General features: G+C 60.0%; 45 protein-coding genes, 1 pseudogene and 1 riboswitch (1 of these 47 only partly in view). Of the genes and pseudogenes, 11 read left to right on the top strand and 35 right to left on the bottom strand.

Annotated features, from left to right (window positions below):
• Window positions 1-1,119, top strand: partial view of a molecular chaperone gene (locus AACY02_RS13170; protein WP_339432307.1) — the 3' portion only. The gene continues 636 nt to the left of window position 1, outside the view; the window shows 1,119 of its 1,755 coding nt (coding positions 637-1,755); its start codon lies off the left edge, out of view; the stop codon is at window positions 1,117-1,119.
• A gap of 103 nt (window positions 1,120-1,222) precedes the next feature.
• On the opposite strand, the gene serB is transcribed toward AACY02_RS13170, so the two are convergent.
• Window positions 1,223-2,437, bottom strand: a complete 1,215-nt coding sequence (gene serB, locus AACY02_RS13165) for a phosphoserine phosphatase SerB (RefSeq protein ID WP_339432306.1) — start codon at window positions 2,435-2,437, stop codon at window positions 1,223-1,225.
• Between the two features lie 134 nt (window positions 2,438-2,571).
• Here serB and AACY02_RS13160 point away from each other — a divergent pair, with 134 nt between their 5' ends.
• Window positions 2,572-4,080, top strand: a complete 1,509-nt coding sequence (locus tag AACY02_RS13160) for an AhpA/YtjB family protein (protein ID WP_339432305.1) — start codon at window positions 2,572-2,574, stop codon at window positions 4,078-4,080.
• A gap of 233 nt (window positions 4,081-4,313) precedes the next feature.
• On the opposite strand, the gene AACY02_RS13155 is transcribed toward AACY02_RS13160, so the two are convergent.
• From AACY02_RS13155 to AACY02_RS13115, 9 genes are all read right to left on the bottom strand, one after another.
• Window positions 4,314-5,021 (bottom strand): PqiC family protein, encoded by a 708-nt coding sequence (locus AACY02_RS13155; RefSeq protein ID WP_339432304.1) that lies wholly within the window; start codon window positions 5,019-5,021, stop codon window positions 4,314-4,316.
• Between the two features lie 176 nt (window positions 5,022-5,197).
• Window positions 5,198-7,462 (bottom strand): DNA topoisomerase IV subunit A, encoded by a 2,265-nt coding sequence (gene parC, locus AACY02_RS13150; RefSeq protein ID WP_339432303.1) that lies wholly within the window; start codon window positions 7,460-7,462, stop codon window positions 5,198-5,200.
• A 7-nt stretch (window positions 7,463-7,469) separates the two neighbouring features.
• Window positions 7,470-7,994 carry a retropepsin-like aspartic protease family protein gene (locus AACY02_RS13145; RefSeq protein WP_339432302.1) on the bottom strand — a complete coding sequence of 175 codons (525 nt, stop codon included), beginning with the start codon at window positions 7,992-7,994 and terminating at the stop codon, window positions 7,470-7,472.
• Entirely contained in the window at window positions 7,991-8,980 is a 990-nt protein-coding gene (locus tag AACY02_RS13140; RefSeq protein WP_339432301.1) for an esterase-like activity of phytase family protein, read from the bottom strand. The genes AACY02_RS13145 and AACY02_RS13140 overlap by 4 nt, the downstream gene beginning before the upstream one ends.
• Window positions 8,980-10,887, bottom strand: coding sequence for a DNA topoisomerase IV subunit B (gene parE / locus AACY02_RS13135; protein ID WP_339432300.1), 1,908 nt, complete (start codon window positions 10,885-10,887; stop codon window positions 8,980-8,982). The genes AACY02_RS13140 and parE overlap by 1 nt, the downstream gene beginning before the upstream one ends.
• Before the next feature lie 41 nt (window positions 10,888-10,928).
• Window positions 10,929-11,537, bottom strand: a complete 609-nt coding sequence (locus AACY02_RS13130) for a YqiA/YcfP family alpha/beta fold hydrolase (protein ID WP_339432299.1) — start codon at window positions 11,535-11,537, stop codon at window positions 10,929-10,931.
• 90 nt (window positions 11,538-11,627) lie between these two features.
• The gene (cpdA, locus tag AACY02_RS13125; RefSeq protein ID WP_339432298.1) at window positions 11,628-12,443 is read right to left on the bottom strand and encodes a 3',5'-cyclic-AMP phosphodiesterase; all 816 of its coding nucleotides are present in this window, start codon (window positions 12,441-12,443) and stop codon (window positions 11,628-11,630) included.
• A gap of 99 nt (window positions 12,444-12,542) precedes the next feature.
• Entirely contained in the window at window positions 12,543-12,995 is a 453-nt protein-coding gene (locus AACY02_RS13120) for a DUF1249 domain-containing protein (RefSeq protein ID WP_221731220.1), read from the bottom strand.
• Window positions 12,986-13,603 carry an NUDIX domain-containing protein gene (locus tag AACY02_RS13115; RefSeq protein ID WP_339432297.1) on the bottom strand — a complete coding sequence of 206 codons (618 nt, stop codon included), beginning with the start codon at window positions 13,601-13,603 and terminating at the stop codon, window positions 12,986-12,988. The genes AACY02_RS13120 and AACY02_RS13115 overlap by 10 nt, the downstream gene beginning before the upstream one ends.
• 228 nt (window positions 13,604-13,831) lie before the next feature.
• Here AACY02_RS13115 and AACY02_RS13110 point away from each other — a divergent pair, with 228 nt between their 5' ends.
• Complete coding sequence (locus AACY02_RS13110; RefSeq protein WP_339432296.1) at window positions 13,832-14,578, top strand: RsiV family protein; 747 nt, start codon at window positions 13,832-13,834, stop codon at window positions 14,576-14,578.
• Here AACY02_RS13110 and cytX read toward each other — a convergent pair.
• A complete protein-coding gene (gene cytX, locus AACY02_RS13105) occupies window positions 14,547-15,839 on the bottom strand; it encodes a putative hydroxymethylpyrimidine transporter CytX (protein WP_339432295.1) in 1,293 nt (430 codons plus the stop codon). The two genes, AACY02_RS13110 and cytX, sit on opposite strands and share 32 nt — an antisense overlap.
• Window positions 15,840-16,026: 187 nt before the next feature.
• Window positions 16,027-17,916: a phosphomethylpyrimidine synthase ThiC gene (gene thiC / locus AACY02_RS13100; protein ID WP_339432294.1), complete on the bottom strand. Its 1,890-nt coding sequence runs from the start codon at window positions 17,914-17,916 to the stop codon at window positions 16,027-16,029.
• A 146-nt stretch (window positions 17,917-18,062) separates the two neighbouring features.
• Window positions 18,063-18,168: riboswitch (TPP riboswitch) on the bottom strand.
• A 204-nt stretch (window positions 18,169-18,372) separates the two neighbouring features.
• Between thiC and AACY02_RS13095 the strand changes: the two genes are divergently transcribed.
• Window positions 18,373-19,806, top strand: coding sequence for a TolC family outer membrane protein (locus AACY02_RS13095; protein WP_339432293.1), 1,434 nt, complete (start codon window positions 18,373-18,375; stop codon window positions 19,804-19,806).
• 57 nt (window positions 19,807-19,863) lie between these two features.
• Here AACY02_RS13095 and waaA read toward each other — a convergent pair whose 3' ends face one another.
• The gene (gene waaA, locus AACY02_RS13090) at window positions 19,864-21,138 is read right to left on the bottom strand and encodes a lipid IV(A) 3-deoxy-D-manno-octulosonic acid transferase (RefSeq protein WP_339432292.1); all 1,275 of its coding nucleotides are present in this window, start codon (window positions 21,136-21,138) and stop codon (window positions 19,864-19,866) included.
• An 11-nt stretch (window positions 21,139-21,149) separates the two neighbouring features.
• On the bottom strand, window positions 21,150-22,046 hold the full coding sequence (locus AACY02_RS13085) for a LysR family transcriptional regulator (RefSeq protein ID WP_339432291.1): 897 nt from the start codon (window positions 22,044-22,046) through the stop codon (window positions 21,150-21,152).
• A 109-nt stretch (window positions 22,047-22,155) separates the two neighbouring features.
• Between AACY02_RS13085 and AACY02_RS13080 the strand changes: the two genes are divergently transcribed.
• From AACY02_RS13080 to AACY02_RS13065, 4 genes are all read left to right on the top strand, one after another.
• Window positions 22,156-22,488: a DMT family transporter gene (locus tag AACY02_RS13080; RefSeq protein WP_221731228.1), complete on the top strand. Its 333-nt coding sequence runs from the start codon at window positions 22,156-22,158 to the stop codon at window positions 22,486-22,488.
• A gap of 133 nt (window positions 22,489-22,621) precedes the next feature.
• Window positions 22,622-23,797, top strand: a complete 1,176-nt coding sequence (locus tag AACY02_RS13075) for an NAD(P)/FAD-dependent oxidoreductase (protein WP_339432290.1) — start codon at window positions 22,622-22,624, stop codon at window positions 23,795-23,797.
• The gene (locus AACY02_RS13070; RefSeq protein ID WP_339432289.1) at window positions 23,794-24,606 is read left to right on the top strand and encodes an aldo/keto reductase; all 813 of its coding nucleotides are present in this window, start codon (window positions 23,794-23,796) and stop codon (window positions 24,604-24,606) included. Before AACY02_RS13075 ends, AACY02_RS13070 begins: the two co-directional genes overlap by 4 nt.
• A 31-nt stretch (window positions 24,607-24,637) precedes the next feature.
• A complete protein-coding gene (locus tag AACY02_RS13065; protein WP_339432288.1) occupies window positions 24,638-25,603 on the top strand; it encodes a metal ABC transporter ATPase in 966 nt (321 codons plus the stop codon).
• A gap of 4 nt (window positions 25,604-25,607) precedes the next feature.
• Here the strand turns inward: AACY02_RS13065 and AACY02_RS13060 are convergent, their stop codons facing one another.
• The 5 genes from AACY02_RS13060 to msbA all read right to left on the bottom strand — a co-directional run bounded on the left by AACY02_RS13060 (window position 25,608) and on the right by msbA (window position 31,882).
• Window positions 25,608-26,408 carry a hypothetical protein gene (locus AACY02_RS13060; protein ID WP_339432287.1) on the bottom strand — a complete coding sequence of 267 codons (801 nt, stop codon included), beginning with the start codon at window positions 26,406-26,408 and terminating at the stop codon, window positions 25,608-25,610.
• A gap of 13 nt (window positions 26,409-26,421) precedes the next feature.
• Window positions 26,422-27,108, bottom strand: a complete 687-nt coding sequence (locus AACY02_RS13055; protein WP_339432286.1) for a hypothetical protein — start codon at window positions 27,106-27,108, stop codon at window positions 26,422-26,424.
• On the bottom strand, window positions 27,109-28,083 hold the full coding sequence (locus AACY02_RS13050) for a glycosyltransferase (protein WP_339432285.1): 975 nt from the start codon (window positions 28,081-28,083) through the stop codon (window positions 27,109-27,111).
• A gap of 130 nt (window positions 28,084-28,213) precedes the next feature.
• Window positions 28,214-29,635 carry a bifunctional D-glycero-beta-D-manno-heptose-7-phosphate kinase/D-glycero-beta-D-manno-heptose 1-phosphate adenylyltransferase HldE gene (gene hldE, locus AACY02_RS13045; protein ID WP_339432284.1) on the bottom strand — a complete coding sequence of 474 codons (1,422 nt, stop codon included), beginning with the start codon at window positions 29,633-29,635 and terminating at the stop codon, window positions 28,214-28,216.
• Between the two features lie 444 nt (window positions 29,636-30,079).
• Window positions 30,080-31,882 carry a lipid A export permease/ATP-binding protein MsbA gene (gene msbA, locus AACY02_RS13040; protein ID WP_339432283.1) on the bottom strand — a complete coding sequence of 601 codons (1,803 nt, stop codon included), beginning with the start codon at window positions 31,880-31,882 and terminating at the stop codon, window positions 30,080-30,082.
• Between the two features lie 154 nt (window positions 31,883-32,036).
• On the opposite strand from msbA, the gene AACY02_RS13035 reads away from it, so the two are divergent.
• A complete protein-coding gene (locus tag AACY02_RS13035; RefSeq protein ID WP_339432282.1) occupies window positions 32,037-33,899 on the top strand; it encodes an O-antigen ligase family protein in 1,863 nt (620 codons plus the stop codon).
• A 79-nt stretch (window positions 33,900-33,978) separates the two neighbouring features.
• Here the strand turns inward: AACY02_RS13035 and AACY02_RS13030 are convergent, their stop codons facing one another.
• The 16 genes and pseudogenes from AACY02_RS13030 to glnE all read right to left on the bottom strand — a co-directional run bounded on the left by AACY02_RS13030 (window position 33,979) and on the right by glnE (window position 52,403).
• Window positions 33,979-34,881: a glycosyltransferase gene (locus AACY02_RS13030; protein ID WP_339432315.1), complete on the bottom strand. Its 903-nt coding sequence runs from the start codon at window positions 34,879-34,881 to the stop codon at window positions 33,979-33,981.
• Between the two features lie 14 nt (window positions 34,882-34,895).
• The gene (locus AACY02_RS13025; RefSeq protein ID WP_339432280.1) at window positions 34,896-36,053 is read right to left on the bottom strand and encodes a glycosyltransferase family 4 protein; all 1,158 of its coding nucleotides are present in this window, start codon (window positions 36,051-36,053) and stop codon (window positions 34,896-34,898) included.
• A pseudogene (locus tag AACY02_RS13020) lies at window positions 36,037-36,400 on the bottom strand (DUF6625 family protein); the annotation flags it as partial. The gene AACY02_RS13025 and the pseudogene AACY02_RS13020, both read right to left, overlap by 17 nt.
• 26 nt (window positions 36,401-36,426) lie before the next feature.
• Window positions 36,427-37,857: a PIG-L deacetylase family protein gene (locus AACY02_RS13015; RefSeq protein WP_339432279.1), complete on the bottom strand. Its 1,431-nt coding sequence runs from the start codon at window positions 37,855-37,857 to the stop codon at window positions 36,427-36,429.
• Between the two features lie 8 nt (window positions 37,858-37,865).
• Window positions 37,866-38,762, bottom strand: coding sequence for an antimicrobial resistance protein Mig-14 (locus AACY02_RS13010; RefSeq protein ID WP_339432278.1), 897 nt, complete (start codon window positions 38,760-38,762; stop codon window positions 37,866-37,868).
• Complete coding sequence (locus tag AACY02_RS13005) at window positions 38,762-39,892, bottom strand: glycosyltransferase (RefSeq protein WP_339432277.1); 1,131 nt, start codon at window positions 39,890-39,892, stop codon at window positions 38,762-38,764. The genes AACY02_RS13010 and AACY02_RS13005 overlap by 1 nt, the downstream gene beginning before the upstream one ends.
• Window positions 39,876-41,633, bottom strand: coding sequence for a carbamoyltransferase family protein (locus AACY02_RS13000; protein ID WP_339432276.1), 1,758 nt, complete (start codon window positions 41,631-41,633; stop codon window positions 39,876-39,878). Before AACY02_RS13000 ends, AACY02_RS13005 begins: the two co-directional genes overlap by 17 nt.
• A 172-nt stretch (window positions 41,634-41,805) precedes the next feature.
• The gene (locus AACY02_RS12995) at window positions 41,806-42,141 is read right to left on the bottom strand and encodes a YceK/YidQ family lipoprotein (RefSeq protein WP_339432275.1); all 336 of its coding nucleotides are present in this window, start codon (window positions 42,139-42,141) and stop codon (window positions 41,806-41,808) included.
• Window positions 42,142-42,260: 119 nt separating this feature from the next.
• Complete coding sequence (locus AACY02_RS12990) at window positions 42,261-43,712, bottom strand: lipopolysaccharide kinase InaA family protein (RefSeq protein WP_339432274.1); 1,452 nt, start codon at window positions 43,710-43,712, stop codon at window positions 42,261-42,263.
• Window positions 43,712-44,464, bottom strand: coding sequence for a lipopolysaccharide kinase InaA family protein (locus AACY02_RS12985; RefSeq protein ID WP_339432273.1), 753 nt, complete (start codon window positions 44,462-44,464; stop codon window positions 43,712-43,714). Before AACY02_RS12985 ends, AACY02_RS12990 begins: the two co-directional genes overlap by 1 nt.
• A complete protein-coding gene (locus tag AACY02_RS12980) occupies window positions 44,461-45,195 on the bottom strand; it encodes a lipopolysaccharide kinase InaA family protein (RefSeq protein WP_339432272.1) in 735 nt (244 codons plus the stop codon). Before AACY02_RS12980 ends, AACY02_RS12985 begins: the two co-directional genes overlap by 4 nt.
• Entirely contained in the window at window positions 45,195-46,001 is an 807-nt protein-coding gene (rfaP, locus tag AACY02_RS12975) for a lipopolysaccharide core heptose(I) kinase RfaP (protein WP_339432271.1), read from the bottom strand. The genes AACY02_RS12980 and rfaP overlap by 1 nt, the downstream gene beginning before the upstream one ends.
• The gene (locus AACY02_RS12970; RefSeq protein WP_339432270.1) at window positions 46,002-47,123 is read right to left on the bottom strand and encodes a glycosyltransferase family 4 protein; all 1,122 of its coding nucleotides are present in this window, start codon (window positions 47,121-47,123) and stop codon (window positions 46,002-46,004) included. It lies immediately after the preceding gene.
• Window positions 47,123-48,184, bottom strand: coding sequence for a lipopolysaccharide heptosyltransferase I (gene waaC / locus AACY02_RS12965; RefSeq protein WP_221731249.1), 1,062 nt, complete (start codon window positions 48,182-48,184; stop codon window positions 47,123-47,125). Before waaC ends, AACY02_RS12970 begins: the two co-directional genes overlap by 1 nt.
• Window position 48,185: 1 nt before the next feature.
• Window positions 48,186-49,220, bottom strand: coding sequence for a lipopolysaccharide heptosyltransferase II (gene waaF, locus AACY02_RS12960; RefSeq protein WP_339432269.1), 1,035 nt, complete (start codon window positions 49,218-49,220; stop codon window positions 48,186-48,188).
• A 243-nt stretch (window positions 49,221-49,463) separates the two neighbouring features.
• Entirely contained in the window at window positions 49,464-52,403 is a 2,940-nt protein-coding gene (gene glnE / locus AACY02_RS12955; RefSeq protein WP_339432268.1) for a bifunctional [glutamate--ammonia ligase]-adenylyl-L-tyrosine phosphorylase/[glutamate--ammonia-ligase] adenylyltransferase, read from the bottom strand.
• A 384-nt stretch (window positions 52,404-52,787) separates the two neighbouring features.
• On the opposite strand from glnE, the gene aceE reads away from it, so the two are divergent.
• Together aceE and aceF are read left to right on the top strand one after the other, a co-directional pair.
• Window positions 52,788-55,433 carry a pyruvate dehydrogenase (acetyl-transferring), homodimeric type gene (aceE, locus tag AACY02_RS12950; RefSeq protein ID WP_339432267.1) on the top strand — a complete coding sequence of 882 codons (2,646 nt, stop codon included), beginning with the start codon at window positions 52,788-52,790 and terminating at the stop codon, window positions 55,431-55,433.
• A gap of 11 nt (window positions 55,434-55,444) precedes the next feature.
• Window positions 55,445-57,406, top strand: coding sequence for a dihydrolipoyllysine-residue acetyltransferase (gene aceF, locus AACY02_RS12945; RefSeq protein WP_339432266.1), 1,962 nt, complete (start codon window positions 55,445-55,447; stop codon window positions 57,404-57,406).
• Window positions 57,407-57,671 lie beyond the last annotated feature (265 nt).

Here is a 57,671-nt window from a genome sequence, read left to right as displayed (position 1 = left end):
CGCTGCAATCAACTGCGACAGAACCAGATTGCCCGGCTGGCAGAAGTGATCGAGCCGTGGAGTGCTTTGCTCAAACTGCATCCCGGTAGCCCGGACGAGGGTTTGTTTGCGATCAGCGCCGAACTCGATGCCGGGCCGCGCTATCGCAACATGTTCCGCAGTGAGCAGAAAAATGCACTGCTCGGCTTCGATCCGCAGCCGCTGGTGAATGTCATCGAGGCATTTCTGCAGCGCCAGGACACGTCGACGCCGCTGCCCGTCCCTGCCGGGCTGAGCTTCGACACCCTGCAACACTTGCATGCGACCTGGGGCCAGGCGGCCGAGCGCAGTTTTCAGCGCACCGTGGGCCAAGGCAGCCTGACCGTGTGCGTGGGCATGAGCGCCCTGCACTTCTATTTGGGTGGTGAACGCACGTTCAGCGAACTGCTCAAGCTCCCCGGCGCACGCGCGGCAAACTTCAGCAGCGCCGTGACTCAAGGTGAAAAGGACAGTTGGAGCCAGGCGTTCGACGCCGCGCCGCAAAGCAAGGCCGATGAGTTTCTGCCCTACGAAGAAATTCAGTACGACCAGTTGGTGGAGGACGACAGCAGCACCGACAGCACGCCACACTATCCGACGTATGCTCTGCCTGTGATCAATCACAGTCCCGGTGGTTATTGCCTGGGCTGGCCGAAAGAAGTCCCCGTCGAGCTACAGACCGGGGAAATGCTCGGGATTCAGGACAGCACGAATCAGGGCTGGAGCATCGCGGTCATTCGCTGGATCCGGCAGGTGCGCGGCAGCGGCACGCAGATGGGCATTGAACTGGTGGCGCCCCATGCACAACCGTGCGGTTTGCAACTGGTGCGCTCGCGGGACGATCACAGCCACTATTTACGGGGATTGCTACTGCCGCAGATCAGCTCGATCGACTTGCCGGCCACCTTGCTGGCGCCGCGTTTACCCTTTCAGGAAGGCAGTAAGGTGCTGATCAACACCCTGGGCGAGGAGCACCCCGCCGGGCTGGATCGACGGGTGGCGAGTACGCACAGTTTCAATCAGTTTGCCTATCGCTCGCTGGAGGCGGCGTCGCAGAGCGGGAGCGAAGAGGATTTCGATTCGTTGTGGAAGTCGCTTTAGACCGGGTTGCGCCCTTCGCGAGCAAGCCCGCTCCCACACTTGAAATGCATTCCAAAGTGGGAGCGGGTTTGTTTGCGAAGAGTCCGACGCAGGCCCTGGAGAGTCAGAGCTGCCCGTCGCGATCCCGGAAGCCCAGCAGATACAGCACGCCATCGAGCCCAAGGGTGGAGATCGCCTGCTTCGCCGACTGCTTGACCAACGGCTTGGCGCGAAACGCCACGCCCAACCCGGCAATGGCCAGCATCGGCAGGTCATTGGCGCCGTCGCCGACCGCAATGGTCTGCTCCAGACGCAAACCTTCCTTGTGCGCCAGTTCTTTCAACAGGTCAGCCTTGCGTTGCGCATCGACAATCGGCTCGATCGCCACGCCTGTGCACTTACCGTCGACCACTTCCAGTTCGTTGGCGAACACATAGTCGATACCGAGTTTGGCCTGCAATTGCTTGGCGAAATAGGTGAAGCCGCCCGACAGGATTGCGGTCTTGTAACCCAGACGCTTGAGTTCGGCGAACAGGGTTTCGGCTCCCTCGGTCAGGCGCAGCGAAGCACCGATCGAGTCCAGCACGCTGACGTCGAGGCCTTTGAGCAGCGCCAGACGCTCTTTGAAGCTGGCGCGAAAATCCAGTTCGCCCGCCATGGCACGCTCGGTGATGTGCGAAACCTGCTCGCCAACTCCGGCCGCCTTGGCCAGTTCATCGATGACTTCGGCTTCGATCAGCGTCGAGTCCATGTCGAACACCGCCAGGCGACGGTTGCGACGGAACAGCGAATCTTCCTGGAAGGCGATGTCGACGTTCAGTTCCTGCGCGACGCTGAGGAACTCGGCACGCAGCGCCTGCGGATCAGCCGCTTCGCCCCGCACGGAGAACTCGATGCAGCCCTTGCCCTGGTCGGCCGGGGTGTCGAGCGGCATGCGACCCGACAGACGGTCGATGTGATCGATGTTCAGGCCGTATTTGGCGGTGATCGAACTGACGGCCTGCAATTGGCCAGCCGTCACTTTGCGCGTCAACAGGGTGACGATGTGGCGTTTCTTGCCCTGATTGCCCACCCATTGCTGGTAATCCTCTTCGGACACTGGGGTGAAGCGCACTTGCTGATCAAGCTCGTAGCCCTTGAACAGGATGTCCTTGAGCACCGACTTGCCTTGCAAGGAATCGGGAATTTCAACCAGGATGCCAAACGACAGGGTGTCGTGGATCACCGCCTGACCGATGTCGAGAATGTTCACACCACCCTGGGCCAGAACACCGGTAATGGCCGCCGTCAGACCCGGACGGTCGACTCCCGTGATGTTAATCAGGACGATTTCGCGCAACGCGCACCCCCGCAACTGGAAAAAAACTGCATTCTACCCACTTTCAGTGACCATCGGGCACCGCGAGCGCTTTGCCGGTCTAGGGCCTGTCGCTATACTGCGCGTCAACTTCACGGACAAAAGAGCCGAGCTCAGTGAACCGGCCCACGCCAGTTAAAACCGATAACTTCTTCCTGCTGATCTTCCGTGCACTGCGCCACCGCCGTGTACCGATTGCATTGCGCATTGCCAGCCATAACGTGATCCTGGTCGCTCTGGCCCTGGTGATCTATGCCGGCGTGATGGGTTTGCAATTCAAGCAGGCCATGCACGAGCAGGCCGATGCGCTGGGCGAAAGCCTGACCACGCAGACCGCCACCTCCGCCACGGAGTTGCTGGTGTCCAACGACATCCTCAGCCTCAACGTACTGCTCAATAATCTGACCAAAAACAAACTGGTGGCCCACGCCGCCATTTACAGCGTGGATAACCGCATCCTCGCCGAGTCCGGTCAGCGCCCCAAGCACAGCCTGCTGGGCGAAGCCGAAGGCATGTACGAAAGCAAGATCACTTTTCAGGACGTGACCGCCGGGCAGCTGCGCATCAGCCTGGACATGGATCAGTTCCAGCAGCCGATGACCATCAGCCTGCAGAGCATGGGCATCTTGAGTGCGATTCTGTTGGCGCTGTCGTTGGCCCTGAGCCTGCGGCTGGGTCGGCACATCTCCACGCCGCTCCTGCAACTGCGCGTATGGCTGCGCCGGATCGATGAGTACACCCCGGGCATCGAGCGTCAGGACGAGATCGGCGATCTGGCCCGTCAGTTACACGCCAACTATGCCCCCGAGCCTGTTGAACCCGAGCCAGAACCGGAGCCCGAGTTCGAAGACGACGAGACCGAGTTCGAAGTGCGTAACCTGCGCGACCCGAGCTTCGACGAGAGCCGGCCGATGGCCGCGCAAAAGCCTGCGGCACGCCGGGTGGTCAGCACCGTCGAAGACGATGAGGACGACGACGCCTTCGCCGACCTGCGTGACGAGTCCTTGAATGAAACCGCGCAACCGCCGATTCGCCAGGCCACGCCAAGCGTGCCTCAGCACACGGCAGTACTGGCCGTGCAACTGGGCTCGCAGGAGCAACTGCGCCGTTTGCCTCGGACCCGTCTGGAAGAGTTGCAAAAGCGCTACCGCGATTGCCTCGATCAAGCCGCTTCGCTGTATCAAGGCGAGATCGAAACCCTGAACGATGGCAGCACGCTGATGCTGTTCCACACCGAGGACAGTGGCGACGACTACCTGACCAACGCGATCTGTTGCGGCGAGTTACTGCGAGCGCTGGGCCATCAGTTGCAGATTGAAGTCGCGGACAGTGGCATTACCCTGCAATTGCAACTGGGCCTGACCCTGGGTGATGAGTTGTTCGGCCTGAGCCAGATTGATCTGCTGCTCACCGATTCGGCCCAGGACGCGCTGGCCTTGTCACAGCACAGCCGCAATTTGCTGCTGGTTGAACGCAAGATCAGTGATGACGCGCTAATCCGTCAGCGTGCACGGATTCGCCCGATCGCCAGTCCCGAGGGGGCGTGCTGTGTCGAGCGGTTGATGGAGCCTTATCCATCGATGCTGGAGCGGCAACTGGCGCGGATGCATGAGCGCCGGGCCTGAGGTCTGACCCCGCTGTAAAGGAGCCCGCAGATGAGTGATTGTCTGCGGGCTTTTTCGTAGCCTGATCCGACCCCTTCGCGAGCAAGCCCGCTCCCACAGGGGAACCGCAAACACCAGAACCCTTGTGGGGGCGGGCTTGCTCGCGAAGGGGCTAGACGCCTGACCACAAATCGCCAGACAGCAGACACAACAAAGCCCGCACAAGGCGGGCTTTGTCTTGACTCAAACCAGACTTAGAAGCGGAACACTTCCATATCGGTGCGAATCGGCGAAGCCATCGGGATCTTCGGCTGCTTGTCGGCTTCCGAAGGCGCTGCCGGTTTCGGTGCCGGTTTACGCTGCGCCTCGACCACCGGCGGCTGATTGGCCAGCGGTTTGAGCGCCACCGACAGTTGATCGGCCAACCGCTGCAACAGAATCCCCTGTGCCTGAACCTGCGAAGCCGTGCTACCGGCGTGCAGTTCTTGCAGGTGGACGATACGGTTATCGCGCACCTTTCCACGACGGTCGATCAATCGCCATTGCGCATCGAGAATCGCCGGTTGTTTCTCGCCGGAGTCCAGACGCGTGATGGTCAGCAATACCTGCACATCCGGGGTGAAGCCCTGAGTGGCCGGCGCCAATACCACGCGCTGGCTGTCCAGATGACCGGCAACCTGACGCAGCAGCAACTGGTCGATATCCGACGAAAGGCTGCCGGCCCAACGACCATCGGTCGCCGCTTGCAGACTGCCGTCCGGTTGACGTTGCAGCAGGGTTTCACGTTGCAGGTAGTCGGCGACGACTACAGGGCCCAACAAAACCGCCATGCCTGCGCTTTGCGCAGGCTGAACCGGACTTCCGCTGTCCAGCTGATACAGCGACACCGGCTGGTGTACGCTGCAACCCGCCAGGCCAAGAACGCCGGCGAGCAGGAAAATAAGGGGGCGCAGAGCAGTCATCATCCCGTCCAGGTGGCCGCCACTCGGCTGACCACAGTGAAAATACTCAATAAATATGAAGAACGCTCGGCCACGCCGGCGCTTGAAAGGCCATATCATCCGTGAATATGCGTTCCGACTCCAGCGCCAAAGCGTCGATCTACGCGTTAAATCGTAGATCGAGCGCTCTGGGACGCCTAATTGAGGTTTTCGACGAGCAGTGCATCGACTCGCTGGAAGCCACGCGGCAGTTTATTGCCACGGCGACCACGCTCGCCTTTGTAGTGTTCGAGGTCGTCGGCTTTGAGCGACAGAGTCCGTTTTCCGGCCTGCAACACCAGCGTTGCGCCTTCCGCAAGCACGGCGATGTCCGTGACATATTCTTCGCGACTGGCCACGCGCTCACCGGAAATACCGATGATCTTGTTGCCCTTGCCCTTACCTAATTGTGGCAGATCGCTGATTTTGAAAATCAGCAGGCGACCTTCGGTCGTGACCGAGGCCAGCCAGTTCTGTTCACGATCGGTCACCGGACGCGGTGCGATCACTTTGGCGTTGTTCGGCAGGCTCAACAGGGCTTTACCGGCCTTGTTCTTGGCTTGCAGGTCTTCGCCTTTGACCACGAATCCGTAACCGGCGTCGGAAGCGATCACGTACAGCGCGTCGTCTTCCGGCATCATCACGCATTCGAACGATGCGCCCGGTGGCGGCGTCAGACGGCCGGTCAACGGCTCGCCCTGGCCACGCGCCGACGGCAACGTGTGCGCGGCGACCGAATAGCTGCGGCCGGTGGAGTCGATAAACACCGCAAACTGGTTGGAGCGTCCCGCTGCCGAGGTCTTGAAGCCGTCGCCTGCCTTGTACGAAAGGCCAGTGGCGTCGATGTCATGACCTTTGGCCGAACGGATCCAGCCTTTTTCCGACAACACGACTGTTACTTTCTCGTTCGGCAGCAGATCGTGCTCGGTCAACGCCTTGGCTTCGGCGCGCTCCACGATTGGCGAGCGGCGGTCGTCGCCATAGGTTTCGGCGTCCTTGATCAGCTCGGTGCGCACCAGTTTCTTCAACTTGGCTTCGCTGCCCAGCAGCGCTTGCAGCTTGGCTTGTTCCTTGAGCAGTTCGTCCTGCTCGTCGCGCAACTTCATTTCTTCCAGTCGCGCCAATTGACGCAGACGGGTGTCGAGGATGTAGTCGGCTTGAATCTCGCTGAGGGCGAAGCGCTCGATCAGCTTGGCTTTGGGGTGTTCCTCGGTACGGATGATGTGGATCACTTCATCCAGATTGAGGTAGGCAATCAGCAAACCGTCCAACAGGTGCAGACGACGCTCGACCTTGTCGAGGCGAAATTGCAAGCGGCGACGCACGGTCTGCACGCGGAACTCCAGCCATTCGACCAGCAAGGCGCGCAGGTTTTTGAGCTGTGGCTTGCCGTCCAGGCCGATGATGTTGACGTTGACCCGGTAGGTCGACTCCAGCTCGGTGCTGGCGAACAGGTGCTGCATCAGCGCTTCGTGATCGACGCGGCTGTTGACCGGGATAATCACGATGCGGCACGGATTTTCGTGGTCGGATTCGTCGCGCAGGTCGGCGATCTGCGGCGCTTTCGACGGTTTGGCCTGCATCAGCGCGGCGATCTGCTCCAGCACTTTGGCCCCGGAGACCTGATGCGGCAGCGCGGTGACGATGATGTCGCCGTCCTCGACGTGGTACACGGCGCGCATGCGCACCGAGCCCTTGCCGGTTTCGTACATTTTCAGCAGGTCGGCGCGCGGCGTGATGATTTCCGCTTCGGTCGGATAGTCCGGGCCCTGGATGTGTTCACAGAGTTGCTCGACCGTGGCTTTGGGCTCATCAAGCAAGCGCACGCACGCCGTGGCGACTTCGCGCAGGTTGTGCGGCGGTACGTCGGTGGCCATGCCCACGGCGATGCCGGTGGTACCGTTGAGCAGAATGTTCGGCAGACGCGCTGGCAATACCAGCGGTTCCTGCAGGGTGCCGTCGAAGTTCGGCCCCCAGTCCGCGGTGCCCTGGCCCAGTTCGCTGAGCAGCACTTCGGAATAACGCGACAGGCGAGCCTCGGTGTAACGCATGGCCGCGAAGGACTTGGGATCATCCGGCGCACCCCAGTTACCCTGGCCGTCGACCAGCGTGTAGCGATAGCTGAACGGCTGAGCCATCAGCACCATCGCTTCGTAGCACGCCGAGTCGCCGTGGGGGTGGAATTTACCGAGTACGTCACCGACGGTACGCGCCGATTTCTTGTGTTTGGAGTCAGCGTCCAGCCCCAGTTCGCTCATCGCATAAATGATGCGACGCTGCACCGGTTTCAGGCCATCGCCGATATGCGGCAAGGCACGGTCCATAATCACGTACATGGAGTAGTTGAGGTAGGCACTTTCGGTGAAGTCAGCCAGCGAGCGGCGCTCTACGCCGTCTAAGCTGTCTGCAAGGATGTCGCTCATGCGGGCCTCATCGTTTCGTTGTCTGGCGCAGCAGCATGGTGCCACCGCGCTGAGTAAATTCAAGTTTGTTCAGGGCGCTCATCCCGAGCAGCACCTGATCACCCTGCAAGCCTGGCGCCACCAGTGCGCGGACGTCCCGCAGCACGATGTCGCCCAGTTGCAGGCGGTCAATTTTTGTACGATAGCCCTGGCTCAGGCCATTGGCCGTGCTCAGGGTCACACCAAAACCCTCTTGCAGCTTCAAACGCTCGGCCAGATCCGCCGGGATCGCCACATCGGTTGCGCCGGTGTCGAGCAGGAATTCAACCGGCTCGCCGTTGATCTGGCCGCTGGCGACAAAATGCCCCTGGGCGTTACCGGCCAGCTTCACTTCGATATAACCTTCGCCCTGCTGCGAACTCACCACCACGTTCGGATTCTGCTGGCGTTGTTCCCACTGGCCGAAAAACCGCGTGGCCAGAAAAAGCGCAGCGCACCAGGCCAGGATCATCAGCACCCGCCCGGCGCGCTTGCCCGGTGGTTGCTGGCTCAAGGCTTGGCGCTCCAGCCACCGTCAGGTGCGGCGAACCGCCAGACGACCGGCCGAACCTCACCGTCGGCACGTGGGCCAAAATTATTGTCGACGCCGATCCACGCACCCTCAGCATCAACGATCAGTGCCTCTTCCAGCCCGTAGCTCTGTGAGTATTGGCGGTTGGCCTGCAACAGTTCGGCCGCATACGACCAGCAACGCTCGACCTTGGCTGTTTGCGCATCGCGACGACATATCTGGAAGGCGTTGCGTTCAAGGGTAAACAGTTTGCCGTTGAACAACGAAAGGTCGGAAAAGTCCCGATCGACCGCTTTGGCATCCGGGAACTGCGGCGGCTGCATCTCCTTGCCACTCTCGCTGAGCAGCACGCAACGACCGTCGCAATCCCACACCGTCTGCTGGCGCTTGATCTTGAGCAAGCCACGGCTTTGCCGTTCGGCCGCCAGCCACATCTGATCGCCTGCCGGGTTGATCGCCAGGCCTTCGAATATCGCATTGAAATGCAGGAGCATGCCGCTGGCCCGCGCTTCGCGAACCATCATCGGCGAGATTTTCAGCCAGTTGGCCGGGCCATTGAGGGGCACCTGCAATACCGCTGCATGGCCTTCGCTGACGATGTAGCGATTGCCAGCGCTGTCGCAGGTGATGCCTTCGAAATCCAGATCGCCACCGCGCACGAACGACGCGGCCCAATTGCGCGAGCGCAACCCCCACGGTAAACCGGTCTCCGGCACTTCGGGCACGTCGATGTGCAAGGCTTCGGCCTGCCAGACCTGATCGGCGGTATTGAGCCGATAAATCTGGTCGTCATCGCGGTCCGACACCGTCCACAACTCGCTGCCACACATCGCCAGCCCCGACAGGTTACCGCCGCGCATGCCGTCGACCGGGTGCTCGGAAAGCACGCGCAACTCCTGCAACGGCTCGGCCGACACGCTCATCGCACTCAGCAGCAACGCACCCGCCAAGGCCCAGCCAAACCGCATCAGGCCAGCACCTCGGCGAGGTTGCCTTTGGATTCGAGCCAAGCCTTGCGATCACCGGCGCGTTTCTTCGCCAGCAGCATGTCCATCATTTCCGAGGTCTGGGCGAAATCTTCGCCCAGCGTCAGTTGCACCAGACGCCGGGTGTTGGGGTCCATGGTGGTTTCACGCAACTGCGGCGGGTTCATTTCACCCAGACCTTTGAATCGGGTGACCTGTGGTTTGCCGCGTTTTTTCTCGGCCACCAGACGGTCTAGAATCCCATCACGTTCGGCTTCGTCGAGGGCGTAGTAGATCTCTTTGCCGAGGTCGATACGGTACAGCGGCGGCATCGCGACGTAGACGTGACCGGCATCCACCAACGGGCGGAAATGCTGGACGAACAACGCGCAGAGCAAGGTTGCGATGTGCAGGCCGTCAGAGTCGGCGTCGGCGAGGATGCAGATCTTGCCGTAGCGCAACTGGCTCATGTCCGCCGCGCCCGGATCGACACCGATGGCCACGGCGATGTTGTGCACTTCCTGGCTGGCGAGCACTTCGCTGCCGTCGACTTCCCAGGTGTTGAGGATCTTGCCGCGCAACGGCAGGATCGCCTGAAACTCTTTGTCCCGGGCTTGCTTGGCGGAACCGCCGGCGGAATCACCTTCGACCAGGAACAGTTCGGAACGCATCGGGTCCTGCCCGGCGCAGTCAGCGAGTTTGCCCGGCAGTGCCGGCCCCTGAGTGACGCGCTTGCGCTCGACCTTTTTGCTGGCCTTGAGACGACGGCCGGCGTTGTTGATCGCCAGTTCGGCCAACGCCAGACCGGTTTCCGGGTTGGCGTTAAGCCACAGGCTGAAAGCATCCTTGACCACACCGGAAACGAACGCCGCCGCTTCACGCGATGACAGACGCTCTTTGGTCTGGCCGGAGAATTGCGGCTCCTGCATCTTCATCGACAGCACGAAGGCGATGCGCTCCCAGACGTCTTCCGGCGCCAGTTTCACACCGCGCGGCAGCAGGCTGCGGAATTCGCAGAACTCGCGCATCGCATCAAGCAAGCCCTGACGCAAACCATTGACGTGGGTACCGCCCTGCGCCGTCGGGATCAGGTTGACGTAGCTTTCCTGCACCGCGTCGCCACCTTCGGGCAACCACAGCAGGGCCCAGTCGACCGCTTCTTTATTACCGGCGAAAGCGCCGCAGAACGGCTCGTCCGGCAGGCGTTCAAATTCGCTGACCGCGTCGACCAGATAGGAGCGCAGGCCGTCCTCGTAATGCCACTCGACTTTCTCGCCGGTGCCTTTGTCTTCAAAACTGACCAGCAGCCCCGGGCACAGAACGGCCTTGGCCTTGAGGACGTGCTTGAGGCGGCTGATGGAAAATTTCGGTGAATCGAAGTATTTCGGGTCCGGCGCGAAGTACACGCTGGTGCCGGTATTGCGCTTGCCGACGGTACCGACGATTTCCAGTTCCGAGGCCTTGAAGCCGTCGTTGAAGGTCATCTGGTATTCGTTGCCGTCACGCTTGACGCGAACCCGGACTTCGGTCGACAAGGCGTTGACCACGGAAATACCCACCCCGTGCAGACCGCCGGAGAATTGGTAGTTCTTGTTGGAAAACTTGCCGCCCGCATGGAGCTTGGTGAGGATCAGTTCGACACCTGAAACACCCTCTTCCGGGTGGACGTCGACCGGCATGCCACGACCGTCGTCGCTGACTTCCAGCGAGTGATCGGCGTGCAGGATCACCTGCACCGATTTGGCGTGGCCGGCGAGGGCTTCGTCGACACTGTTGTCGATGACTTCCTGGGCGAGGTGGTTCGGCCGACTGGTGTCGGTGTACATGCCGGGGCGTTTGCGCACCGGGTCGAGGCCCGAGAGGACTTCGATGGCGTCGGCGTTATAAGAACTAGCGCTGGGAGTGGCCATAGGGTCTCGTCGTCAGTCATTCATGAAAGAGGGGCAAGACTTCACAGTGCGGTGAAATCGATTGCCTGATACACATCGGCGCCAATGCCGGCAAAACTCAACAAGGCTGGCAATTGCCCGGCAAAACACTGGAAACCATGGTCGCCGCCGGCCTGAATGCGCAAGGCGCAGGCCCGGTAATAGTGCTGGGCGAGGCGATAATCCAGTGTTTCGTCGCCGGTCTGCAACCACACCTGATACCGCTGCGCATCCTGGGGCGCCGGCACTTCCAGCTCGGCCAGGGCCGTCACATGGTCGTGGGTCAATTCCCAGGTTTCATCGGTATACAGGTTTTTCTGCGTTCCCAGATAGCCGTCGAACATCCGATGCGGACTGACGGCCGGGTTGACCAGCAACGCTTTCAGGCCATGGTGCTCGGCCAGGTGAGTCGCATAGTAGCCGCCGAGTGAGCTTCCCACCAGCAGCGGCCGGCCCAGCTCGGCAATCGCTTGCTCCAACTGACCGATGGCTTGGTGCGGATGGTGATGCAAGGCCGGAACCTGCAGTTGCCCGCTCAAACCCAGCCGCTCCATCACCGCGACCAGCTCACAGGCCTTTTTCGAGGCCGGCGCGCTGTTGAAACCGTGGATATAGAGGATCGAACCGGACATTTGAGCTCCCTGAGTGTCGGCGAAAGATAGCGGAGTTTACAGGGAGTCGAGGGGATCGTGGGTGTTTGTAAGGATGCCTTCGGTGCGGCCTCAGTAACCGTTTGAACCGTAATCGACAGTGAAGGCGAAATCCGTGACCCGCTCGACGCCAGTCTCCAGCCGCCCGTCTGGCAACAACCGCAACCAGCGATACCCCGGCGCCTGGTCCCCGACCTTGAAGTCTTCACTGTTTGGCTCGAACTGAATGCAGGTCGACGGGGAAGCCATCAGCCGCACGCCGTTGCGCTCTCGGTCGACTTCCTGATGCACATGCCCCCACAGCACCGCACGCGCCTGTGGAAAACGATCCAGCACCTCGAAAAACGCCTCGGGATTGCGCAAACCGATCGGCTCCGCCCAGGCACACCCCACTGGCACCGGATGATGGTGGAAACACACCAGATGATGGCGTTCCGGTGCCTCACTCAACGAGCGGGCGAGCAACTGCAATTGATCGTCCTGCAGGTAACCGGGCACAGAACCCGGCACCGCCGAGTCGAGCAAGGTCACGCGCCAGTTGCCGACATCGACCACTGACTCCAGCAACGCACTTTGTACCGCGGCCTGCGCCATGATCTGCGGCTCATCGTGATTGCCGGGAATCCAGCGCGCTGGCGCATCGATCTGCGCGGTCATCTGGCGAAACTGTTGATACGACTCCAGCGTGCCGTCCTGGGAAATATCCCCGGTGGCCAGAATCAGGTCGATCCGCGGTTGCTGCCTGTGCACCTGTTCGATGACCTTCTGCAGGCTCTCGCGGGTGTTCATACCCACCAGCGTGCCATCCGCCTCGGCGAACAGATGACTGTCGGATAACTGCACCAGCAGCGCCGGATCGGCGGTGGTCAATGCGGATACGCTCGGCAAGGCGTTCTCCCAGGGCAAAAGCACGGAATCGGTTGAGTGCCGCAATTATGCTGGGGGATCACTGAAAGGGGAAACCTGTGAACCGGACGCAGTTCACAACTAGCGTACGACTTCGTACTCATGCCCCAAGGCCAGGCAATGACTCAACCACTCCCCCAGAAACAGATTGAGTTGAGCCTTTTCATCCGGCTGATGCATCGCGGCGTTCGGGTAAGGATAGATGCCGCGAAAGCGTCGTGCATGTTCGGCGCTGATGACCTCGGCCATGCGCGCGTCGTGATAGACCTGCACTTCCAGTTGCGGCACCGGCAGCCACGGCAGGCTGTGTTCCTGACGCACCTGCAACGTAGTGGTGTAAGGACAGGTTTGCAGCACTTCAAGGGCCAGCACGCCGAGCATCTGCTCGCCCTGAGTCACGGCGATGCGTCGCGCCTCCGGGTCGTTACGCATGTCCGGCACCAGTCGCATCAGGCGCGCGTAGTTGGCCTCGCAGGCGGCTTGCAGCCCCACGAGGTCGACTCGATAACGATCGCGCAGCTTGTTTACAACCATAACCCCCTCACTTCGGCACGGTTCAGCGCCAGCCATTGCAGAGCGATGATGCTCGCCGCATTGGCAATACGTCCATCGCGTACAGCCTGCAAGGCATCTTCAAACGCCCAGACCGTGACGCGGATATCTTCGGCCTCTTCCTCCAGCCCATGCAGGCCGCCCACACCTGCGGTTTCGCAACGCCCCAGATACAAATGCACAAACTCGTTGCTGCCGCCCGGCGACGGGAAATACTTGGTCATCGGCCACAGGGCCTTGATGTCCAGCCCAGCTTCCTCCTGCGCCTCGCGGTGAGCAACTTCTTCCGGTTGCTCGTCCTTGTCGATCAGACCAGCGACCAACTCAACCAGCCAAGGGTTGCTGGCCTTGCCCATGGCGCCGACGCGAAATTGCTCGATCAGCACCACTTCGTCGCGCTGCGGATCGTAAGGCAGCATGCAGACGGCATCGTGACGTACGAACACTTCGCGGTTGATTTCGCGGCTCATGCCACCCGCGAACAATTCATGGCGCAGGTGCAAACGGTCGAGCTTGTAAAAGCCCTCGTAGCATTTTTCGCGCCGCACGATATCGACGGCGGTTGGAATGGCGTTGGCAAAGTCAGTCATGAGCATCCTCTTTACTGCAAATCCATTACGAGGTTCCTTTTTGTGACTTGCAACCTCGACTTCGCGCCATCCTAACGCGCCCGCATCGTTTGATGCAGCCCCTTTACCGTCAGCGGGATGGACGGTGAAGGCGAAACCCACTCTAATTAGCTTAGTGGCGAACTGACTGCTTCGGTGAGAGTCGAAGCGGATATCTTTTTGCCTTCCCCTGTTTCAGAAAGGACGCCCATGTCGCTTTTCAAAATTGCCTCCGTGGCCGCCATCGCCCTGACCCTGGGCGCGTGCGCGAGCCTGTTCCAGCCCAACTACCGCACGCCCCTGCAAACCACCCGCGATGCGTCGGAACAGCTCAAGCCTGGGTGTTCCAGCCCCGACTGCCCGCTGGTGAATATCGATACCGTACATTTCGCGGCAGAGCCTGCCCTGGACGGCATCATCGAAAAACGCCTGCTGCAAATGACCCGCACCGAACAGAACCCATCGGTGGCGCCAACCCTGGCGGCCTACCGCGAGCAGTTCTTGAATACTGCCGGCCCACGCAACAGCAGTTATCTGCAAGCCAAAGTACGCGAGCAGCATGACGGCTTGGTGATCATCGAATTGTCGAGCTACCTCGACACCGGCGGCGCCCATGGCACACCGGGTCGCGGTTTCATCAACTATTCGCGCCAGCAGCACAAAGTGCTGAACCTGTCGGACATGCTGATGCCAGGTCAGGAAGACGCGTTCTGGAAGGCTGCGCAGGTGGCACACAACAGTTGGCTGATCAGCACCAAGCTCGATCAGGAAGCGGAATTCGTTTCGAGCTGGCCGTTCAAGAAAACCCCGAACGTGGCGCTGACCTACGGTGGCGTAATCCTCAAGTACGACGTGAGCACCATCGCGCCTTACGCGCTGGGTCACGTCGAACTGAAGATCCCTTATCCGCGCCTGAACGGCATTCTCAAGCCTGAGCTGTTCCCCGGCCGTAACTGAAAGCCCGGCCGAGCACGAGTTGCAGCAGCCCTGCCAGCACCAGCGCTGGCAGGGTTGCGCCGACATCCGGGTACAGATTCGCCAGCAAGTGATAGGTGCTCACACCACCGAGCCAGGCCAACAGCGCCGGCCAGCGCAATGCGGCTGACGCAACCCGAGTGCTGCGCTTGCGCAAGATGAAGTGATCCACCAGCACCACGCCGAACAGCGGCGCAAACACCGAGCCGATCAGCAGCAGGAAATTCTGGTATTGCGCCAATGGCGCCAGCAGTGCGATCAGCGTGCAGATCGCGCCGATGGCCAAGGCCAGATGCTCGACTTTCAAGCGCAACAGAATCCCGCTGGACACCGCGGCCGAGTGAATGTCGGCGAACGCGTTTTCCGACTCGTCCAGCAAAATCAGCAACAACGGAATCCCCAGACCGGCGCCAGCCAGGGCCAGCAACAGCGCGTTGACTTCTCCACTCGGCGCGAACGCCAATGTGTAAGCGACGCCCAGGCTCATCAGCCAGAAATTGCCGACGAAGAAACCGATGGCGGTGCCGCCGAAAACGCTCTTGGCCCGTTTGCCGAAACGCGAGTAGTCGGCAATCAGCGGCAACCACGACAGCGGCATGGCGATGGCAATGTCGAAGCCCACGGCGAACGGCATCGAACCATCGCCGGCACGCGCCCAGAGAGCAGCCAGATCGGCCTTGGCGAACAGGTTCCAGGTCAGCCAGAGGCATGCGGCCAACAGCAGCCAAATGCCCCACTTACGCAGAACCTTGCGCACGAACGTCAGCGGCCCGCTGACCGCAAGCAATGTCGCCAGAGCGCCGAAAACCAGCGTCCACAACACCGGATTCGACCCCAGCGAACCTTCGCTGAACGCACGGGTGCCGAGCAGGCTGGCGGCGTCGCGCATGACGATGATTTCGAATGAGCCCCAACCGATCAGTTGCAGCAAATTGAGCAGCGCCGGCAGGCTGGCGCCTTTGTTACCGAGGCTGAGTTTCAGCGCGGCCATCGACGACAGGCCGGTGTCGCTGCCGATCACGCCAACAGCGGCCAGCAGCAGAACGCCGACCAGCGTGCCAAGGAAAATGGCCAGCAGCGAACCCGACAGGCCCAGACCCGGCGCGAGCAATGCGCCGGTCTGCAACACCATCAGGCCGATGCCTAAGGAAAACCACAGGGAAAACAGATCGCGACCGCCGAATACACGCTTTTCGGCGGGTACGGCAAGGTCAGGGGAGTAAGTGCTGGGTTGAATGCTCAAGGGTGGTATCTCGGAGGAATATTTTTGTCATTGAGACCCCTGGCGCCTGTTCTGACGCCTTCGCGAGCAAGCCCGCTCCCACACCGGATCTCCTGTGAACACAAGTTCTGTGAACAACTGGATTCAAATGTGGGAGCGGGCTTGCTCGCGAAGAGGCCAGTACAGGCACCGAAAATCTCAGGTCAGATCAAACCTTCTTGTACAGCTGACTGCCTTCCTTCTTGAACCGCTCGGCCTGTTCCGCCAGGCCTCGGGCGACATCCACGTCGACCGCTTCGATACGCTGGTTGGCCGCGTACTCACGGACTTCCTGAGTGATCTTCATCGAGCAGAATTTCGGCCCGCACATCGAGCAGAAGTGCGCGACCTTCGCCGAGTCCTTCGGCAGCGTTTCATCGTGATACGAACGGGCGGTGTCCGGGTCCAGACCGAGGTTGAACTGGTCTTCCCAACGGAATTCGAATCGCGCCTTGCTCAGAGCGTTGTCGCGGATCTGCGCGCCCGGATGGCCCTTGGCAAGGTCGGCGGCATGCGCGGCGATCTTGTAGGTGATGATCCCGGTCTTCACGTCATCCTTGTTCGGCAAGCCCAAGTGCTCTTTGGGCGTCACGTAGCACAGCATCGCGCAACCGAACCAGCCGATCATCGCCGCACCGATGCCCGAGGTGATGTGGTCGTAACCTGGCGCGATGTCGGTGGTCAGCGGGCCGAGGGTGTAGAACGGCGCCTCGTCGCAGCACTCGAGCTGCTTGTCCATGTTCTCTTTGATCAGTTGCATCGGCACATGACCGGGGCCTTCGATCATGCATTGCACATCGTGCTTCCAGGCGATCTTGGTCAGCTCGCCGAGGGTTTCCAGTTCGCCGAATTGCGCTTCGTCGTTGGCGTCGGCAATCGAGCCCGGACGCAGGCCGTCGCCCAGCGAGAAGCTGACGTCGTAGGCCTTCATGATTTCGCAGATTTCGTCGAAGTGGGTGTAGAGGAAGTTCTCTTTGTGGTGCGCCAGGCACCACTTGGCCATGATCGAACCACCACGGGAAACGATGCCGGTCACCCGCTTGGCGGTCAGCGGCACATAGCGCAACAACACACCGGCGTGGATGGTGAAGTAGTCGACGCCCTGCTCGGCCTGCTCGATCAGCGTGTCGCGGAACAACTCCCAGGTCAGGTCTTCAGCGACGCCGTTGACCTTCTCCAGCGCCTGATAGATCGGCACAGTGCCGATCGGCACCGGCGAGTTGCGGATGATCCATTCGCGGGTTTCGTGAATGTGTTTGCCAGTGGACAGGTCCATCACGGTGTCCGAGCCCCAGCGAATGCCCCAGGTCAGTTTCGCCACTTCTTCTTCGATGGACGATCCCAGGGCGCTGTTGCCGATGTTGCCGTTGATCTTCACCAGGAAGTTACGGCCGATGATCATCGGTTCCAGTTCGACGTGGTTGATGTTGGCCGGAATGATTGCGCGACCACGGGCGATTTCTTCGCGGACGAACTCAGGGGTGATTTCTTTCGGGATGCTCGCGCCGAAGCTGTGCCCGGCGTGTTGCTGGTTCAACAGGCCGGCGGCGCGGGCCTCTTGCAGCTTCATGTTTTCGCGGATGGCGACGTATTCCATCTCGGCGGTGATGATGCCTTTGCGCGCGTAGTGCATCTGGCTGACGTTGGCCCCGGCCTTGGCGCGGCGCGGGTTGTTGACGTGAGCGAAACGCAGCTTGGTCAGTTCCGGGTCGGCGAGGCGCTCCTGACCGAAGCTGGAGCTCAGGCCGGCCAGGCGCTCGGTGTCACCACGGTCGTCGATCCAGGCCGAACGCACATCGGCCAAACCTTTACGCACGTCGATCACCACGTTCGGATCGGTGTACGGACCGGAGGTGTCGTACACAGTGACCGGCGCGTTGATTTCGCCGCCGAAGTCGGTGGGGGTCACGTCCAGGGTGATTTCGCGCATGGGCACGCGGATGTCCGGGCGCGAGCCCTGAACGTAGACTTTTTGCGAACGGGTGAACGGCTTGACCGATTGCTCGTCGACCTTGGCCGAGTCACTCAGGTTGATCGCGTTTTTTGCTTTTGTCGTCATCACGGGCTCTCCAGACAGCATCCAGGCAGTGGATTGTCGGAGCAGAACCTGAAAGGCACGGACGCACCAGGACCGGTGCTGTGCATCGTCGTCGAGCGTTCGATTGTCGAACAATATCCCGGACGAAGCACAAGAGGACTCGCCGGGTGACGAGAAATCTTGTTCCCTACGCAGGCGCTAACCTGATCAGGTTCAACGGGATCCGAAATTATTCGATCTCAGCCTCATAGCAAGGCACCCCGACAAGAACCCGGCCAGTCTAGACACAAGCGGCAAAGAACGCCAACACCGCGGCAAACACCATGATGAATGGCGCAATTGCCGGTGCTTGCAGGATTGTTGCAGCCCCAATGCCCAACTACACTCGCTACGCCATGCTGCGCCTTGACGCTGCGTGGACCGCGCCTTACCTTTGACACCCGGATTATTTCCATAATATTTGCTAGGGATCGCCTCATGCTGCGCAAACTTTCACTGGCTCTTGCCGTGTCTTGTGCGTCCAACGCAATGGCCTGGGCAGCAGAAGCGCCCTTGTCGACCAAAACCGATCTGGTCAGCGTCTATCAGGAAGCGGTCGACAACAATGCCGACCTCGCCGCCGCTCGCGCCCAGTACGGCGCACAGAAAGAAGTCGTACCGCAGGCCCGCGCCGGGCTGCTGCCGAACCTGTCCGGTGGCGCCGAAGTCGCCAACGTGCGCACCTCGATCGACCAGCCTTCGGCCACCGCCAGCCGCAGCGCCCATTCCTATCAGGCGACCCTGGCCCAGCCCTTGTTCCGCGCTGATCGCTGGTTCCAGTACCAGGCCGCCAAAGACGTCAACGAACAGGCGGCGCTGCAACTGTCTGCCACTGAGCAAAACCTGATCCTTCAATCGGCCGAAAGCTACTTCAATGTGCTGCGCAGTCAGGACAACCTGGCCTCGACCAAAGCGGAAGAAGCAGCGTTCAAGCGCCAACTCGACCAGTCCAACGAGCGCTTCGATGTCGGCCTGTCGGACAAGACCGACGTGCTGCAATCGCAGGCCAGCTACGACACCGCACGGGCCAACCGGATCGTCGCCCAGCGTCAGGTCGATGATGCGTTCGAAGCGCTGATCACCCTGACCAACCGTCAGTACAACTCGATTCAAGGCATCGTCCACACGCTGCCGATCCTGCCGCCAGCGCCGAACGACGCCAAGGCCTGGGTCGACACGGCGGCGAAACAGAACCTCAATCTGCTGGCGAGCAACTTTGCTGTCAGTTCGGCTGAGGAAACGTTGAAGCAACGCAAGGCCGGTCACTTGCCGACCCTCGACGCCGTGGCCAAATACGAAAAGGGTGACAACGACGCCCTCGGGTTCTCCAATCCGAACGCCTTCGGCACGCCGTACCGTGGCAACGTCGAACAGAGCACGCTGGGGCTGCAACTGAACATCCCGATCTACAGCGGCGGGCTGACCAGTTCGCAAGTGCGTCAGTCTTACGAGCAACTGAATCAGAGCGAACAACAGCGCGAATCCCTGCGCCGGCAAGTCGTCGAGAACACTCGCAACCTGCACCGTGCGGTGAACACCGATGTCGAGCAGGTGCAGGCGCGCCGCCAGTCGATCATCTCCAACCAGAGCGCAGTGGAAGCCACGGAAATCGGTTATCAAGTCGGTACGCGCAACATCGTCGATGTGCTCGATGCCCAGCGACAGCTGTACACCTCGGTGCGCAACTACAACAACACCCGCTACGACTACATCCTCGACAACCTGCGCTTGAAGCAGGCAGCAGGCACGTTGAACCCGGGTGACTTGCAGGACCTGACGCGCTATCTGAAAGCCGACTACAACCCGGACAAGGACTTCCTGCCGCCGGACCTGGCCAAGGCTGCTGAGGCGCAGCTCAAGGCGCGGCCTTAAAAAAATCGCCGCCTGCGGTGTGAGCTGGAGCAGGCGGCGATCTTTTTTTGTGTAGGGTTACTTGATCAAGCGCCCCAACCCATCCAACAAACGCTGCAACGCCCCCTGATTGCGGCGCATCACATTCAGCCCCGCCTCAGCCATGCGCTGCGCATCGCGCGGCAGTTCGAACAAGCGCCGCACTTCCACTGCCAGCCCTTCGGCATCATCCACCTCAACCAACGCGCCGGCTTCACGCATCTGCGCGGCGATGTCGAGGAAGTTGAACAGGTGCGGGCCGCTGATCACAGGTTTCGCCAAGGCGGCCGGTTCCAGCAGGTTGTGCCCACCGTTCGGCACCAGGCTGCCGCCGACAAACGCACTGTCGGCCAAGGCATAGAGAAACAGCAACTCGCCCATGGTGTCGCCGAGCAGCACCGATGTTTCAGCCGCGACGTTAGCGTCGGTGGAGCGGCGCACCGTGGCGAAGCCTTCGTGCTGGCACAGTTCGAACACCGTGCTGAAACGCTCCGGATGACGCGGCACCAGAATCAACAGTGCATTCGGATAGCTGGCCAGTAACTGACGATGGGCGTTGAGCACCACTTCGTCTTCGCCTTCGTGAGTGCTGGCGGCGATCCACACCGGACGTTCCAGCGCTTGCCACTGGCCACGCAATTGGGCGGCGCGCTGCAGCAGTTGCGGGTCGATGGTCAGGTCGAACTTGATCGACCCCGTCACTTCGACCGTTTCAGGACGCGCGCCCAGATCACGGAAGCGCTGGGCTTCCGCTTCGGTCTGCACGGCAAAAAAACTCATCTCGGCGAGCATTGGCGCGGTCAGCTTGCTGAAGCGGCCGTAACCCCGGGCCGAACGTTCAGACAATCGCCCGTTGGCCAACGCCACTGGAATACCGCGTTTGGCGCACTGATGAATGTGATTGGGCCAGAGCTCGGTTTCCATGATCACCGCCAGCTTCGGCTGCGCACGCTCCAGAAAACGCGCGGCGGCACACGGCAAGTCATACGGCAGGTAGCAATGCTGGATGCGCGGCTCGTTGGCGAACAGGACCTGAATTCGCTCCGATCCGGTCGGCGTCATGCAGGTCACAGTGATTGGCAACTGTGGATAACGTTGCAGCAAGGCGCGAATCATCGGCGCCGCCGCAATACTTTCGCCCACCGACACCGCGTGCACCCAGATGCCACCCGGTTGCAACGTCGGCATGCCATAAGAGAAACGTTCGCCAATCCGCTTGGCATACGCCGGCGCTTTTCGCGCCCGTAGCCATAGCCGAATCGCCACCAATGGCAGCCCCAGGTAAAACAGCGCGGTGTAGAGAGTTCTATTCATGGCGGCGGAGTTTATCGACTTTTGTCGCCGATGGCCCGCAAGTGCACGGCAAAACGCTCTGCCAGCCAGCGCGCGGCCGGGCCGAGCGGCTCGTCGCGGCGCCAGACCAGTTCGACCACCAGCGCCGGCGGCGTCCATTCGCTGTCGAGCTCGACCATCAAGCCCTGATAGGCCGAATACTGCACGACATGCCGTGGCAACCACGCCCAGCCCAGGTCGCGCACCAGCCACTCGGCCATGACATAGAAGCTGTCGGCACGCCACACTTGCGGGCTGGCCGGGTCGTTGCCGGGGTAAACACTGGTTTGCGTCGACATCAACAGTTGCCGATGTTGCGCCATTTGCTGGCAGGTGACGTAGGACTGCGTCGCCAAGGGATGGTTGATCCCGCAGACGGTGACCATCTCCACGCGCCCCAGTACCCGACGTTCAAGTGCCTCGGGGATTTCATCGTGATAGAACAGCAGCCCGAGATCGGCGCGGTGTTCCACCAGTTTGCGCGCCACTTCGCCTTGGGCGGCGCTGGTCAGTTGCACTTCCAGGCTGGGGAAATGCTCGGCCAACGCGCCGAAACTCTCCAGCAGCGCCTGGTACGGCATCGCCTCATCCTGAGCCACCCGTAATTGCGCCTCCTGGCCGCGCATCATCGCCATGGCCCGACCATTGAGACGCTCGCATTGGCGCAACACTTCCCGCGCCTCTTCAAGCAGTGCCTCACCCGCTTCGGTGAGGCTGGGTTGACGCCCGCTGCTACGCTGGAACAGGCTGACACCCAAGTCGTCCTCCAGCATGGCAATCGCACTGCTGATGGCTGACTGCGCCTTGCGTTGCTGCCGCGCCACGGCGGAGAACGAGCGCTGCTCAGCGACGTCGACAAACACCCGCAACTGATCGAGATTCCACTGCATGCTGATCCACCAACCTATCTCAATAACAGATAGGTAATGACTTTACCCCATCTGAGGAATCACTAGAATGCCGCCTCAGCAAGCAACATTTTCCATGAGGATTTGAACCATGAACGCCTACGTCTATCTGGCCATTGCCATTTGCGCCGAAGTGATAGCCACCGTTTCGATGAAGGCGGTCAAAGGCATCAGCACACCCCTGCCACTGATTCTGGTGATTGTCGGCTACAGCATCGCTTTCTGGATGCTGACGCTGGTGGTGCGAACGGTGCCGGTGGGTGTCGCTTACGCCGTTTGGGCCGGAATGGGCATCGTCATGGTCAGTGTCGCGGCGCTGTTCGTTTACGGGCAGAAGCTGGATCTGCCGGCGATGCTGGGGATGGCGTTGATTGTCCTGGGTGTCGTCGTCATCCAGCTCTTCTCGAAAACCGCCGGCCATTAACGCCAACTCCAATCCCTGTGGGAGCGAGCAGGCTCCCACATTGGTCTTGCCTCAGCCTTGTTGATCACCGACAAATCCGCCTCTTTCCCGAGTCTGTATACTGCGCCCTCGTCTTGAACTCTGAGGTCGCTGCATGCCATCTGTTATTTCCACCGACGTTCTGATTGTCGGCGCTGGTGTCGCCGGCCTCTGGCTGAATGCACGCCTGCGTCGTCAGGGTTTTTCGACCGTGCTGGTGGAAAGTGCCAGCCTCGGTGGTGGGCAGAGCCTGAAATCCCAAGGCATCATCCACGGCGGCGCCAAATACGCGCTGCACGGTGCGCTGACCGGCGCCTCGGAAGCCATCGCCGATATGCCACGGCGCTGGCGTGAAGCGCTGGCCGGTAACGGCGAACTGGACCTGTCCGGCGTGCGCTTGCTGTCCGACGCTCATTACCTATGGTCGCCCGGCACCCTCGCCGGCAACCTCACCAGTTTCTTCGCCAGCAAAGCCGTGCGTGGCCGTGTCGATCAGGTCAAAGGTGAACAACTGCCACCCGCCCTGCAAGACAAGCGTTTCAAGGGCAAGGTCTATCGTCTCGCCGAACTGGTGGTGGATGTGCCCGGCCTGATCCAGCGTCTGGCCGATCTGGCCGGCGATGGCCTGTTGGCCGGACGCACCATCGAGCCTCTGCTCGAAGCGGGTGTGCTGGTCGGCCTGAAAGTCGACGGTCGCGAAATCCGCGCCCAGCGCATCGTCCTCAGTGCCGGCACCGGTACCGCTGAACTGCTCACCGCCCTGGGCTTGAGCCAACCGGCCATGCAACGTCGTCCGCTGCACATGATCATCGCCAAAGGCCCGGGCCTGAAACCGCTGTACGCCCACTGCCTGGGCGGCGGCACCAAACCGCGCATCACCGTGACAACCCATCCGGCCGCTGACGGCCAGTGGGTCTGGTACATGGGTGGCGACATCGCCGAAAGCGAAGGCGTGGCTCGCGAGCCTGCCGAGCAGATCGCCACGGCGCAAAAAGAAATCGCTCAGTTGTTGCCGTGGATCGACCTCAGCACCACGCAGTGGGCGACCTTGCGCGTCGACCGTGCCGAACCGCTGCAAACCGGCCTGACGCGCCCGGACAACGCCTTCCTCGCCGAAGAGGGGCGCCTGTTGGTCGGCTGGCCAACCAAACTGGCGCTGGCACCGGACTTCGCTGATCGCGTGTTCGCTTCGCTGCAACGCGACGGTATCCAGCCGCAAGCCGCCGAGCCATTACCGCCGCTGCCGAAACCACTCATGGGCGTTCCGGCCTGGGAGCAACTGCTGCCATGACGATTGCAACCCTGCACGACTTGCTCCGCCCATTGGGCAGCACGGGCCTGAGGGTTTCGCCGTTGGGCCTGGGTACCGTCAAACTCGGCCGTGATCAAGGCGTTAAATACCCCAACGGCTTCCAGATTCCCGACGACGACGACGCGCGCAGGCTGCTCAAACTTTCTCGGGACTTGGGCATCAATCTGATCGACACCGCCCCGGCCTATGGCCGCAGCGAAGAACGCCTCGGCCCGCTGTTGCGGGGTCAGCGTCAGGACTGGGTGATTGTCAGCAAGGTCGGTGAAGAGTTCGCCAACGGCGAGTCTCGCCACGACTTCAGCGCAGCGCACACCCGGATGTCGGTGGAACGCAGTCTGCAACGTCTGGAAACGGACTTCATCGATCTGGTGCTGGTGCATTCCGATGGCAACGACATCGCCATCCTTGAGCACGAAGCGGTGTACGCGACGCTCGCGGCGCTCAAGGCTGAAGGCAAGATCCGCGGCTTCGGTTTCTCCGGCAAAACCGTCGAAGGCGGGTTGAAGGCGCTGGAGCAAGGCGATTGCGCGATGGTCACCTACAATCTGAACGAACAAAACGAGAAGGCTGTCATTGACTATGCTGCTGTTCACGGCAAGGCCATCCTGGTGAAAAAAGCCTTGGCCAGCGGTCACGTTTGCCTGAGCCCGGGCGTCGATCCGGTGCAGGCCAGCTTCGAGTTGCTGTTTGCCCAGCCTGGCGTAGCCAGTGCTATTGTCGGGACGATCAATCCGCTGCACCTCGCCCATAACGTTGCGACCGTTGCCCAAGTCCTTCGTGGTCATTGACGCCGCTTCGCGGCCTTAAGCAGGAGCCGATATGGCGCGCACGCTCATCAGAAAGAACCCGAGCAACTTCAAGACGCTGCCACTGTTCGTCGAAGCAACGCCCGAAGGCCTGACGTATCAGAGTGTCGGCATGCCATTGAATTTCACCCAGACCCTGCAGCGGCGCAAACCGGTCAGCGTGGCCGACACCGAGCGCTTCTCACTGGAACTGGCGAACCTCGGGGTGTCGGTGCGACTGACCCTGCATTGGCAGGGTCGCGACTATTGGGTATTGGTGCGTCAGCGGCGCCAGGATCGCGGCGACGTGGTGCTCAAGTTGATTTCCGGTTACGTGCCGGCCCACGAACTGAACATCCCGCTGCACACCGCCATTCAAGAGATCGCCGAAGAGTGTCTGCTGGAAACCCCGGAAGGCTGGCTCGGCGGGCGCTTCAACGATACGTGGCTGCCGGCGCCCTACTCAGCCGCGCTGCATTATCGCGAGGCCCTGCCGTTTCGCCTGACGCCGCTGTCCGGCTCGGCGCGGCCCATTCGTTGCGCCAATCTGCAATTGCTGGAACGTCCACGGGCGTACGTGCATTTGCCCACCGCGTCGCTGCAATTGATCTATGACCTGCGGCTGGAGGTGCCCAAGGAAGCCAAATCCCTGAGCCTGTTCCACGTCGATGAGCGTTTGGAGGGCGATCAACTGGTGGCGCGGCTAGACCGCAAACGCCCGGACCTGTACCTGATGCCACTCAAGGACGGCGCGCCAGTGGCCGAGTTGTACACCCTCAAGCGCGACAAACTCCTGCCGGCCAGTACCCGCGGACTCTACCTGGCCGAGAGCTTTGCGAGCCAGGAAGGGTGGGTCGTGCGCGAAGAGCGGATTCGCTGGAAAGACTGGCTCGTGCAGCAGGGACTGCAACCGGCAGAACCCCCTCGCCCAGGGCTCAAGCAATTGAGCCTCAAGGCCCTGAGCCTGGTGGGCATCGGCAAGAAACGCGTGAGCAAATAGCCAACTAGCGACGACGATCCATCCATGTGCGCAGTGTTGCGAAGAAATGGAAGTAACGATTTTCGCGTTTGCCCATGCCGCGCTTGGGCGAGAACGATTCTTCGGCAAAGGCGCCGGTGATTCGAACTCGGGAGGCCTGGGTCGGTAGCGTACAAATCCTGGTGCCCGCCTGCTGCAATGCATATTTGAGCAGGCGCTCGGAGTGCAGCTTTCTTCCCGTCGCGCGGCAGAAGTCGAAGATGCGCTCGATCCGTTTGCCATACGCGACGTAGGTATCGCGCCCACAAATGGCAAATCGATCATTCAGCCCGCCCCACCACTGCCAGTCAGGAATGTAGGCATTGTGCCGCCGGGCTTGTTGGTGACTGAACACATAGGCGGGAAGCGGGTCGTGGAAAAAAATGTCCGGTCGCACGAAGACAACAAAATCCGGACTGAAGGTTTCGATCATCGTAGTGACGGTATGCAGTGAGTTGAGCTGAAAGATCAGATTGCGCAGCGATGCATAGTCATCAGCCCAGGTATCGCCCTGTGCTTTGACCTGCTCGAAATCCCAACGCTCCAACACGTCTTCAGTGGAAGTCAGCGCTCCCGTCATCGCCTCGAACGGCTGATAGTTGTCAGCCGCCAGTTCGCCTTTCTCGCCAGATCGCGTGTTCTGCACTTCATCGATTTTGTACAGGTGATAAAAGCACTTCACGTCGCTGCCAACAGGCAACTGCGCCAATACGCTCTGCTCGATGGAAGGAAAGCAAATTTGCGAGTTTCTCGGGATCCCGAAAAAAGCCACGGCAATTTTCAACACTCAACAGCACCTTTTATTTTTGGCGAAACAGCTTTTGCCACCAGCGATGTGGCTGCAGAGGGACCACGAAGACGTCCGACGCCCTTAGCCAGTCCCGCTCATAATCCCAGGCATGGCCACCCCACAATTTTCCGGCCTCGTTGGAAAAACCCAGGGTCATGAGCTGATAGGTATAACCGGTATGGCCGCGCAACCAATCGAACAGCACCAGCGTGTTGAAACCCGTGGAGGGCCCGACGTAACGCTTGCCTCCCGGACGATCGACCGGATAGTGCCATAGCGGCGGCAAGGGGATGCGATCCCAGTACATGGCTACCCTCGGCAACGGACACATCGGCGCGGCGCAGCCCACCAGCAAGGTGAAACAGCGCTCACTTGCCTGCTCGAACAGCCGCTGCACATCCGGCCCGTAGGGAAGGCCGAAAAAATACGCATCCGGTGCGTTGTACCCGTGCACGAAGACATTCACGCTCCGCGAGTCGAGCAGCGTTGCCTTGATGCAGGTATTGAAGCTGACCACGACATCGTCGACGCCAAGGTTAAGCGCCTGAAAATCCGCCACAGTAATAGCCGGATTGTTGGCGATCAGTACGACACGAGCCGCACGGCTCAGGCACTCGCGCAAAGGCTCAGGCAACGCGTCCAGAACAGACTGGTCACCGCCGGGTAGCGCATCCAGCGCCATGTGTTCGTCCATCATTCAGAACGGCACCTTCATTCCGTAACGCAACTTGACCCAGAACCTCGTGAGCGCCGAAGGCGATTGCCATGGGCGCATCTCGCGCTGGATTTCAGTAGCCAACGTCTGACCCACACGGGCAAAGGAATAGCGACTTTGTGCGAACACCTGTCCATTGCTGGCGATACGCTGCGCCAACTCCGGGTCGTCCTGCAGCAGTTTGATCTTTTCCAGTGCTTGCGCTTCGCTGCGATAAAACACCGTGTTGTGCATATCTTCAAAGCCGAGCAACTGGTCTTCTTCGCCCTGACTCCAGGCCAGCAATACGCAACCGCAGGCCATGGCTTCAAAGTTCTTGATCATGAATTCGTTCATGCCGATGTCGGCGCTGACGAAAATCTTGATGCGATTGAGCATTTCCAGATACTCCGAGCCCGATTCGGTCCGGGTCACCAGCATGCCGGTGCGCTGCACCAAAGACTCGAGCAGCGATTTGCGCTGGGCATACTCGGTACTTTTCAGGCTACCGAGAAAGCCGATGGGAATGTCCCGCTCGACACCGGTGTTGTGCAGCATCTGTTCGTCGTAACCCTTTGAAACGAACGCTGTATCAATGCCTTCAGCCAGCATTTTGCGGGCAACCACGGCACCGGACACCAACGCCCGACAACTCGGAAGACGACGATAGAGACGCGAATACACGCCACGGTATTTACTGGCAGGCATGTAGTTCTGGTACGCGTCGTGTTCGAGAAAGATCAACCCGGGAATGCACTTGAGCACCCGCAATTGTCTGGTCAGGCGCTTGACCCGGGAGAAGATCACCACACGATCGAAGGTTTGATAATCAACCGAGGCCAGAAACGGCCCCAGGTTCATTTGTTGCCGCTTGCTCAAACGATAGATGAAACACTCATCACAATTCTGCTGAACGATGTCGTAGAGCCGGTCGAGAATGACCCGCTGCTCGTCCATCACCAGGAGCATGACTTTCATAAGTTAATTGACCACGCGACGTAAGCGGGCAAGCGCAGCGGACTCAACCTTGCCAACATCATCGGAAACGGCTCGATCCCCAAGGCAAAATCCGTTCACACGCAGTACACAACGGCAAAAATTCATCTGATCAGCGACTGCGGATTTTTTCGACAATCGCCGTTGTCGAGCTGTTTTCCACGAGCCCCAGCACTTTCACGGTGCCGCCATAAGCCGTCACGATGTCCGCGCCGACCACTTGGTCGATCCCGTAATCGCCCCCCTTGACCAGCACATCCGGTTTGACTTCGCGTAGCAGGTTTTCCGGCGTGCCTTCAGGGAAGCTGATCACCCAGTCCACCGCCCCAAGCCCAGCCAGCACGGCCATGCGCCGGTCGACACTGTTGATCGGGCGACCCGGCCCCTTCAGGCGACTGACCGAAGCATCGTCGTTGACTGCGACGATCAGTCGATCGCCTTGGGCCCGTGCCTGTTCCAGATAGGTCACGTGACCGGCATGCAGAATGTCGAAGCAGCCATTGGTGAACACGATCTTTTCGTTATGCGCCCGTGCATCGGCCACTGCGAGCAACAACTGTTCAAGACCCAGCACGCCGCGCTCGGAACCCTCTTCACGCTGAATCGCACGACGCAATTCCGGGGCGCTGATGGCCGCCGTACCAAGTTTGCCAACGACAATGCCCGCTGCCAGGTTGGCCAGCGCCACCGCGTGGGGCAGATCTTCGCCGGCTGCGATGGCTGCCGCGAGGGTGGAAATCACAGTATCACCGGCACCGGTCACATCGAATACCTCACGGGCCCGGGCAGGCAGGTGCAGCGCTGGCTGATCAGGGCGTAGCAACGTCATGCCGTGCTCGCCCCGTGTTACCAGCAAAGCGCCGAGTTCCAGGTCGTGCATCAGCGTCGCCCCCTTGCTGACGAGTTCGTGCTCATCGACACAACCGCCGACGATGGCTTCGAATTCACTGAGGTTCGGGGTAATCAGGCTGGCGCCACGATAGACCGAGAAGTCCTTGCCTTTCGGGTCGGCCAGCACCGGGATGTTTTTGGCGCGTGCCGCCTGGATCAGGGCCTGATGGTTTCTCAATGCACCTTTACCGTAGTCGGACAACACCAGTACTTTGACGCCTTCAAGCAAGTCATCGACCTGCGAGCCAAGGGCAAGTGCGTCAGTGGCGAACGGTTCTTCGAAGTCGATACGCAGCAGTTGCTGGTGCCGGCTCATGACCCGCAGCTTGACGATGGTTGGCTGGTGCGCAATGCGCTGGAACAAGGCACGTACGCCCACGCCCTTGAGACTGTTGCTCAGGCTGTCGGCGGCTTCGTCGTCACCGGTCACACCGACCAGGGACGCCGGCGCACCCAGCGCGGCAATGTTCAAGGCAACGTTGGCGGCACCGCCCGGACGATCTTCGATTTGCTCGACTTTAACGACCGGCACCGGGGCCTCAGGGGAAATCCGTGAGGTTCCGCCATGCCAGTAACGGTCGAGCATGACATCACCGACCACCAAGACTGGGGCTTGATCGAATCGCGGCATGGACAACTTCATGGAGCAACCCACATACAAAATGAACAGGGGCGCGATATTAACACAGGGTTGGCGCAGGCTTGTGTACAGGCTGCAACAGGATGAAACAGGATGAAACAGCTATTGTCTTTGCTTGTTTTTTGAGCAAATGGGCGGCGAATTGCTGGCCTGCCTCGGACAACTCGAGAGTTTCGGTATCGATCCGACACTCGACAGCAGCGGTACATACAATTGTTCACCCATAAGCGAGCAGTTCGTAATCACGCTGATAAGCCCGCCGCCCCCCCCCGCTTGTTCCGCAGGGACAGAACTCTTGGGCCGACGAGGAAAACCTGAACGCCACGGCAAACTGCGCCGGCAATTGTTCTCCGAACCCGTATGACGGGCGCCAGCCATTGAACACCGCGACGCCTACGTGGCTGCCCGCGCATTTGGGCACATCAATGAACGAACAGGAACGCTGAGTCAGGCGATGTCTTCGGCCGGGGCGTCGAGCCCCATGGCGTTCAGACGCGCGTAGTAACCGTTTTGCGCCAATAGTTCATCGTGAGTACCGCGCTCGACGATCCGCCCCTGGTCCATGACCAGAATCAGATCGGCTTTCTCGATGGTCGATAAACGGTGAGCAATCACTAGCGTGGTGCGGCCCTTCATGACCTGATCCAGCGCCGCTTGAATGTGCCGTTCGGATTCCGTGTCGAGAGCCGAGGTTGCCTCATCGAGAATCAGCAACGGTGCGTTCTTGAGCAATGCACGGGCAATCGCCAGGCGCTGGCGCTGGCCACCGGAAAGCAATACCCCGTTCTCGCCGACCTGGGTGTCCAGGCCTTCAGGCAGTTGCGAAATGAAGTCCATCGCGTAGGCGTCACACGCAGCCTTCTCGATGTCTTCACGCGGTGCGCCAACCAGATCGCCATAAGCGATGTTGTTGGCCACGGTGTCGCTGAACAAGGTCACGTGTTGGGTCACTTGGGCGATATGACGGCGCAGGTTAAGCAGTTTGTACTGCTCGACTTCCACACCGTCGATAAGGATTTCGCCCTTGTCGTGGTGATAGAAGCGCGGAATCAGATTGGCCAGCGTTGACTTGCCGCTGCCCGAACGGCCGACAAGCGCCACCATCTGCCCGGGCTCGACCGAAAAGCTGATGTCATCGAGCACCTGACGTTCAGTGTCCGGGTAGGTAAAGCTCAGGTTACGTACATCAAGACGACCGGTCACCGAATCGCGCTCGACCGTACCGGTGTCGGTTTCAGGCTTGACGTCCAGTTGCTCGAAAATGCTTTCGGCACCGGCCACACCTTTCTGAATTGTTGAACTGACTTCAGACAACTGACGGATGGGCTTGGGCAACAGGCCGGCCAGAGTGATATAGGCGACCATGTCACCGGCCGACGCGTCACCGCGCAGGAACAGCACCAAGAACATCAACACAGCCATGGCGCTGTAGATCACCAGTTGCAGCAACGGCGTGTAGATCGCACCGGTGCGGGTCATGCGCAGTTGTTTGTCGGTGTTGCCCTGGCTGGCATTGAAGAAGCGCTTCTGTTCGTAGACCTCGCCGCCGAAGCTGCGCACGACACGATAGCCCTGAATGGTTTCCGAGGCCACGTGGGTAACGTCGCCCATGGCCAGTTGGATCTTCTTGCTCTGCTTGCGGAATTTTTTGCTCGCGGTGCGCACCATCAGAGCGATGAGCGGCAGGATCGCGACCATGACCAACGTCAGCTTCCAGTTCATGAACATCAAGGAGACAAACAGGAAGATCACTGTCATGCCTTCACGGATTACGACCTTGATCGCATCTGTCGCCGCCCCTGTGACCATGGTCACGTTGAAGGTAATGCGCGAAATCAGATGACCGGAGTTATGCTTGTCGAAATAGCGGTTGGGCAGGACCAGCAGGTTATTGAACAGTTGCACCCGCAAGTCATGCACCAGGCCGAGGGATACCTTGGCCAAAAAATAGTTACCCAGATAAGAACCCAGCCCCTGCCACGCAGCAATCAGGATGATCAGCAGCGGCACGGCCTGCAGCAGTTGCAGGTCACGCAGGTAGGGCACGGAGGGGAACAGCACCGCTTCAGGGTTCGACAGGCCGTCAACAAAATACTTGAGGATGTAGCCAAGCATCGGCTGCGTCGAAGCGAAAATCAAAAAACCGACAATGCTGATCAGGAACAAACTGATGTACGGCCTGACGTAGCCGAGCAGGCGGAAGTAGATTTTCAAGCTCGAAGGGCTTGCGGCGAGACTGGAGTCGGTCATATCACGCGAAAGTCGATAAAAAGGACGCAGACTTTAGCACAGCTTCTCAAGGGTTCTGGCAATCGGTGAAAGGCTGTTATTGTTAGGCATCTTTTTCAGCATCAAATAGCCATCACCCGAATGGCCGATCAACTTCAGGATTGAATCTCACAGCATGCAACTTCGCGGCTTCAGCAGTACGTCCAATCGAGTTTTCGATTTCATTAGCCGGTGGATTCTTCCAACCGGCTATTTCTTGCTCCTCTGTGCATTTTTCTTTTTGCCGGGCCGAAGTCAGCTTCACAAACTGTATTACGGGCTGTTCAGCATTCCGGCGCTGATTGCGCTGTGCCTGCGCCCCCGTGAACTCAGGGCGCTGCTGGGCGAACCGATTTTCATCGCAGCCATCGTGTTCGTTGCCTGGGCCTTGCTCAGTCTTGCCTGGGGACCGTCGGGTGAACCCTTCGACGGGAAGCTCAAACCGCCATTGCATACACTGCTGCTGTTTGTCGGTTGCTATCTGTTGGTGCGCTATCGCAGCGACATCCTGCAACCCTTGCTGTTCACCGCCGCATTGGTCGCACTGATTGCCACGACTTTCTTTCTGTTCACGTTTGCACGAGTGTATGAACCGGGCATGCGCCTGATCGGGGGTGGGGCGTTCGACAATCCACTGCTCAGTTCGCATCTCTTCGGTTTTTTCAGCGCCTACTGGCTGAGTGTGACCATGATCTGCAAGCGCCGCCAGATGATGTGGCTCAGCGTGCCGGCGATGGCGATCATGTTTATCGCCGTAATCGGCACCGGCTCCAGAACCCCACTGGTCGCTCTGACGCTGGCCGCTTTGTGGCTGTGCTTGATCTGCTGGAATCGGCGCTCACTGGGCCTGTTAGCGGCACTGTTTCTCAGTGGCGCTGCCGTGCTGACAGTGTTTTCGCAAATGATCATCGAGCGTGGCGATTCATACCGGCTGGAAATCTGGCGGCAGGTCCTGCTTAAGGTGGCCGAGCATCCATGGATCGGCCATGGCTACAGCGCAAGCCTCAGCGTCGACCCCGGCCTTGGGGTGAACTTCGAGGAACCGCACAGTTTTGTGCTGGGTGTTCTCTATTACGTAGGGATATTCGGTTTGCTGCCATGGCTGTTCTTCCAGGCGTGGGGACTGCTGAGCAGTTGGCGCTTGCGTGTGCAACCGTTGTTTATCATCGCTTCGACCTGGCTGGTGTTCGGCATCGGGGCCGGGCTGACAGAGGGTGGAGGGATCATCTCACGCCCCAAGGAACACTGGTTTCTGCTGTGGATACCATTGGCACTGATCGCTGCGCTGAGTATCAATCAGCGCGCACGTCGTCTACTGACAATACCGGTTCAAAAACTGGCACCGGCCAACTTTCAGCAACTGAGCAGCGACGCTCAAATAGTTGAAGAAGACGGTCTTGGCCCCAAAGTCCTGTGCCTGAGCGACGGCAGCTTCCTCAAGCTGTTCCGCCGTCGTCGCTGGTACACCTCTGGCAGTTTCAACCCGTACTCCGAACGCTTCGCCGTCAACAGCGAACAACTGCGCCTGATGGGCATTCCCACACCACAAATCCTGAACCTGTATCGCCTCGACGACGGCAGCAGTGCCGTGCACTATGCGCCATTGCCAGGGCACACGCTGCGCCAGGTATTGCAGAGCATCACCGCTCCCGCTGTCCGCCAGGCCCTGGTGGAACGCTTCGGCAAGTTCATGGCGCAATTGCATGAAAAAGGTGTGTATTTCCGCTCATTGCACTTGGGCAACGTACTTGTGCTGGAGGATGGCGAGTTCGGGCTGATCGACCTGGCGGATCTGTGCATCTACCCTTCAGCATTGAGCAACTCGCTGCGCCAGCGCAATTTGCGCCATATGCAGCGCTACACCGTAGACAAACGCTGGCTGTTCGAGGATCACCTCGATGCGCTGCTACAGGGATATGCCACGATGGCGTCGCCATCCGCAGTGGATAAATTGCAAAAGCAAGTGCTGGCAAGCAATGGGCCAACAGGCGAGCATTGAGGACGAAGCCGGTTCGCCGGATTCACGATCAACTTGCCATGCCAACGAAGCCGCTCACTGATCGCGAGCGGCCTGTGACTCAGTCTTTTTCCAGCGGGGAAAGATACATCCGCGCCAATCCGCGCCAGGTCTTCTTGTTCCATGCCTTGAATGGAATCTGCGCCAGCAGTTCCCTGGCCAGCTTGTGATCGCGGTTGGACGCTTTGAGGAACATGGAACTGAGAAATCTGTAGCGCACTTCGTCGTACAGCGGGTGATCACTGAACAACGCGTAAGTGCGCAGGATGTTTTCGATCATGAAGCGATGGTTCTTGTACGAATTGGTGGCGTGCTTGCGGTAGCGCGCCATGACGACGCTCAGGCCATCGATAAAGTAGCCGGCCCGGGTCACCTTCAACTCGATCAACAAGTCCTCCAGACGAATCGTCGGATCAAAACCACCGACCGCTTCCAGCGCCTCGCGACGGATCATCAGGGTCGGGGCCGGTGGGTACGGCTTGCGCTCAAGGAACATGTCATCGAAGTCCAGGCGCCGGAATGGCACATCCCGGCGCTGGCGCTTCTCTGGATAGAGGTTGCCGTCGGCATCGATCAACTCGATGTTACCGGCGCAAATTCCCACTTCCGGCTTACCGTCCATGTAGGCCACCTGGATGGCAATACGATCAGGGTACATGATGTCGTCTGAACCGAACGGCACGATCAGGCTACCCTTGGCACGCGCGATGGCACCATTGAGCGTATTGGTCAGCCCCTGATTCTGCTGCACGCGAAAATCGAATCCGTGCTGCGTCTGTAACGCAGTGATTCGCTCGACGCTGTCGTCCTTCGAGCCGTCATCGATCACCAGCAATTCGATGTTTTTGTAGGTCTGGTCAAGGACGCTGAGGATGCTCTCCTCAATGTATGGACCGTGGTTATAAGAGGCAATGATGACGGTGACGAGTGTTTGCCGGTCGCTTGCAGTTTGTTCTTCGCGCATGGTTTGTCCTTCGCTCACGGCTGCTGCTCCTTGCGGGCCTGTTCCAGGCCGGAGTCGATCAGGTCCAGGTACGCCTGACGGAACACCTCAATGTCGTGTTGCTCCTGCAGATAACGGTAGGCCTGCTCGCCCTTGGCCTTGAGTTCGTCATCCGACAGTGCGAGGTAGGTATCGAGCGCCGCGACCAGGCTCGGTACGTCCTTGGGCATGGTCGCCAGGCCACCGGCACCTTCGATCAACGGCAACATGGCCGGTACGTTCGAAGCAATCACCGGCAAGTGACCGCTCATGCCTTCGAGTAGTGCCAGGCCCAGACCTTCGGCTAACGATGGCATGGTCCAGATATCGAAGGCGCGCACATATTGCAGGGCGTTTTCCTTGAAACCCAGCAAGTGCGCACGACCACCCAGACCCAGTTGCTCGATCTCGGCAGTCAACGGCTCCTGCAGGCGGCCGGCACCAATGATCGCCAACTGAGTATTCGGATACTTGTCCTTCAACGCCGCGAAAGCCTGCAACAGATAAGTGTGGCCCTTGACCGATACCAACCGCCCCAGCGCGCCGATCAGCCGCACATTCGGGTCGATCCCCAATAGTTCGCGCGCTCGCTCGCGGCTATGCTGCAAGCCTTCGGCCTGTTCGATGTCGATTGCATTGGTGATGGCGTAAGTGTTCTGGTCGGTGAAACCGCAGTCGCAATCGAGCAGGTACTGTTTGACTGCCGGTGAGACACCGACGAACCGCCAGTGCCGATCGATCAGGCGCTGGGTCTGGCGGCGTCGATAAAAGCGGTCGTATTCGCCGAAACCGTGGGAAATGCCAATGCACAACGGCACCTTCAGCCAACGATTGAGCGTCAGCATCATGTTCACCGGTTTGAAGCGATTGCAGATCACCACATCGAACTTTTCACGGCGGCAGAACTTGTACAACTGCCACATCGCCCGCAGACGCATACCTTTAAGCGACTTGTCGGAAAACTCGAAATACACCGAATGATCAGAACGGCTCACCGGTTCGCCGGGTGCGGGTTTACCGCGCAGAAACGCTGCGGTCACTTCATAGCGATCCGTCGGCAGGGCTTTGACGATCTGCTCGGAGAGATCGGCAAAATCATGTGCCTTGATGTTGTAATCAGGCTGCAGTTGCAGGACCTTAGATCGTTGACTCATAAGACCCCTCGTGGAAACCCGTTGCATTGATAATCCAAGCATGACCGGCGGCAATGCGCCTGATTTCGGCCTGATTCGGCTGAGAGAATCGAGACCATTCGTTGCGTTTTCAGCAAACGAAATGGGAATACGATAATGGACGATCGCCATCCGATGCGGCTGAATGCGCTTTCGTCCATCGCATGATGTGTCTGATCGGTAAACCGTTGCCGCCAGTCCTTGATCTTTATGAACCACTCGCGCTTGAGCGCGGTGTTGCACATCAGATACAAGTGCCCCGCCACCCGACGCTCATGAATCGAAAACAGACCATAGCCAGCCAGTCGATGCGCAGAGAAATAACGGCGATGGCAAGTCCAGTCTGCGAATGTCATTAACGCGGCTTAACAGGAGTGTCACCACGCCTGAGAAGCCAGAACAACTCCTGACGCCTGACCGCTTTCCTGAAAAATTCATTCTCGCCGTAGACCGACGGCACTCTACTGGCCAACTGCCACTGAATCAATCGTCGCAGGCGACGCTTGAGTGATGCCGGCGGTTGCAAGTCATGCATCATGCCGAGCGCCATCGCCTTGTCGCGTTGTTGCTCTATGGACAGAGGCAGACACAGTGGCTGCATCGGAACGGCCGGATCGAAGGCCGGCGGCAGCGCAATTCCCTGCCCTGTGTCGCCCATCGGCCAACGGTCGTTGTCGTGCAGATGGTTGGCGTAACCGAGCAGCGTCGGTTGCCAGTCAAGATGGCTCAAGGCTTCAACCACGGCTTGCTGGGCGCAGATGTGGTCGGGATGCGGATCCAGCGTCGGGTGCGGCAGCACGATCACATCCGGGCGTGCGCGCAACAGAACCTCACGCAGGTCCGCCAGCAGATTGTTCCAGGTCGGCGCACCGTCGGCATCACCGGGCAAGGTGAACGGGTTCAACTGACGAAACAGTCGCGTGTCATTCAGATCGGCTTCACGCGAGCCCACGGACTGATTCGGCGCGGCTTGCATCGCTGCCAGTTGCAGACAGAAATAGCCGAGCTGCACGCAGTGCTCCTGCGGCACACCGGCCCAACGCGGCACGGCCAGACTGTCCCAGGCGCGCAGACGGCCCTTGAGCCTGGCAGCCTCGACCTTGTTCATGCCCATCTGCTGATAATGTTCGGCTTCGATCTCACCAGCCGTCAGGGTGACAATCCAGGCTTCGTCGGCCTGACTATACAAACCGTAGGCCGCCAATTCAGCGTCGTCCGCATGCGGCGCGATCACCATCACGCGCTGACGACGATAATCCGGTTGCTCCAGCACCCACAGGACCGCCTTGCCGGCCACCCGGCAAAAACGCCCCCGCAAGCGCAGCCGCCCCTGCGAAAGGGTGTGTGCATGACCACTGAGGTTCAGATAACGCTGGCCGCTGACGCCACGCTCGAAGGTTTGCGAATCAGGGTGAGGGCCACCAACCAACTCGATCCGAGGGTCAAGGAAACGTCCCAGCCAAGTGCTTTTGACCCGCACCTGCAGAATCAACGTGGCATCATCCACCAGCATCACGCCGTCATCCAAACGCAACTGTTCGCCGTTCAAGTGAACCTTGGGTTGTGGTGTGAATGGTGGAAAGCTGTACTGGTAATCGTCTTTCGGCGAATAGAACAGATGATCGGCAAACCAGGCCTCATGGGCGATCCAGCCGAGCACCGCGAGCAACAATGGCAGCCACCAAGCAACCAGCACGCCGACTGAGATCATTACGATCAGCGCCACCAGCAGAGCGATACGCTTGTTGCGCCGGTGGCGTTTGAGCAATTGCTGTTTACGGCTCATGAGCTGGCTCATACGGTGAACACCGGCACAGGATTGCACCACCGATCCTTATACTCACGGTCGGCACGACCGAAGGAAAAACGCATCGGCTTGTCCAGCGCCCGCGCATGCTCCCAGGCGCTTTGCGTATTGAGGAAGCTCAGTACGCTGCCGGGACTGAATTCACGGGTCTCTGGATCAACGCCACCATTGACGTACTCAACACTGATCCATTGCGGCGCTTCAACGCGATAGACCAGTTGAATCGCAATCGGCGCGTCGTTGAGGAAGATCACCGAGCCGATCAACAGATCGCGCAACAGCTCGATGACCTGCGCCATGCGCGCCGCACCGGTGGCCGGAAAGCCCCAGCGACGCTGAAACAGATCGCAGTAGATCGCCGCCAACTCGGCACTGGAAAACTCGCCGACCGGACGCACCACCCCGCCCGCCTCTTCCAGCAGACGCAATTCGCGGCGCTGGTTGTAGCGAAATTTCTTCGACAGTTCTTCGGGCGTACGGGCCATGGCCAGTTGTTCGGTCTGCAACTTCATACCGCTGAAACGGTTTTCGTTGAGCGCCGACAGATAGCGTGCGCGATGACGCAGCGGAGCCTGAGCATCAGCGGCAGCCGGCAAGATCAACTCAGCGTTGCCGAGGTCGAACAAGCCTTTTTTCCCGCTGCGTTTGAGTACGTCCTTGGATAAGGCCAGATCACGGCCCCAGGTCGGGATCGCGGCTTTGACGTCACCGTCCTGCTCCCACGCCAGATAGCGCACCGGGATGCCGGCCAGATCGGCCAGACGCTCAACCACCAGCGGGTGAGTCGCGACGCTGCCGCCAAAACGCTGCCAGGCTGTTGCATAGGTGGAGGCGTCAACGGGCGACCAGCCACGTTCGCGCCAGCCTTGAAATCGGTTGAGCATCAGCCCCTCGGTGCCAGATCGGTAACTTGCGGCAAACGCCAGAAGGTGTCGTACACCGCGCTGTCGGAGAAACGCTCACGTAAACGGTCGAGCATCAGCTCGGCGCACTGAAGACGCTGTTGATCATTCATTCCCGCCAGATGTTGCAGGCCTTGTGCAAGGTGTTGGGCGTCGCCCATAGGGAACAGAATGCCCACGCCTTCAACCACTTCCTTTGCCCCACCACACGCTGTGCTCAGCAATGGCACACCGGCGGCCATCGCCTCCAGCAGCACCATACCAAACGGCTCGTGATCAGAACTCAGGGCAAATACGTCAAACGCTCGGAAGTAATTGCGCGCTTGCGACACTTGACCGAGAAACATCACCCGGTCGCCAACACCCAGCTCGCGAGCCAGTGCCTTGAGATCTTGCTCCAGACGGCCCTCGCCGAGGATCACCAACTGGCTGTTGTCCGGCAGACCGGGCAAAGCCGCGGCAAAACCGTGCAACAGCGTGGCCTGATCCTTGTCCGGGTGAAGCCGTCCGACGTTGCCGACGATAAACGCGTCCGCCGCCAGCCCCAGTGTCTCCCGAGCCTCGCCGACTGACATCTGAGAGGCTTGCAATGCAGCCACGTCGATGCGGTTGTACAACGTCTGAATCCGCGTCGCTGGCCACTTCGGCAGATATCGGCGCATATCGTCACGCACCGCATCAGACACCCCGAGCAGACTCAGGCGCTTACGAAAAATGTGCGCGAACAGCTTGCGCGTGCCGCGTTTGTAATCGTCGAACGCGTGGTGTACGCCGATCACCGGCAGCGAAGTACCCAGTAAGGCGATGTAAATCGGCTTGAAACGATGGGCAATACAGAAACTGAAGTTGCGTGAAGCGGCGATCTTTCGCAGATCGCCGATAGCGCCCAGCTTCAGGCCACGAATAGCCTTGGAACTGTATTCCATGAACAACACTTCATCTGAAGCACACGCCGCGGCGACTTCGCTATCGGCGACGCCGGTCAGAAAGACCGTGGTCACCCGATAGCCTGTGCCCGCGAACAGGCTGGCGTACTGCCGCGCGCAGTCGAGGAACGGCCCGTCATAGCCGTGACAGAACTGCAGCACATGGCGTTCAGCCGAGCGTGTCATAAGCGTTTGTGCCTTCTTTGACTACCAGAATATCTTCCATGATCAGGTATTCCAGATCGGAGCCAAAAAACATGTTCAGCGCGTCGGTCGGCGAGCAGATCATCGGTTCGCCACGACGGTTGAGCGAGGTGTTCAGCGATACGCCATTTCCAGTGAGGCTTTCCAGCGCCTTCATCATGTCGTAGTAGCGCGGGTTGTATTCGCGCTTGAGTACCTGGGCCCGGGAAGTGCCATCTTCGTGGACGACTTCCGGCACGCGGGTCTTCCACTCTTCAGCCACTTCAAAGGTGAAGGTCATGAACGGCGCCGGGTGATCGATCTTGATCATCTGCGGGGCGACAGTGTCGAGCATCGACGGGCAGAAAGGCCTCCAGCGCTCGCGGAACTTGATCTGATGATTGATGCGGTCGGCGACACCGGGGACGCTCGGGCAGCCAATGATCGAACGGCCACCCAGCGCACGCGGACCGAATTCCATGCGGCCCTGGAACCAGGCCACCGGATTGCCGTCAACCATGATTTTGGCGATCTGCTCGGGCATGTTGTCGAGCTTACGCCAGACCGGTTTGCTCTCGTGACGGGCGCAGGCGGCGATCACGTCTTCGTTGCTGTAAGACGGGCCGAGGTAGACGTGCTCCATCTTCTCGACCGGAACGCCACGGGCATGGGACACATAGGCTGCTGCGCCGACCGCCGTGCCGGCATCGCCGGACGCCGGTTGTACGAACAGCTCTTTGATGTCGTCACGAGCAATGATTTTCTGGTTCAGCTTGACGTTCAACGCACAGCCACCGGCAAAAGCCAGTTTGCCGGTTTCCTTGAGCACATCGCCCAGGTAATGGTCGATCATTTGCAGCGCCAGTTTCTCGAACAGCGCTTGCATGCTCGCGGCGTAGTGGATGTAAGGTTCGTCAGCGATGTCACCTTCACGTTTCGGCCCGAGCCATTCGATCAGCTTCGGCGAGAAGTAGAAGCCTTTGCCCTTCTCTTTGTAGCGACGCAGGCCGATGACGTTGGCGTAGTCGGTGTTGATCACCAATTCGCCATTTTCGAACGAAGCCAAGCGCGAGAAATCGTATTTGCTGGCATCACCGTAAGGCGCCATGCCCATGACCTTGAACTCGCCGTCGAGCATCTCGAAACCGAGGAACTCGGTGATCGCGCCATACAAGCCGCCGAGGGAGTCAGGGTCGAAGAATTCCTTGATCTTGTGGATCTTGCCGTTTTCACCGTAGCCAAAGAAGGTCGTGGCGTACTCGCCCTTGCCGTCGATACCGAGGATCGCGGTTTTTTCTTTGAAACCGGAGCAGTGGTAGGCGCTGGAGGCGTGAGCCAAGTGGTGCTCGACTGGTTCGATCTTGATCTTTTTCGGATCAAAACCCAATTGCTCCAGGCACCAGACAATCTTGTTGCGGTAGCGCTTGTAGCGGCGGTTGCCCATCAGAATCGCATCCAGGGCGCGATCCGGCGCGTACCAGTAACGCTTGGCGTAGTGCCAGCGCGCCTTGCCGAACAGGCTGATCGGAGCGAACGGGATCGCAACTACGTCAACGTCGGACGGCTTGATACCGGCCTGTTCAAGACAGAACTTCGCCGATTCGTAGGGCATGCGGTTCTTTGCATGCTTATCGCGTACGAAGCGCTCTTCTTCAGCCGCCGCCACCAGCTTGCCGTCGATGTACAAGGCTGCTGAAGGGTCATGGCTAAGGGCGCCGGACAGGCCAAGAATCGTCAATGCCACAGGGGTCTAGCCTCTTTAGTCTGCGTTCAGGCGCGATGCGCCTTGAAGATGTATGTGTCCTCACTCCGGGCGAGAGACAGCTAAAGGGCGGGATTATAGCGTAAACATGACGGGAATTACCCTGTGCGAATTGACCCGCAGCGAATGGTTTGGATAAACCTTGCCTGAAGACTCAATAACCGCCCTTGCGCCAGTAGATACCGATATTGCCTTCAGTGGCCTGACGATAAATCGTATAAGGCAGCGCAACGGTGTCGAACACCCCGGACAAGGGCAAGTCCAGCAACACGAACGGGACAAGATAGCCGCCTGGATCAGGCGGTGCGTTCAACACGCAAAAATCATAGGCCAACCCACTGTAAATGCGTGGAATGGACTGGCAGTAGGTTTTTTGCTTGCGCATGTCCCGCGCGACGTCGGCATCATCCTGCAGGACAGTCATGGCGCTGCCACAGCCAGCCAGAATCCATGAAAACACACCCAGCGTTGCAGCCTGTTTAATGGTCAAAATTCGCCCTCCAAGGTCGTTGGGCAAATTAGCATCTGGACTGAACAGGGCACAGTTCATGGCTTCTGGAGAAGCTGTAGGACAAGTCGCTGAATCTTGTCCTCTACTGCTGGTTTGTCTCAGGGCACGCTGGAAATATCTTTCGGCAACCGCAGATCAATAATCTGATACAGCGCGCTGCCTTCGGGCCAGTTGCGCATGAATCGCGCACGGTCACGAGCATAGGCCGGCGCGAAACTGCCGACAGATCCATGCTGGCACATCGAGTCCAGATCGATCAGCGCCCAGCGATCATCCTGCCAGAACAGATTGTGTCCCTTGAAGTCGCCATGGCTGATCCGCTCGTCAATCAATCTGGCGAACAACTGATCCAGCGCCTGCAACTCCGCTTCCGGCGCTTCACCGCTTTCAACGTAAGGCGCAAAGCGCTCGATGATGTCCGGCCCGGGCAGGAACTCGGTCACCAGATAGGCGCGACTGCGTAACCACAAAAAGCGCTTCTCCAGCACCGCCAGCGGTTTGGGCGTGGCAATACCGAGAAACGCCAGGCGATTGCCTTCACGCCACGAATGCCAGGCACGACTCGGGCGCCAGAACCGCTTGAGCCAATGGGCAAATCCCTTGATGTTGTAGCGTTTGATCACCAGCGTGCTGGAGCCAACTTCGACCTTGCCGACGCTCGCGGCGCCGCCAGTCTTGTAGAGATGGCCCTTATCAAGCAACGCATCGGCGCTCTCAAGCACCGGCACCATCGCCGCCTCTTCCTCGCGACGAATGGCGCGCAAGCCGAACGCGCCACGCCGGACGCTGAACAGCGTGCATTCGCGACCGACCTTGATCAGGTAATCCTTCAGACGCCAGCGGCGCACCTTGTCGATCTGTTTCTCCAAGGCTTCCAGCGGCAGCGCGTGCTCGCTGTTGCTCAGCAAGTAATACACCAACAGTTCTTCGGTAAACGGTTCCAGCGCCTTGGGCAACTGGGCGAAAAACACTCCGAGATTTTCCAGAACCTTTTGTCGCGACAACGGCTGACCGGCGGTTTCCACACAAATCCCGGCACCGTCGATCAAGTACAACTGACCGCCGTGACGCAGCAGATTGTCCAGATGCAAATCTTCCTGCCAGAGCCCCTTGCCGTGCAGCTCGCCAATGGTGCCAAGCGCCTCGGCCAACACCGCAGACTGTTCATCCGCCAGCACCGGCAGCGACTCGACTTTCGCCCAGGCATCGCCGAGGCTTTCGGCGCCTTCAAGGAATTCGAACAGCAGCCAGCCACCCTCACCGTCCTTCAGGCCATCGGCCAACAGCAACGGCGTGGTCATGCCTTGCGCGGCCAGCAAGCGCACGCCGTCCAGCTCACGCTGAAAATGCCGGGATGCCTTGCTGCCGACCAGCAATTTGGCCAGCACTGGCCGGCCGCGCCAGACACCCGCGCCGACGTAGCGCTGCCCCGGCAAGACCCGCAGCAGACTCAGCAACTGCAAATCCGCAACACCGGCAGCATCGGCCAGGGTCACCGTCAGTGGCAGTTGCGGGGTTCGTCCGGCAGCGGCCAGCTCGGACAATTGCATCAGCGAGTCTCCTTGTGGCTGCGGCGCGCGGTCAGGCGAACGAGCCAATGATCGAGCAGCGCACTGGTGGTCGGTTGATCGAGATATGCCGCCAGCAATTCACGCAGTTGCGGCTCGCCCCACGCCGTAGCGCGACGTTGCAGGGGCTCCAGATCCTTGATCCGGTCACGCATGCCGAACAACAACGGCCGGGTTTTCTCCAGGTCGATCAGTTGCGCCTGATACCCGTCACCGGTGGCCCGCAGAAAAATGTGTTTGGGGTAGAAGCAGCCATGCACCTGTCGTACGCCGTGCAGATGCCGAGCCAGCAGCCCGCAGGCCTTGAGGATGGCCGAGTGCTGAGCGGCACCAAGATCTGCCCAGCTCGCGAGCAGCGATTCCAGATCGTTCCAGCCGTCCAGCGCGCGCGTCAACAGGATCGCCCGGACTTCGCCATCGACTTTGCGCTCACCGAAAAAAGCCGCCTGCAACGCGGGAATGCCCAGCTTGCGATATCGGCTGATATTACGGAACTCGCGGGCAAAGCTTGGCTCGCCGAAGGGCGCATGCAGGGTGCGCGTCAGATAATTGCTCTGGCGCTTGAGGTAGTAACCCTGCCCTTCCAGGTCCATACGGAAGACGCTGCTCCAGCCGCCACGGGCCGTATTCGGCTCATCCACCGCTTCCAGTTGCTTGGCCCACAGAGCGTCAAAAGTGCCCAGACCATGGCGTTCAAGCAGCGCGCGGTCTTCTTCGGCCAGAAAATCAGTCATTCACGTCCCTCGAAAAATCTCACCACGTGCCGAATCCGTTTCTTATCGGCCGCATTCAGCCGGTCGCACTGGCGATATTGCTTATAGAAGCGCAGGCGTTGGGTATTGGACAGGTGATATTTGGCGAGTTTGTCGAGACAGGCCAGATCCTTGGTGATCCGATATTTGAGCCAGAAGCCGCGCCAGAACTCGCCATTGGGGCAATCGATCAGAAATATCCGCGCCTGGTCATCAATCAACAGGTTGCGCCATTTCAGATCGTTATGGGTAAAGCGGTGATCGTGCATCGTGCGGGTATAAGCGGCCAACTGCCGGCTGACACCATCGACCCAGGCACGATCCTTGAGTTTCGGATCCTTGCGCTCGGCGAGTGCCGAGAGGTCTTCAGTGTTGGGCAGCTCGCGAGTGATCATCGCCCCTCGATCGTACGCCGCGCCACGGCGCTCCAGCCCCCAAGCCACCACTTCGGCAGTGGGAATGTCCCACTTGGCGAAACGCTTGAGATTCTGCCACTCCATCTTCACCCGCGGCTTGCCAAGATAACGGCGCAAGCCTTTACCGGCGCCGACGTAGCGCTTGACGTAATAGTTGACGCCATTGCGCTGTACGCGAATGACCTCGGACAGCGGGTCGCGGGTCAGACGCTCGCCTTGCAGGGCAAAGACAGCTTGGAGGCTGCCGAAATCTTCGGCGAGATCACTGTATTGCGGTTCAAGAGTCCAACCCGCCATCAGAGCGCATCCCCGTAACGCTGCTTACGCTCGTAGAGTTTGTTGGCCTTGCCTTCCAGCCAGCTCAGCAACGGCGCTTCTTCAGCCAGAATCTGGCGCAGCGGTTGCTGGAAATAGCCTTTGAGGAAGCGCAGTTTGTCGCGGCGAGTCAGGCCGATGTCCAGTGCGGAAAAGTACAGCGCCGCCAGGTCCTTGTTGCGCCAGCGCTGGGTGATGACCGCGCGGGTCTGGGCCCGGTGCAGGTCGATCACCGAGAGCTTGAAGTCCTCGGCCGTCACCGGTTTGTCGGTGTGCAGCAGGAAGTGGCAGATGTAGCAGTCGCGGTGATTGACGCCGGCGCGGTGCATCATGCCGGTCATCCGCGCCACCTCGGCGATCAGCGCCTGCTTGAGTTTCGGCTGCGGTGGCTGCTTGACCCAGTCGATGCTGAAGTCTTCCAGACTGATAGTCGGCGCCAGCTCTTCGGTGACGATAAACGAATGCTGATCGGCCGGGTTGCTGCCCTTCTCGCCGTAGGCAACGGCGGTCATGGTTGGCACACCGACTTCCTGCAAACGCTGGATGGCCTTCCACTCCTGACCCGCGCCGAGCACCGGCAGCTTGGCAGTCAGCAGGTTCTTGAAGATCTCGCCCCAGCCGATGCCTCGGTGGATCTTGACGAAAAATCCGTTGCCGTCGACTTCCGTGCGTAATGTCCGGCGCGCTTCGAGTTCGCGGTAAACCTCGCCCTGCAAGCCTTCGACTTCAGTGAACGGGTCGCGTCCAGCCCAGAGGCTCTTGAACGGTTCAGCCAGCATCAACTTCATTTAAGCGTGCTCCGCCAGAATCACATCGGCCGCGTGCTGCGGCATGCTGTAGAGGTCGGCCGTCTCGGCGAAGGCCACACCGTTGCGGCTCCAGGCCGCGCGCGCAGAGTCATCGGTCAACATGTCTGTCAAATACCGGGTCAGTTGCGCCTGATCGAACGGCTCGTCCTGCACCCGCCCGGCATCCGCCTCAGCGATGTAATGGGCGTAACCGCAGACCGCGCTGACCAGCACCGGCAAACCGGCGACGAGCGCTTCAAGCAGCACTGTGCCGGTATTTTCGTTGTACGCCGGATGGATCAACAGATCGGCGCCAAGCAGAAACCGCGGGATATCGCTGCGGCCCTTGAGAAACGTCACGTTGTCGCCCAGGCCCAAAGTTGCACTCTGCATCTGGAACAATTTGGGGTCATCCTGGCCGATTACAAACAGCCGGGTGCGTTTCTTCAGCTCAGCGGGCAACGCGGCCAGCGCCTTGAGGCTGCGATCCACGCCCTTGGTCTTGAACCCGGAGCCGATCTGCACCAGCAGCAGATCGTCGTCCTTGAGGTTGAATTCAGCGCGGAACCCGGCGCGAATCTCACCGGCATCCGCCGGGCGCCGACGATCCTGGGCAATACCCGGCGGCAGCAGATGGAAGCGTTCGATCGGCGTGTCGTAATGCTTGATGAACAGCGGTTGCTGGACTTCGGAAATCATCAGCACTTGCGTCTTCGCGTCTTTGGCGAACACCGCACGCTCGTACTCGGCGAAGTGGCGATAGCGGCCCCAGCGGCGATACAACGAGTTGCGCAGGTTCTGCGCCTTGTCTTCGAAACAGCCGTCAGCGGCGTAGTAAACGTCCAGACCCGGCATTTTGTTGAAGCCGATCAAGCGATCCACCGGCCGCCTGGCCAGATCGGCCTCCATCCACGCGGTGAGCTTTTCGTTGCGCCGATGGTTGAAGAACGCCTTGACCGGCGCCACCAGCACTTCGAAACCGGGCGGTACATCGCCTTCCCAGATCAGGGTGTAGACGCGAATCTGGTGGCCGCGCTGCTGGCATTCGAGGGCGATGCGCATGAAGTCGCGCTGCAAGCCACCGAACGGAAAATATTTGTACAGGACAAATGCCAATTGCATCAGCGCAGCTCCTCAGCCATTAACAACGTGCTCAGTCGGCTGGCGACACGCTCGGGATTCACACGCGTGAAGCACAGAGGCTGCTCGCGTTTCAGGTCAAACTGACGGGCATCCTGCGCAGTCGGTTGGTAGGTACATTTCTTTTGCAGGCACGGCGCGCACGAAAAGTCGCTGGCCAAGTGAATCTGCACTTTGCCGTAGGCGCCAGTCAGGCCCGGATTGGTCGGGCCGAACAGCGAAATCGTTGGAACATCCAGCGCCGCGGCCAAATGGCCGAGCCCGGTGTCCACTGCCACGCAGGCTTGGGCGCCGGCCAACACTTTGCCGACACCGGCCAGGTTCAGCTTCGGCAAGACTTCGGCGTGTTTGAAGCCCGCCGCGATGCGCTCGGCACGGGCCTTCTCCAGCGGATTGCCCCACGGCAGCTTCACGCCGACGCCGAGGTAACCGACACGTTCGGTCAGCTCACGCCAATAGGCTTCCGGCCAGTGTTTGGTATCCCACGTCGTGCCATGGAGGAACACCACGAAAGCACTCTTGCGCGGCAACTCCACCAGTCGCTCGACACTCAGGCCGTAATCGCCCAGCCCCTTGGGCAGGTCATAACCGAGGGCGATGGCAAACAACTGCCGCACCCGCTCAACGGCGTGCTGCCCCCGCGCCACGGCGAGCTTTCGATCATAAAAACGCGCCGCGATCGGCTCACGCGCTGAACCTTTATCGAGACCGGCCACAGGGGCCTTGACGTAGCGGGTCAGCCAGGCGCTTTTCAGCAGGCCCTGGGCGTCGATCACCAAGTCGTACTTGCTCGCGCGCACGCTTTGCTTGAAGCGTTTCCACTCGCCGCTCTTGAGGGTCTGCCAGAGGTTTTTGCGCCAGCGGCGGATCGCCACCGGAATCACCTTACCAACGGCCGGGTGCCAGGTCGGAATCTCGGCGAAGCCTTCTTCCACCACCCAGTCGAACTTGATCCCGGGAATGGCCCGAGCCGCGTCGGTCAGCGCTGGCAACGCGTGAATCACGTCGCCCAGCGAAGAAGTCTTGATCAGCAATACCCGCAACTTAATGAACCTCGACCACAGAGCCGTGCAGCTTCTGCAAGGCATCGTTGACCGCGTCCGGCATTAATTGGCGCAGGCAGTTGTAATGGCCAAACCGGCAAGTACGGTCGAAGCACGGACTGCATTCAAGGCCCAGACGGACGATTTCGACATGCTCGGCCAGCGGCGGGGTAAAGCCTGGCGAAGTCGAACCGTAGACCGCCACCAATGGCCGGTTCAGCGCGGCGGCGACGTGCATCAGGCCGGAGTCGTTGGACACCACCGAATCGGCGCAGGACATCAAATCGATAGCCTCGGCCAAGGACGTGTCGCCACTGAGGTTCACCGACTCTTCACGCAAACCGGGAATCAGCCGCGCGCGAATGTCTTCGCCCACCGCATGATCGTTCTTCGAACCGAACAGCCACACCTGCCAGCCCTCACGAATACGCGCTTCGGCGACCTTGGCGTAATGCTCCGACGGCCAGCGTTTGGACTCGCCGAACTCGGCGCCGGGGCACAAGGCCAACACCGGGCGATCGAGGGTCAGGCCAAATTTGGCCAGTGCCGCTTCGCGGCTCACCGGATCGATTTGCAGGCTCGGACGCGGATAAGGTTTTGGCAGCTCGGCGTTCGCGTCATAGGCCAGAGCCATGAAGCGCTCGATCATCAGCGGATAACGCTCTTTGTCGAGAGTACGCACGTCGTTGAGCAGGCCGTAGCGGAACTCGCCGCGCCAACCGGTGCGTGTCTTGATGCCGGCAAAAAACGGCACCAGCGCCGACTTCAGCGAGTTGGGCAACAGGATCGCCTGATCGTACTGACCGGCCAGGGATTTGCCGATGCGCCGACGCGTCGCCAACTCCAGCGCGCCGTGGCCGAGCGGAAAGCTCAAGGCCTTGCGCACTTGCGGCATGCGCTCAAGGATCGGCCGGCTCCACTCTGGGGCCAGTACGTCGATTTCGCATTGCGGGTGGCGTTGCTTGAGACACTGAAACAGGGTCTGCGCCATCACCATGTCACCGACCCAACTGGGCCCAACGATCAGAATATTCATGTGGTTTCCAAAAACGAACCGGGGAGGCATTACGCCTCCCCGCCTCGATAATCACGGTGGGAACACAGGCTGCTTGCGATGGGTCATTACCTTCAACATGACTGTCGAGTGTCACTCCACGATCGCGAGCAGGCTCGCTCCTACAGGGTTTTGCATCTGTTCACATATCTGCGACTCACCGCAGATCACTGTGGGAGCGGGCTCGCTCCCACTTCTGAATCTCATTACCTTCATTGGCGCACTTCAGCTTAGCCCCAACTCGCGCCAGATCCGCACTACCTGCCGACGCTCATCGGCAAACTGGTCACCCGGGATCACCCCGGCATCCTTCTGCAACGCCTGCCGGTGGGCGGCGGAGCGGTAGGCTTTATACGCCTCACGCAACAGGCTGGCCTCTTCGGCAGGCATCAGCCCTTCGCGCTCCAGCTCTTCCAGAATGCGGATGTTATCGGTCCAGCGCAGCAATGGCGGATGGCTTTGCGACCACGCCAGGGCCGCGTATTGCACCATAAATTCAATATCGACGATACCTCCGGCGTCCTGCTTGAGGTCGAACGGCGCCGTGGCCTCGAAGGCATTTGCCGCTGTACCGGCCGCAGTGCTCTTGCTGCCGAGGTTGTCGCGCATCTTCGCACGCATTTCGCTGACTTCCTGTTGCAGCTTCGCCAGATCCCGCGCTTTGCCCAACACTTGAGCGCGGACTTTCTCGAAGGCCTGACCGACATCCTGGCTGCCGACCAACACCCGAGCGCGCACCAAAGCCTGATGCTCCCACGTCCATGCTTCATTTTCCTGATAGCGGGCAAACGCGCCGAGCGAACTGACCAACAGCCCGGACGCACCGGACGGACGCAGACGCATATCCACTTCATAGAGCTGGCCGGAGTTGGTCTGCGCCGTCAGCAAGTGAATGATCCGCTGGCCGAGCCGGGTGAAGAACTGCGCCCCATCGATCGGTTTCGGGCCATCGGTTTCCGCCTGCGGATCGCCGTCATGGATGAACACCAGATCCAGATCGGAACCATGCCCCAACTCCAGACCGCCGACTTTGCCATAACCGACAATGATAAAGCCGGGATCGCACAAGGTGCCGTCGGTGCGCAGCGGCGTGCCGTATTTGGCGATCGTTTGACGCCAGGCCAGGGCCAGCACTTGTTCGAGAATGGCCTCGGCCAACCAGGTCAGGTAATCGCTGACTTTCATCAGCGGCAAACTGCCGGCGATTTCCGAAGCCGCGACGCGCAAGCGGTGCGCCAGTTTGAAGTGGCGCAGGGCTTCCATTTGTTGCTCTAGGTCGTCTTCGGGAATGCGCGTCAGACGCTCGCGCAACTCAGCGGCCAATTCCGGTGCCAGCGGCGGCTTGAACAGTCGACCTTCGTTGAGCAACTCGTCGAGCAGCAGCGGGAAGCGGGTGATCTGCTCGGCAATCCACGGGCTCGCCGCACACAGCGTCAGCAAACGGCGCAGCGCACCAGGGTTTTCGGTCAGCAACACTAAATAAGCCGAACGCCGGGCAACCGCTTCCACCAGTGGCAGCACACGTTCAAGCACCAGATCCGGGTTGTCATGCTCGACCGCTTGGGCGAGCAAACGCGGGATAAACGCATCGAGACGCTCACGCCCCAATCGCTGCATCGCGCGCAATTGCGGACTGCCGCGCAGACTCGCCAGTGCCTTCAGCGCTTTGCTCGCATCGCCAAACCCACCCTCTTGCAACTGACGGCACGCCGCCTCTTCGTCCTGCGCCTCTTCCCACAACGGCAGCCATTCACCGCCCACCACCACTTCGCTTTCGGTGCCCTCTTCCTCATCGGGATCGGCGATCACCTGCGCAAAGTGCCAGGCCACGCGGCCGCGCCAGAACATCAGTTTTTCGTGGAAAGACGCCCAGTCAGCAAACCCGAGCATGAAAGCAATTCGCGCCTGATCCTGAGCGCCGTCCGGCAGCATCTGGGTCTGGCGGTCGGCAATCGCCTGAATCGCGTGTTCGGTGTAACGCAAGAATTCGTAACCTTCGCGCAACTCGCTGATCACCGCTGGCGGCAAGTACCCCTGCCCTTCCAGCGTGCTCAGCACCTTTAATAGAGGACGCTGTTGCAGACTCAGATCGCGGCCACCGTGAATCAGTTGAAAGGCCTGGGCGATGAACTCGACCTCGCGGATGCCACCCGAGCCCAGTTTGATGTTGTCGGCCATGCCTTTGCGCCGCACTTCCTGCTGAATCAACTGCTTCATGGTGCGCAGTGCTTCGATCGCCGAGAAGTCCAGATAACGCCGGTAAACGAACGGCCGCAGCATGTCGAGCAACTGCTCACCGGCCACTTGATCACCGGCCACCACCCGCGCCTTGATCATCGCGTAGCGTTCCCAGTCGCGGCCCTGATCCTGGTAATACTGCTCCAGTGCATTGAAGCTCAGCACCAGCGCGCCGGACGAACCGTAAGGGCGCAGGCGCATGTCGACACGGAACACGAAGCCATCGACGGTCATCGGATCGAGGGCCTTGATCAGACGCTGACCGAGGCGGATGAAAAATTCCTGGTTATCCAGCGCGCGCTTCACGCCGACGGTTTCGCCGCCCTCGGGGTAGGCGAAGATCAGGTCGATGTCCGAGGACAGGTTAAGCTCGACCGCGCCGAGCTTGCCCATGCCGAGGATGACCATTTGCTGCGGCTCGCCGCTGCGACGCCCGGTCGGCGTGCCAAATTGCTGGCAATGGCGGCTGTACAGCCATTGATAAGCTTGGTCGATGCTGGCGTCGGCCATGTCCGAGAGGTCGCGACAGGTCTGCACCAGGCTGGCCTGCCGGGTCAGGTCACGCCAGATGATCCGCACCTGATGGCGCGCACGCTGACGGCGCAATACGCGCCCGAGTTCATCTTCGGTCTGCGCAGCATTTACGGCAGTGGCAATCTGCGCACACAGTTCACCGGGGGCATAGGAGCGCTCGAGTTCGCCGGATTGCACCAGCGACAGCAACATCAAAGGGTCACGAACGCTCTGTTCAATGACGAACTCGCTGGCCGCGGTGACGCGGGCGAATTGCGCCCAGCGCTCCGGCGTCCAGGTCGAGAAGCCGTGATCGTCTTCCAGCGAAGCGACGGCCGTACGGAACGACTGCTCGGATCGGCTGACCAACGGCAGGAGAATGGCGGGCAGTTCGGCAAGCACGGGCAGGGTCATGGTCTATCCTTGATCGGCGTGGAAATGGCCGCTTGTAGTGAATGATGAAAACCCGCTACGCGAAGGACTGTCGAACAAAAGTTAGAAATAGCTGATATTTCTTTTTCTTTGGCAGCCAACATCAAACTTTCACCTTTTCTGGATGGTAATCGACCAACCTTAACGATTATCCTCACAACGCAGTCAGAGGCCACAAGCCTTTCATCTGTAGTTTTACTACTCGTCTATACATCCGAAAGGCTGAAATGCCGGAAGATTTGTAGTAAAACTACACGCCGCCGGAACAACCTGTCGGCAATCCAAGAATTTTAAATCGTCTGCCCACAAGGCCAGTCGCAAACTCAGGCAACCGATTCTGGAAGCCTTTCCGCCCTGGAGCAAGCCATGCAAGACCTCGATCCCGTCGAAACCCAGGAATGGCTGGACGCCCTGGAATCGGTTCTCGACAAAGAAGGCGAAGACCGTGCTCACTATCTGATGACCCGTATGGGTGAACTCGCGACCCGCAGCGGCTCGCAGCTCCCTTACGCCATCACCACGCCTTACCGCAACACCATCCCGGTAACCCACGAAGCACGCATGCCTGGCGACCTGTTCATGGAACGCCGCATTCGCTCGTTGGTACGCTGGAACGCGATGGCCATGGTAATGCGTACGAACCTGAAAGATTCTGACCTGGGTGGTCACATCTCCAGCTTCGCTTCCAGCGCGACCCTGTATGACATCGGCTTCAACTATTTCTTCCAGGCCCCGACCGACGAACACGGCGGCGACCTGATCTACTTCCAGGGCCACACCTCGCCAGGCGTATATGCCCGTGCGTTCATGGAAGGCCGCATTACCGAAGACCAGATGAACAACTTCCGCCAGGAAGTCGACGGTCAGGGCCTGTCGTCCTACCCGCACCCTTGGCTGATGCCTGACTTCTGGCAGTTCCCGACCGTATCGATGGGTCTGGGCCCGATCCAGGCGATCTACCAGGCACGCTTCATGAAGTACCTGGAACATCGCGGTTTCATCCAGCCGGGCAAACAGAAAGTCTGGTGCTTCCTGGGCGACGGCGAGTGCGACGAGCCCGAATCCCTGGGCGCGATCTCCCTGGCCGGCCGCGAGAAACTGGACAACCTGATCTTCGTCATCAACTGCAACCTGCAGCGCCTGGACGGCCCGGTTCGCGGCAACGGCAAGATCATCCAGGAACTCGAAGGCGTGTTCCGCGGTGCTCAGTGGAACGTGACCAAAGTCATCTGGGGCCGTTTCTGGGACCCACTGCTGGCCAAAGACGTCGACGGCATCCTGCAACGTCGCATGGACGAAGTCATTGACGGCGAGTACCAGAACTACAAAGCCAAAGACGGCGCGTTCGTCCGTGAACACTTCTTCAACACGCCAGAACTCAAGGCGATGGTTGCAGACCTGTCCGACGACGAGATCTGGAAACTCAACCGTGGCGGCCACGACCCGTACAAGGTCTACGCGGCGTACCACGAAGCGGTCAACCACAAAGAACAACCGACCGTCATCCTGGCCAAGACCATCAAGGGTTATGGCACCGGTGCCGGCGAAGCGAAAAACACCGCGCACAACACCAAGAAAGTCGATGTCGAAAGCCTGAAGCTGTTCCGCGACCGCTTCGACATTCCGGTCAAGGACGAAGAGCTGGAGAACCTGCCGTTCTTCAAGCCAGAGCCAAACAGCGCCGAAGCCCGTTACCTGAGCGAGCGTCGCACTGCACTGGGCGGTTTCGTGCCTCAGCGCCGCGCAAAGAGCTTCAGCGTACCGACGCCGGACCTGGACACCCTCAAGGCCATCCTCGACGGTTCCGGCGACCGCGAAATTTCCACCACCATGGCGTTCGTGCGGATCCTCGCGCAACTGGTCAAGGACAAGGAAATCGGCCCGCGCATCGTACCGATCATCCCGGACGAAGCCCGTACCTTCGGTATGGAAGGCATGTTCCGTCAACTGGGCATCTACTCGTCCGTTGGCCAGCTCTACGAGCCAGTCGATAAAGACCAGGTGATGTTCTACAAGGAAGACCAGAAAGGTCAGATCCTTGAGGAAGGCATCAACGAAGCGGGCGCCATGAGTTCCTTCATCGCCGCCGGTACTTCGTACTCCAGCCACAACCAGCCGATGCTGCCGTTCTACATCTTCTACTCGATGTTCGGCTTCCAGCGTATTGGCGATCTGGCCTGGGCCGCTGGCGACAGCCGTACCCGTGGCTTCCTGATCGGCGGCACCGCCGGCCGTACCACCCTGAACGGTGAAGGCCTGCAGCACGAAGACGGTCACAGCCACCTGCTGGCTGCCACCATCCCGAACTGCCGCACCTACGATCCGACCTACGGCTACGAGCTGGCGGTGATCATTCAGGACGGCATGAAGAAGATGACCGAAGAGCAACAGGACATCTTCTACTACATCACCGTGATGAACGAGTCGTACCAGCAGCCAGCCATGCCGGCCGGTGCCGAAGAAGGCATCAAGAAAGGCATGTACCTGCTTGAAGAAGACACCCGCGAAGCAGCCCACCACGTACAGCTGATGGGCTCCGGCACCATCCTGCGTGAAGTGCGTGAAGCGGCGAAGATCCTGCGTGAAGAGTTCAACATCGGCGCTGACGTATGGAGCGTCACCAGCTTCAACGAACTGCGTCGCGACGGCCTGGCCGTAGAGCGCAGCAACCGTCTGAAACCTGGCCAGAAGCCTAAGCAGAGCTACGTCGAAGAATGCCTGAGCGGCCGTAAAGGTCCGGTCATTGCATCCACCGACTACATGAAGCTGTTCGCCGAGCAGATCCGTCAGTGGGTACCGTCCAAGGAATTCAAAGTCCTGGGCACCGACGGTTTCGGCCGCAGCGACAGCCGCAAGAAACTGCGTCATTTCTTCGAAGTCGACCGTCATTTCGTGGTGCTAGCAGCCCTGGAAGCACTGGCTGACCGTGGCGATATCGAACCTAAGGTCGTGGCTGAAGCCATCACCAAGTTCGGCATCGACCCGGAAAAACGCAACCCACTGGACTGCTGAGGAGAAACCCTGTGAGCGAACTCATTCGCGTACCTGACATCGGCAGCGGTGAAGGTGAAGTAATTGAACTGTTTGTGAAGGTCGGCGACCGCATCGAAGCCGACCAGAGCATCCTGACTCTGGAATCGGACAAGGCCAGCATGGAAGTGCCGGCCCCGAAGGCCGGCGTCATCAAAAGCCTGAAAGTGAAGCTGGGCGACCGCCTGAAAGAAGGCGACGAACTGCTTGAGCTGGAAGTCGAGGGCGCTGCGCAAGCGGCCCCTGCGCCTGCCGCCGCGCCTGCCGCCAAAGCCGAAGAAAAACCGGCCGCCGCACCTGCTGCTGCCGCACCAGCCGCGGCCCCGGCTGCCGCTTCGGTTCAGCAAGTGCACGTGCCGGACATCGGCTCGTCGGGCAAGGCCCAGATCATTGAGATTCAGGTCAAGGTCGGAGACACCGTCGAGGCTGATCAATCGCTGATCACTCTGGAGTCCGACAAGGCGAGCATGGAAATCCCGTCGCCTGCTGCGGGCGTGGTCAAGGCCATCAGCGTCAAGCTCAACGACGAAGTCGGCACGGGTGACCTGATTCTGGACCTGGAAGTGGCAGGTGCTGCGGCACCGGCTGCAGCCGCTCCGGCTCAGGCTGCTGCGCCAGCCGCTGCTGCTGCACCTGCTCCTGCGGCAGCCCCGGCAGCCCCAGTGGCCGACAGCGTTCAGGACATCCATGTCCCGGACATCGGTTCGGCCGGCAAGGCCAAGATCATCGAAGTGTTGGTCAAGGCTGGTGACACCGTCGAGGCTGATCAATCGCTGATCACCCTGGAATCCGACAAGGCGAGCATGGAAATTCCATCGCCTGCCGCTGGCGTGGTGGAAAGCGTTTCCATCAAGCTGGACGACGAAGTCGGCACCGGCGACCTGATCCTCAAGCTGAAAGTCAAAGGCGCGGCCCCTGCGGCTGCCCCGGCTCCAGCCGCTGCTGCGCCAAGTGCTCCAGCGCCTGCCGCTGCTGCTCCGGCAGTCGCTGCACCTGCTGCCGCCGCGCCGGTTGCGGCGCCGGCCAAACCGGGCGCCAAAGTGCACGCCGGCCCTGCCGTGCGTCAACTGGCCCGTGAGTTCGGTGTTGAACTTAATGCGGTCGGCGCCAGCGGCCCACACGGTCGCATCCTCAAGGAAGACGTTCAGGTTTACGTCAAAGCGATGATGCAGAAGGCCAAGGAAGCACCGGCCGCTGCTGCTGGCGCAACCGGTGGCGCGGGCATCCCGCCGATTCCGGTCGTCGACTTCAGCCGTTTCGGCGAAATCGAAGAAGTGCCGATGACTCGCCTGATGCAGATCGGCGCGTCGAGCCTGCACCGCAGCTGGCTGAACATCCCGCACGTGACCCAGTTCGATTCGGCTGATATCACCGAGCTGGAAGCGTTCCGCGTTGCCCAGAAAGCCGTTGCAGAGAAGGCTGGCGTCAAGCTGACCATCCTGCCGCTGCTGCTCAAGTCGTGCGCGCACATGCTCAAGGAACTGCCGGACTTCAACAGTTCGCTGGCGCCAAGCGGCAAAGCGATCATCCGCAAGAAATACGTGAACATCGGCTTCGCCGTCGACACCCCGGATGGCCTGCTGGTACCGGTCATCAAGAACGTCGACCAGAAGAGCCTGTTGCAACTGGCAGCCGAAGCCGCTGCGCTGGCCGCCAAAGCCCGCGACAAGAAGCTCACCGCTGACGACATGCAAGGCGCCTGCTTCACCATTTCCAGCCTCGGCCACATTGGCGGCACCGGCTTCACGCCGATCGTCAACGCGCCGGAAGTGGCGATTCTCGGTGTTTCCAAGGCAACCATCCAGCCAGTCTGGGACGGCAAAGCCTTCCAGCCGAAACTGATGCTGCCACTGTCGCTGTCCTACGATCACCGAGTGATCAACGGCGCCGCCGCTGCACGCTTCACCCAGCGTCTGGGCAGCCTGCTGGCGGACATCCGCACCATCCTGCTGTAATCCCAAGCGGCCCTCCGGCAATGGAGGGCCGCTTGCGTTTCACGTTTTCGAGCGCCACACGCTCGTACCTCAACCCCGTCAGTTTGACGGGGCTTTTTTTTGTCTCGCGAAAACCAAGCTGCGGTTTTTTCCCACAGGTTGTACTGACATCAGCTACGACCACCGTCCACTTCGCGACGATATTTTTATTCCCTACATAACTAGTCTTGACACAGCAAAGTTAACTAAAAATTCTTGCCTTAGTTATTCCAAATCAAACGTTAAT

It is taken from the genome of Pseudomonas sp. EA_65y_Pfl2_P78 (assembly GCF_963970495.1).
GTDB lineage: Bacteria > Pseudomonadota > Gammaproteobacteria > Pseudomonadales > Pseudomonadaceae > Aquipseudomonas > Aquipseudomonas baetica_A.
Note: the sequence above shows the minus strand (reverse complement) of the source record. Positions and strands in the feature narration are given on the sequence as shown.

Excerpts from the sequence above, each read along its gene's own strand:
- AACY02_RS13080 (WP_221731228.1), top strand. The coding sequence starts at position 22,156 with ATGAACGCCTACGTCTATCTGGCCATTGCCATTTGCGCCGAAGTGATA.
- AACY02_RS13035 (WP_339432282.1), top strand. The coding sequence starts at position 32,037 with ATGCAACTTCGCGGCTTCAGCAGTACGTCCAATCGAGTTTTCGATTTC.
- AACY02_RS13115 (WP_339432297.1), bottom strand. The coding sequence starts at position 13,603 with ATGACTGACTTTGCCAACGCCATTCCAACCGCCGTCGATATCGTGCGG.
- AACY02_RS13085 (WP_339432291.1), bottom strand. The coding sequence starts at position 22,046 with ATGCAGTGGAATCTCGATCAGTTGCGGGTGTTTGTCGACGTCGCTGAG.
- thiC (WP_339432294.1), bottom strand. The coding sequence starts at position 17,916 with ATGACGACAAAAGCAAAAAACGCGATCAACCTGAGTGACTCGGCCAAG.
- AACY02_RS13015 (WP_339432279.1), bottom strand. The coding sequence starts at position 37,857 with ATGAGCCGTAAACAGCAATTGCTCAAACGCCACCGGCGCAACAAGCGT.
- parE (WP_339432300.1), bottom strand. The coding sequence starts at position 10,887 with ATGGCCACTCCCAGCGCTAGTTCTTATAACGCCGACGCCATCGAAGTC.
- AACY02_RS13110 (WP_339432296.1), top strand. The coding sequence starts at position 13,832 with ATGTCGCTTTTCAAAATTGCCTCCGTGGCCGCCATCGCCCTGACCCTG.
- AACY02_RS13055 (WP_339432286.1), bottom strand. The coding sequence starts at position 27,108 with ATGATGGACGAACACATGGCGCTGGATGCGCTACCCGGCGGTGACCAG.
- AACY02_RS13065 (WP_339432288.1), top strand. The coding sequence starts at position 24,638 with ATGGCGCGCACGCTCATCAGAAAGAACCCGAGCAACTTCAAGACGCTG.
- AACY02_RS13010 (WP_339432278.1), bottom strand. The coding sequence starts at position 38,762 with ATGCTCAACCGATTTCAAGGCTGGCGCGAACGTGGCTGGTCGCCCGTT.
- AACY02_RS12980 (WP_339432272.1), bottom strand. The coding sequence starts at position 45,195 with ATGGCGGGTTGGACTCTTGAACCGCAATACAGTGATCTCGCCGAAGAT.
- msbA (WP_339432283.1), bottom strand. The coding sequence starts at position 31,882 with ATGACCGACTCCAGTCTCGCCGCAAGCCCTTCGAGCTTGAAAATCTAC.
- AACY02_RS12970 (WP_339432270.1), bottom strand. The coding sequence starts at position 47,123 with ATGCAATTGGCATTTGTCCTGTACAAATATTTTCCGTTCGGTGGCTTG.
- AACY02_RS13130 (WP_339432299.1), bottom strand. The coding sequence starts at position 11,537 with ATGTCCGGTTCGATCCTCTATATCCACGGTTTCAACAGCGCGCCGGCC.
- aceE (WP_339432267.1), top strand. The coding sequence starts at position 52,788 with ATGCAAGACCTCGATCCCGTCGAAACCCAGGAATGGCTGGACGCCCTG.
- AACY02_RS13095 (WP_339432293.1), top strand. The coding sequence starts at position 18,373 with ATGCTGCGCAAACTTTCACTGGCTCTTGCCGTGTCTTGTGCGTCCAAC.
- AACY02_RS13120 (WP_221731220.1), bottom strand. The coding sequence starts at position 12,995 with ATGGTTGTAAACAAGCTGCGCGATCGTTATCGAGTCGACCTCGTGGGG.
- rfaP (WP_339432271.1), bottom strand. The coding sequence starts at position 46,001 with ATGAAGTTGATGCTGGCTGAACCGTTCAAGAGCCTCTGGGCTGGACGC.
- glnE (WP_339432268.1), bottom strand. The coding sequence starts at position 52,403 with ATGACCCTGCCCGTGCTTGCCGAACTGCCCGCCATTCTCCTGCCGTTG.
- hldE (WP_339432284.1), bottom strand. The coding sequence starts at position 29,635 with ATGAAGTTGTCCATGCCGCGATTCGATCAAGCCCCAGTCTTGGTGGTC.
- AACY02_RS13025 (WP_339432280.1), bottom strand. The coding sequence starts at position 36,053 with ATGAGTCAACGATCTAAGGTCCTGCAACTGCAGCCTGATTACAACATC.
- AACY02_RS12990 (WP_339432274.1), bottom strand. The coding sequence starts at position 43,712 with ATGCAATTGTCCGAGCTGGCCGCTGCCGGACGAACCCCGCAACTGCCA.
- AACY02_RS13155 (WP_339432304.1), bottom strand. The coding sequence starts at position 5,021 with ATGACTGCTCTGCGCCCCCTTATTTTCCTGCTCGCCGGCGTTCTTGGC.
- waaA (WP_339432292.1), bottom strand. The coding sequence starts at position 21,138 with ATGAATAGAACTCTCTACACCGCGCTGTTTTACCTGGGGCTGCCATTG.
- AACY02_RS13050 (WP_339432285.1), bottom strand. The coding sequence starts at position 28,083 with ATGAAAGTCATGCTCCTGGTGATGGACGAGCAGCGGGTCATTCTCGAC.
- AACY02_RS12985 (WP_339432273.1), bottom strand. The coding sequence starts at position 44,464 with ATGACTGATTTTCTGGCCGAAGAAGACCGCGCGCTGCTTGAACGCCAT.
- waaF (WP_339432269.1), bottom strand. The coding sequence starts at position 49,220 with ATGAATATTCTGATCGTTGGGCCCAGTTGGGTCGGTGACATGGTGATG.
- AACY02_RS13075 (WP_339432290.1), top strand. The coding sequence starts at position 22,622 with ATGCCATCTGTTATTTCCACCGACGTTCTGATTGTCGGCGCTGGTGTC.
- parC (WP_339432303.1), bottom strand. The coding sequence starts at position 7,462 with ATGAGCGACATCCTTGCAGACAGCTTAGACGGCGTAGAGCGCCGCTCG.
- AACY02_RS13005 (WP_339432277.1), bottom strand. The coding sequence starts at position 39,892 with ATGACACGCTCGGCTGAACGCCATGTGCTGCAGTTCTGTCACGGCTAT.
- AACY02_RS13030 (WP_339432315.1), bottom strand. The coding sequence starts at position 34,881 with ATGCGCGAAGAACAAACTGCAAGCGACCGGCAAACACTCGTCACCGTC.
- AACY02_RS13070 (WP_339432289.1), top strand. The coding sequence starts at position 23,794 with ATGACGATTGCAACCCTGCACGACTTGCTCCGCCCATTGGGCAGCACG.
- AACY02_RS13140 (WP_339432301.1), bottom strand. The coding sequence starts at position 8,980 with ATGCGGTTTGGCTGGGCCTTGGCGGGTGCGTTGCTGCTGAGTGCGATG.